This is a genomic window from Nocardiopsis salina YIM 90010 (assembly GCF_000341025.1).
GTDB lineage: Bacteria > Actinomycetota > Actinomycetes > Streptosporangiales > Streptosporangiaceae > Nocardiopsis > Nocardiopsis salina.
On record NZ_ANBF01000021.1, the window covers coordinates 1 to 57,671 of the forward strand.

At 70.7% G+C, this 57,671-nt stretch carries 41 protein-coding genes, 3 pseudogenes and 1 riboswitch (1 of these 45 running past the window's edge); of the genes and pseudogenes, 18 read left to right on the forward strand and 26 right to left on the reverse strand.

Annotated elements, in window-relative coordinates; genetic code table 11:
* Window positions 1-53: 53 nt before the first annotated feature.
* On the reverse strand, window positions 54-365 hold the full coding sequence (locus D474_RS0102135; RefSeq protein WP_017611952.1) for a hypothetical protein: 312 nt from the start codon (window positions 363-365) through the stop codon (window positions 54-56).
* A gap of 247 nt (window positions 366-612) precedes the next feature.
* Between D474_RS0102135 and D474_RS0102140 the strand changes: the two genes are divergently transcribed.
* Both D474_RS0102140 and D474_RS0102145 read left to right on the forward strand, forming a co-directional pair.
* Window positions 613-1,884, forward strand: coding sequence for a helix-turn-helix domain-containing protein (locus tag D474_RS0102140; protein WP_017611953.1), 1,272 nt, complete (start codon window positions 613-615; stop codon window positions 1,882-1,884).
* 36 nt (window positions 1,885-1,920) lie between these two features.
* Window positions 1,921-2,394: a hypothetical protein gene (locus tag D474_RS0102145; protein WP_017611954.1), complete on the forward strand. Its 474-nt coding sequence runs from the start codon at window positions 1,921-1,923 to the stop codon at window positions 2,392-2,394.
* A 22-nt stretch (window positions 2,395-2,416) separates the two neighbouring features.
* Here the strand turns inward: D474_RS0102145 and D474_RS27385 are convergent.
* Window positions 2,417-3,515, reverse strand: a pseudogene (locus D474_RS27385) (site-2 protease family protein).
* A gap of 290 nt (window positions 3,516-3,805) precedes the next feature.
* Here D474_RS27385 and D474_RS0102155 point away from each other — a divergent pair.
* The 4 genes from D474_RS0102155 to D474_RS0102170 all read left to right on the forward strand — a co-directional run bounded on the left by D474_RS0102155 (window position 3,806) and on the right by D474_RS0102170 (window position 7,404).
* The gene (locus tag D474_RS0102155; RefSeq protein WP_017611956.1) at window positions 3,806-4,609 is read left to right on the forward strand and encodes a RecB family exonuclease; all 804 of its coding nucleotides are present in this window, start codon (window positions 3,806-3,808) and stop codon (window positions 4,607-4,609) included.
* Window positions 4,610-4,678: 69 nt separating this feature from the next.
* The gene (locus D474_RS0102160; protein WP_017611957.1) at window positions 4,679-5,368 is read left to right on the forward strand and encodes a LuxR C-terminal-related transcriptional regulator; all 690 of its coding nucleotides are present in this window, start codon (window positions 4,679-4,681) and stop codon (window positions 5,366-5,368) included.
* Window positions 5,369-5,610: 242 nt separating this feature from the next.
* Entirely contained in the window at window positions 5,611-6,984 is a 1,374-nt protein-coding gene (locus tag D474_RS0102165) for a threonine/serine exporter family protein (protein WP_017611958.1), read from the forward strand.
* A 231-nt stretch (window positions 6,985-7,215) separates the two neighbouring features.
* Window positions 7,216-7,404: a DUF5999 family protein gene (locus tag D474_RS0102170; RefSeq protein WP_017611959.1), complete on the forward strand. Its 189-nt coding sequence runs from the start codon at window positions 7,216-7,218 to the stop codon at window positions 7,402-7,404.
* A gap of 69 nt (window positions 7,405-7,473) precedes the next feature.
* Here the strand turns inward: D474_RS0102170 and D474_RS0102175 are convergent, their stop codons facing one another.
* The 10 genes and pseudogenes from D474_RS0102175 to D474_RS0102225 form a co-directional block, all read right to left on the reverse strand.
* On the reverse strand, window positions 7,474-8,730 hold the full coding sequence (locus D474_RS0102175; RefSeq protein ID WP_017611960.1) for a tetratricopeptide repeat protein: 1,257 nt from the start codon (window positions 8,728-8,730) through the stop codon (window positions 7,474-7,476).
* A gap of 145 nt (window positions 8,731-8,875) precedes the next feature.
* Window positions 8,876-11,770, reverse strand: a complete 2,895-nt coding sequence (gcvP, locus tag D474_RS0102180) for an aminomethyl-transferring glycine dehydrogenase (RefSeq protein ID WP_017611961.1) — start codon at window positions 11,768-11,770, stop codon at window positions 8,876-8,878.
* A 95-nt stretch (window positions 11,771-11,865) separates the two neighbouring features.
* Window positions 11,866-11,956: riboswitch (glycine riboswitch) on the reverse strand.
* Between the two features lie 170 nt (window positions 11,957-12,126).
* The gene (locus D474_RS0102190; protein WP_083931709.1) at window positions 12,127-12,615 is read right to left on the reverse strand and encodes a MerR family transcriptional regulator; all 489 of its coding nucleotides are present in this window, start codon (window positions 12,613-12,615) and stop codon (window positions 12,127-12,129) included.
* A gap of 427 nt (window positions 12,616-13,042) precedes the next feature.
* Window positions 13,043-13,506: pseudogene (locus D474_RS27390) on the reverse strand (bifunctional nuclease family protein).
* Between the two features lie 156 nt (window positions 13,507-13,662).
* Window positions 13,663-14,190 carry an FHA domain-containing protein gene (locus D474_RS0102200; protein WP_017611965.1) on the reverse strand — a complete coding sequence of 176 codons (528 nt, stop codon included), beginning with the start codon at window positions 14,188-14,190 and terminating at the stop codon, window positions 13,663-13,665.
* Window positions 14,191-14,806: 616 nt separating this feature from the next.
* Window positions 14,807-17,371, reverse strand: a complete 2,565-nt coding sequence (locus D474_RS0102205; RefSeq protein ID WP_017611966.1) for a sugar phosphate nucleotidyltransferase — start codon at window positions 17,369-17,371, stop codon at window positions 14,807-14,809.
* A gap of 154 nt (window positions 17,372-17,525) precedes the next feature.
* Window positions 17,526-18,251: a CDP-alcohol phosphatidyltransferase family protein gene (locus D474_RS0102210; RefSeq protein ID WP_239646984.1), complete on the reverse strand. Its 726-nt coding sequence runs from the start codon at window positions 18,249-18,251 to the stop codon at window positions 17,526-17,528.
* Window positions 18,252-18,552: 301 nt separating this feature from the next.
* Entirely contained in the window at window positions 18,553-19,464 is a 912-nt protein-coding gene (locus D474_RS0102215; RefSeq protein ID WP_017611968.1) for an ArsA family ATPase, read from the reverse strand.
* Window positions 19,455-19,766 (reverse strand): cory-CC-star protein, encoded by a 312-nt coding sequence (locus tag D474_RS0102220; protein ID WP_017611969.1) that lies wholly within the window; start codon window positions 19,764-19,766, stop codon window positions 19,455-19,457. The genes D474_RS0102215 and D474_RS0102220 overlap by 10 nt, the downstream gene beginning before the upstream one ends.
* A 41-nt stretch (window positions 19,767-19,807) precedes the next feature.
* Window positions 19,808-21,658 (reverse strand): carbon starvation CstA family protein, encoded by a 1,851-nt coding sequence (locus D474_RS0102225; protein ID WP_017611970.1) that lies wholly within the window; start codon window positions 21,656-21,658, stop codon window positions 19,808-19,810.
* A 128-nt stretch (window positions 21,659-21,786) separates the two neighbouring features.
* Between D474_RS0102225 and D474_RS0102230 the strand changes: the two genes are divergently transcribed.
* The gene (locus D474_RS0102230) at window positions 21,787-22,590 is read left to right on the forward strand and encodes a hypothetical protein (RefSeq protein WP_017611971.1); all 804 of its coding nucleotides are present in this window, start codon (window positions 21,787-21,789) and stop codon (window positions 22,588-22,590) included.
* Between the two features lie 22 nt (window positions 22,591-22,612).
* On the opposite strand, the gene D474_RS0102235 is transcribed toward D474_RS0102230, so the two are convergent.
* The 5 genes from D474_RS0102235 to D474_RS0102255 all read right to left on the reverse strand — a co-directional run bounded on the left by D474_RS0102235 (window position 22,613) and on the right by D474_RS0102255 (window position 29,032).
* Window positions 22,613-23,998 carry a flavin monoamine oxidase family protein gene (locus tag D474_RS0102235; protein ID WP_017611972.1) on the reverse strand — a complete coding sequence of 462 codons (1,386 nt, stop codon included), beginning with the start codon at window positions 23,996-23,998 and terminating at the stop codon, window positions 22,613-22,615.
* Window positions 23,999-24,116: 118 nt separating this feature from the next.
* Window positions 24,117-25,286, reverse strand: a complete 1,170-nt coding sequence (locus D474_RS0102240; RefSeq protein WP_017611973.1) for a DUF2382 domain-containing protein — start codon at window positions 25,284-25,286, stop codon at window positions 24,117-24,119.
* Between the two features lie 248 nt (window positions 25,287-25,534).
* Window positions 25,535-26,332 carry an FAD-dependent thymidylate synthase gene (gene thyX, locus D474_RS0102245; RefSeq protein WP_017611974.1) on the reverse strand — a complete coding sequence of 266 codons (798 nt, stop codon included), beginning with the start codon at window positions 26,330-26,332 and terminating at the stop codon, window positions 25,535-25,537.
* 174 nt (window positions 26,333-26,506) lie between these two features.
* Window positions 26,507-26,647, reverse strand: coding sequence for a GPGG-motif small membrane protein (locus tag D474_RS32540; protein WP_017611975.1), 141 nt, complete (start codon window positions 26,645-26,647; stop codon window positions 26,507-26,509).
* Window positions 26,648-26,812: 165 nt separating this feature from the next.
* A complete protein-coding gene (locus D474_RS0102255) occupies window positions 26,813-29,032 on the reverse strand; it encodes an anthranilate synthase component I (protein ID WP_017611976.1) in 2,220 nt (739 codons plus the stop codon).
* Between the two features lie 321 nt (window positions 29,033-29,353).
* Between D474_RS0102255 and D474_RS0102260 the strand changes: the two genes are divergently transcribed.
* The 6 genes from D474_RS0102260 (at window position 29,354) to D474_RS0102285 (ending at window position 37,418) form a co-directional block, all read left to right on the forward strand.
* A complete protein-coding gene (locus D474_RS0102260) occupies window positions 29,354-31,663 on the forward strand; it encodes a HelD family protein (RefSeq protein WP_017611977.1) in 2,310 nt (769 codons plus the stop codon).
* Window positions 31,664-32,050: 387 nt separating this feature from the next.
* Window positions 32,051-33,091, forward strand: coding sequence for a 2-keto-3-deoxygluconate permease (locus D474_RS0102265; protein WP_017611978.1), 1,041 nt, complete (start codon window positions 32,051-32,053; stop codon window positions 33,089-33,091).
* Complete coding sequence (locus tag D474_RS0102270; RefSeq protein ID WP_017611979.1) at window positions 33,088-34,278, forward strand: four-carbon acid sugar kinase family protein; 1,191 nt, start codon at window positions 33,088-33,090, stop codon at window positions 34,276-34,278. Before D474_RS0102265 ends, D474_RS0102270 begins: the two co-directional genes overlap by 4 nt.
* Window positions 34,275-35,315, forward strand: a complete 1,041-nt coding sequence (pdxA, locus tag D474_RS0102275) for a 4-hydroxythreonine-4-phosphate dehydrogenase PdxA (protein WP_017611980.1) — start codon at window positions 34,275-34,277, stop codon at window positions 35,313-35,315. Before D474_RS0102270 ends, pdxA begins: the two co-directional genes overlap by 4 nt.
* Window positions 35,316-35,554: 239 nt before the next feature.
* A complete protein-coding gene (locus tag D474_RS0102280) occupies window positions 35,555-36,481 on the forward strand; it encodes a GntR family transcriptional regulator (RefSeq protein ID WP_026118099.1) in 927 nt (308 codons plus the stop codon).
* A gap of 166 nt (window positions 36,482-36,647) precedes the next feature.
* Window positions 36,648-37,418 carry a hypothetical protein gene (locus D474_RS0102285; RefSeq protein ID WP_017611982.1) on the forward strand — a complete coding sequence of 257 codons (771 nt, stop codon included), beginning with the start codon at window positions 36,648-36,650 and terminating at the stop codon, window positions 37,416-37,418.
* Between the two features lie 46 nt (window positions 37,419-37,464).
* On the opposite strand, the gene D474_RS0102290 is transcribed toward D474_RS0102285, so the two are convergent.
* The 4 genes and pseudogenes from D474_RS0102290 to D474_RS0102310 all read right to left on the reverse strand — a co-directional run bounded on the left by D474_RS0102290 (window position 37,465) and on the right by D474_RS0102310 (window position 45,630).
* On the reverse strand, window positions 37,465-41,205 hold the full coding sequence (locus D474_RS0102290) for a caspase, EACC1-associated type (protein WP_017611983.1): 3,741 nt from the start codon (window positions 41,203-41,205) through the stop codon (window positions 37,465-37,467).
* Window positions 41,205-41,681, reverse strand: a complete 477-nt coding sequence (locus D474_RS0102295) for a hypothetical protein (RefSeq protein ID WP_017611984.1) — start codon at window positions 41,679-41,681, stop codon at window positions 41,205-41,207. Before D474_RS0102295 ends, D474_RS0102290 begins: the two co-directional genes overlap by 1 nt.
* Window positions 41,682-41,933: 252 nt before the next feature.
* Window positions 41,934-43,084: pseudogene (locus D474_RS27395) on the reverse strand (PLP-dependent cysteine synthase family protein).
* A 350-nt stretch (window positions 43,085-43,434) separates the two neighbouring features.
* Window positions 43,435-45,630, reverse strand: coding sequence for a WD40 repeat domain-containing protein (locus tag D474_RS0102310; protein WP_017611987.1), 2,196 nt, complete (start codon window positions 45,628-45,630; stop codon window positions 43,435-43,437).
* Window positions 45,631-45,792: 162 nt separating this feature from the next.
* Here D474_RS0102310 and D474_RS0102315 point away from each other — a divergent pair, with 162 nt between their 5' ends.
* From D474_RS0102315 to D474_RS0102325, 3 genes are all read left to right on the forward strand, one after another.
* Window positions 45,793-46,506: a hypothetical protein gene (locus tag D474_RS0102315; RefSeq protein ID WP_017611988.1), complete on the forward strand. Its 714-nt coding sequence runs from the start codon at window positions 45,793-45,795 to the stop codon at window positions 46,504-46,506.
* Window positions 46,507-46,674: 168 nt separating this feature from the next.
* Window positions 46,675-47,820, forward strand: coding sequence for a hypothetical protein (locus tag D474_RS0102320; protein WP_152476589.1), 1,146 nt, complete (start codon window positions 46,675-46,677; stop codon window positions 47,818-47,820).
* Between the two features lie 96 nt (window positions 47,821-47,916).
* Window positions 47,917-48,417 carry a metallophosphoesterase family protein gene (locus D474_RS0102325; RefSeq protein ID WP_017611990.1) on the forward strand — a complete coding sequence of 167 codons (501 nt, stop codon included), beginning with the start codon at window positions 47,917-47,919 and terminating at the stop codon, window positions 48,415-48,417.
* A gap of 86 nt (window positions 48,418-48,503) precedes the next feature.
* Here D474_RS0102325 and D474_RS0102330 read toward each other — a convergent pair whose 3' ends face one another.
* Window positions 48,504-49,193 (reverse strand): DUF1028 domain-containing protein, encoded by a 690-nt coding sequence (locus D474_RS0102330; RefSeq protein ID WP_017611991.1) that lies wholly within the window; start codon window positions 49,191-49,193, stop codon window positions 48,504-48,506.
* Window positions 49,194-49,199: 6 nt separating this feature from the next.
* On the reverse strand, window positions 49,200-49,598 hold the full coding sequence (locus D474_RS0102335) for an AraC family ligand binding domain-containing protein (protein WP_017611992.1): 399 nt from the start codon (window positions 49,596-49,598) through the stop codon (window positions 49,200-49,202).
* A 188-nt stretch (window positions 49,599-49,786) separates the two neighbouring features.
* Between D474_RS0102335 and D474_RS0102340 the strand changes: the two genes are divergently transcribed.
* Window positions 49,787-50,467 (forward strand): SWIM zinc finger family protein, encoded by a 681-nt coding sequence (locus D474_RS0102340; protein ID WP_017611993.1) that lies wholly within the window; start codon window positions 49,787-49,789, stop codon window positions 50,465-50,467.
* Window positions 50,468-50,705: 238 nt separating this feature from the next.
* Here D474_RS0102340 and D474_RS0102345 read toward each other — a convergent pair whose 3' ends face one another.
* Window positions 50,706-51,389, reverse strand: coding sequence for a hypothetical protein (locus D474_RS0102345; RefSeq protein WP_017611994.1), 684 nt, complete (start codon window positions 51,387-51,389; stop codon window positions 50,706-50,708).
* 380 nt (window positions 51,390-51,769) lie between these two features.
* Here D474_RS0102345 and D474_RS0102350 point away from each other — a divergent pair, with 380 nt between their 5' ends.
* Window positions 51,770-53,905, forward strand: coding sequence for an AIPR family protein (locus D474_RS0102350; RefSeq protein WP_017611995.1), 2,136 nt, complete (start codon window positions 51,770-51,772; stop codon window positions 53,903-53,905).
* Between the two features lie 65 nt (window positions 53,906-53,970).
* On the opposite strand, the gene D474_RS0102355 is transcribed toward D474_RS0102350, so the two are convergent.
* Entirely contained in the window at window positions 53,971-56,109 is a 2,139-nt protein-coding gene (locus D474_RS0102355) for a UvrD-helicase domain-containing protein (RefSeq protein WP_017611996.1), read from the reverse strand.
* Between the two features lie 64 nt (window positions 56,110-56,173).
* Window positions 56,174-57,671: the 3' portion of a serine/threonine-protein kinase gene (locus D474_RS33805; protein WP_017611997.1), read on the reverse strand. It continues 86 nt past the right edge of the window; 1,498 of the gene's 1,584 nt are visible here — the last part of the coding sequence; its start codon lies beyond the right edge, outside the window; it ends in the stop codon at window positions 56,174-56,176.

Here is a 57,671-nt window from a genome sequence, read left to right on the forward strand (position 1 = left end):
CCGCGGTACGGGCACCGAGAGCGCCCGGTCAAGCGCGGGAAAGGGGTCCGCGCTCAGACAGCACCGTCGGGGACGCCCTCCGGCGCACGTGCGATCCTCCCGGCGACATGGGAGGTGCGGTGCGCCGGGGCCAACGGAACCCCTGACGGTGCCGGGGGGACACCGTCCTGTACGGGTCGGCGGATCCACCACCAGAGGCCGCCCCGGTGGGGGCGCAGCAGCGCGCTGCTGTGACCCGCGGCTGCCCCGGGGACCAGGACGAGTCCGCGGTCCCCGTCCTCGGTCGCATCGACCCCGCGAGAGCGCAGTTCGGCGGCGAGCCCGCTCAGGGCGTGCCCGGCCGGGTCCGAGGTCTGGGCGCTCACGGATGCCTCCCGAGGTGGTGTCTCCGGCCGTGCCGACCGGTGCTGTCGTTCCTGGGCCGGACACCGCGCGGCACCGGCCCCACCACCAACCCTCTCGCACAGTGATCGCGCGAACACCCTTCTATGCGGATCACGCATCGGGATTTATTTTTTGGACACACCCACCCGGGCCACCAGAAGTCCCTAACCTAAGCTCATGCCCCAACGAGACAGCGTTCTTCCACCGGAGCTGTGGTCACATCCCCCCATGGCGGCCGCCCTGGCCACCTGTGACATGGCCACGGTCATCGAGGGCGTGCGTTCGGCGCGCGGATGGTCGCAGGGCGAACTCGCCCGCGCCGCAGGTTACTCCCAGAGCTGGGTCTCACGCGTGGTCAACGGCCAACAGTCGCTGACCGTCGACCAGATCCAGGACGTGGCCAAACGCCTGGGCGTACCCCTGCACCTGCTGCGCTTCGGCGGCGCCCCGTCGGCGGAAGGCCCGGCCGTTCTCGGGCCGGGCAGGACGAAGGGGGTGGACCTCACGAGACGCCGTGACTTCGGACGGGCCGTGGCCGCTGGGGCACTGCTGACGGTGGGTGGCCGTCCCGAGCACGCGGACGAGGCGGCGGTGGACGAGTCGACCGCCCCGGCGCTGCGCACCATCACGAGCGGACAGCGGAGGATGGACGCCACCTCCTCCGCCCGTCACCTGCTGCCCGGTGCTGCGGCGCACGTGCATTTGTCCGAGCAGATGCTCATGAACGCGCGCGGGACACCGTTCGGCTCGGACCTGTGTGCAGCCGCCAGCGAGGCCTCCGGGTTCGCCGCGTGGCTGCACACCGACCAGGGTTCGATCGAGAAGGCCCGCACGCACTACCGCAACGCCGTCTTCCGCGCGCGGCAGGCCCGGACGCGCCTGCTGGACGTGTACATGCTCGGGTCACTCGCGGCCTTCGAGATCGACGAGGCGGGCTCTCCCGAACTGGGGCTGGCGCTGGTGCGCGAGGCCGAACACCTGCTGGGCCGGTCGGCCCATCCGACTGCACGGGCCTGGCTCTCGTGCACGGGCGCGCTCGCGCACGCGGGTGTCGGCGACGGTGAGGCGGCGGCACGGGCGATCCGGCGCGCCGAGCACGAGGTCGACCGCCCCGGCAACACCGACCCGCCGTGGCCGTGGGTGTTCGCCTTCGACCACACCAAGGTGGCCGGGTTCCGGGCCCGGGTGGGCGTGCGCCTGCACAGGCCCGACGAAGCGCGCAAGGCCTTCGAAGAGGCACGCGCACAACGTCCTGCCAGTGCCAAGCAGGCGGCCCTGCTACAGGTGGAGCTGGCCTCGGTGCACCTGGACTCCGGGGAGGTCGAGGAGGCCTTCCGGTTGGCCCGCGACGCGCTCTCGACGGGGCTGCGCTTCGAGTCGCGGCGCCTGGTGTCCCGAGTGCGTTCGTTCCGCCGCGCCTATCAGGGCCCGGACGCCCGCTGCGTGGACGACCTCGACCAGCGGCTCGGCGCTCTGGTCAGGGGCGCGGGCACTGGGTAGGGGACCCGGAGGAACCCCCGCCCCCGAGGAGGTCATGTGATCCGCATCGGCATCACCGGACACCGGCGCCTGCCCCCTGAGATCGACGCGACCGTGGCGACCATGATCCGCGAGGAACTGCGCCCGCACGGCTGCGAGATGGTGGGGGTGTCCTGTCTGGCCGACGGGGCCGACACCGTCTTCGCCGAGGCCGTGGTCGATGCGGGAGCCCCGTTGGAGGCGGTCGTGCCCGCCCGGGGGTACCGCGAGGCCCTGCCTCCGGAGCACCACCCCGTCTACGACCGGTTGATCGGTCGGTCCGTACTCGTGCACGAACTGGGACACGGCGCGTCCACGTCCGAGGCGCACATGGACGCAGGGCGCCTGTTGGTCGAGCGCTGCGACCGGCTGGTAGCGGTCTGGGACGGCGAACCCGCCCGCGGCCCGGGCGGGACCGCGGACGTGGTCGCCCACGCGCGTGCGCTGTCGAGGCCGGTCAGCGTGCTCTGGCCGGAGGGCGCCCGGCGCTAGTCGGCGGGCAACGGAGCCCGGCTCAGTCGCCTCCGGTCATGGCGGCGTTGACGTCGCGGGCGCGCAGCACACCCAGGACCCGGCCCTCGGCGTCGGCCACCAGGTATTCGGACATCGGGTGCGAGGTCAGGGCGGTGAGCAGCTCCTCCCCCTCGAGGTCGCCCCGGACCATGGAGTGTTCGGTGACCGCCCGCGCCAGGCTGGAGACGGGCACCCAGGCGCGGCGTCCCTGAGTGATGGCCTCGGCGGCGGAGGGGTGCACGATCGAGACGGGTGTGCCCGCCGAGTCGACGACCACGATCGCCTCGGCGCCCTCCTGCCCGGACCGGCGTTCGGCCTCTGCCAGAGGCGTGTCGGCAGGCACCAGGACAGCGGGGCGGGCCAGGGTGCGCGCACGCAGGTTCGGGACTCGGGCGCGCACGCGGGCGGCGCGCAGCGACTCGGTGGCGCCCATCCACATGAACCCGCCGAGCACGAGGCCCCAGACGAGCGCCCACGGGCTCGGGGAGCCGCCGGCCGCCCAGGCCAGCAGCAGCGGCAGGGGGGACCNCCACGCTCCCGGTGAGAGGGCGCCCGGTCAGCTTCCACACGCCCGCGCGCAGCAGGCGTCCGCCGTCGAGCGGGAGCCCGGGCAGGAGGTTGAACACCCCCACGAGCAGGTTGGCCAGCCACAGCTGGAAGAGGAGTTCGCCGGGCACGCTGAAGGGGTCGGCGAACAGCGACAGTCCGAAGAAACCTGCGGCCAGCAGCAGCGACAGGACGGGACCGGAGAAGGCGATCCAGAACTCGCGCCCGGGTGTGGGTGCCTCGCGTTCGATCTCGGAGACCCCGCCCAGAACGTAGAGCACGATGCGGCGTACGGGGAGCCCGTAACCGCGCGCCACGACCGAGTGGGCGAGCTCGTGCACCAGGACCGAGGCGTACAGCAGGACCGCGAAGACGAACGCGAGCACGTAGGAGCCCGCGCCCAGGAACAGGCGGCCCTCGACGAGCTGGCCGTAGACCAGGGTGATGAGGGCGGCAACGATGAGCCAGGAGGCGGTCACGTGAACCGGGATCCCGAAGGGACGGAAGAGGACCACCCCCGGTCCGCCCCTGGCCGCCGAGGGCCTCGCGCTCATCGCCGCTCCCCCGCGTGGTCGGTGGCCGGTCGCACTGTGTTTCCCCCCGCTGCTGTGGCTGTCCGGTTCCAGGGTACGAGGCGTTGGACGCGGCTCCGCCGGGGGCGGCCCCGGATCCGGGGAGGAACCTCGTCACCCTTGCGTTCGGTCCGTCCCGCTCGGGCGTGCGGCCGAGGCCTGTTCGGTGGACGCCTACCCTCGATTCGACGGGCACTGCGCCGCCAGGAGCCCGTCGAGGCGGTTGCAGGTGACGGACCGGTGGCCTGCCGAGCAGACCCTAGGCTGGAGGCATGACGACCGTGCCGCTGCCGAGCGCCTTGTCCCCCTCGCGCGCCTCCGACTTCCTGCAGTGTCCTCTGCTGTTCCGGTTCCGCACCATCGACCGGCTGCCCGAGTCACCCAGCCCCGCGGCACTGCGGGGCACGCTGGTGCACGCGTGCCTGGAACGCCTGTACGAGCTGCCGGCCGAGTCCCGCACCCCGCGCACGGCGGTGGGACTGGTGGACCCGCAGTGGGACCGCCTGCGCTCCAAGGACCCGACCGTCGAGGAGCTCTTCGAGGGCGAGCAGGAGCGCGAGGAGTGGCTGGAGTCTGCGCGGGCGCTGGTGCGGCGCTACTTCGAGCTGGAGAACCCCGGCTCCCTGGAGCCGCAGGACAAGGAGATGCGCCTGCAGGTGTCGCTGCCCACCGGTCTTCGGCTGCGCGGGTACGTCGATCGCCTCGACGTGGCCCCCGGCGGGCAGATCCGGGTGGTCGACTACAAGACCGGCAAGTCGCCACACCCGAGGTTCGAGGACAAGGCCAAGTTCCAGATCTTCTTCTATGCCGTGATGATCTGGCGCGACCTGGGTGTGGTCCCCACCCGGCTGCAGCTCGTCTACCTGGGCGGGAACGGGGCCGTGCGCTGGTACGACCCCACCGAGGAGGAACTGCGCGCCGCCGAATCGGAGATCTCCGACATCTGGGCGCGCATCGAGGAGGCCGGGCGAACCGGCCGGTGGGCACCCAGACCGAGCAAGCTGTGCGGCTGGTGCGAGCACCAGGCACTGTGCCCGGAGTTCGGGGGCACCCCTCCCCCGCTGCCCACCGGCTGACCGCGCCGGACGGGCGGTCCGGGCGCCGTTCCGTCCCGGGGCGGGCGGACGATACGGCACAATCTCGGTGTGAGCGTCTCTGTTCTTCTGGTCGACGACCAGCCCCTCGTCCGTGCCGGTCTGCGGATGATCCTGGAGTCGGCCCCCGATCTGTCGGTTGTGGGTGAGGCGTCCGACGCGCGCGAGGCCTCTCGGGAAGCCCGTTCCCTGGTTCCGGACGTGGTGCTCATGGACCTCATGGGCGGGCCGGCAGGCACCCGGGCGGTCCGCTCGGTGCTGGAGTGGGCCCGGCCGCTGGGCCACCGGGTGCGGGTGCTGGTTCTGGGGCCGCAGGACTTCGAGCCCCTGCTGCACGGTGCATTGCACGCGGGCGCGAGCGGTTTCCTGTTCAAGGACACTCCGCCCGAGGAGCTCGTCTCGGCGGTACGGGTGGTGGCCTCCGGCGGGGCAGTACTTCCGCCCCTGGTCCTACACCGGTTGCTCGATGAGGTCGCCCCGCTGCTGCCCTCCGGCGAGCCGGCCGGGCGCGCACCTCGGGACCCGCTGAGCGTGCGCGAGCGCGAGGTGCTACGGCTGCTTGCACGCGGGTGGTCCAACGCCGAGATCGCCGCCCACCTGTTCGTGGGCTCCACGACCGTCAAGTCGCATGTGGGCAGCATCCTCACGAAGCTGGGTCTGCGCGACCGCGTGCAGGCGGTCATCCATGCGTACGAGACCGGTCTCGTACGCCCCGGTGAGGGACACGCCAACAACCGCTGAACACGCGGCGAGTCGCTGTGGGGCCCCCGCGGGCCTTGGCAGGATGAAGCCCGTGATCGACCTCACGGGCCCCCGACCCCGCGGTCGGCGAACCGGGACTGCCGTGGCGGCGTCTCCTCAGGGACTGTGAACATCGCTCTGACCACCGCGGGGGTACAGGCGAGGAGCGAACGGAGAAGACGGGCATGCCGAACAGGCGCGGGAGGCCGCTCCCGCCGAGCGAGGACCGCTTGCTCAGCAGAATGCGGGACTGGCGTGCGGCGCACGAGAGCGAGCTGTCGCCGGAGGGGTTGGACCAGGACGAGGACGTCGAGCTGCCCGACGCACGCGTCATCAACCTCGTGCTGCGCGTGGGCGAGCTGATGCTGGCCAGTGGAGAGAGCACCGAGGCGGTCAGCGAAGCGATGCTCAGCCTGACGGTCGCTTTCGAGCTGCCCCGGTCGGAGGTCTCGGTCACCTTCACCAGCATCTCGCTGTCCACGCACCCGGGCGGGGACCAGCCGCCCATCACGGGTGAGCGTGTGGTGCGCCGCCGCACCCTGGACTACTTCCGCGTCAACGAGCTTCACACGCTGGTGGAGCAGTCGGCCCTGGGCCTGTTGGAGGTCGAGGACGCCACGGCCCGGCTCAAGCAGATCCAGAAGGCCCGCATGCCCTACCCCAACTGGGGCATCGCAGTCGGTTTCGGCCTCATCGCCTCCAGCGCCAGTGTGATGATGGGCGGCGGCCCCATCGTGGCGACGGTGGCGTTCCTGGCGACCGTGCTGGGCGACCGCACCTCGGTGTTCCTGGCACGACGCGGTGTGGCGGAGTTCTACCAGATGACGGCCGCCGCGGCAGTGGCGTCCACGATCGGAGTGGCGCTGCTGTGGGTCAGCACGGAACTGGACCTGGGGCTCCAGGCCGGGGCGATCATCACCGGTAACATCATGGCTCTGCTGCCCGGTCGCCCGTTGGTGTCGAGCTTGCAGGACGGCATCAGCGGCAGCTACGTCTCCGCGGCCGCGCGCCTGCTGGAAACCTTCTTCACCCTGGGTGCGATCGTCTCGGGCGTGGGTGTGGTCGCCTACACCGCGGTGCGCCTGGGTGTGGACCTGGACCTGGAGAACCTGCCCACGGCCGGGACCTCCCTGGAGCCGTGGGTGCTGGTGGGCGCGGCCGGCATCGCGATGGCCTTCGCGATCTCCCTGGCGGTGCCTCCCCGGATGCTGCCCGCGATCGGGGTCATGGGCGTGATGATCTGGGTGATCTACGCGGGCCTGCGCTCGTTCCTGGACACCCCGCCCGTGGTGGGCACGGTCGCAGGGGCCGTGGCCGTGGGTGTGGTGGGCCACTGGTTGGCACGACGGACCCGACGCCCGGTGCTGCCGTACCTGATCCCCTCGATCGCACCGCTGCTGCCTGGGAGCATCCTCTACCGGGGACTGATCGAGATCACGCACGGGACCACGGTGGTGGGCCTGCTGAGCGTCGTGGAGGCGGTCACGGTGGGGCTGGCGCTGGGTGCCGGCGTCAACCTGGGCGGTGAGCTCGTACGAGCGTTCCAGCGCGGCGGTCTGGCCGGTGCGGGGATGCGCAGCCGTCCGGCTGCCCGCCGTACACGCGGCGGCTACTGAGGCACCGCCCGCGGCCCGACACGCCTACGGCGCGGGCCGTACGGCCTCACGTTCGGTTCTGTCCGCATCGGGCCAGAACCCGCGAATGACCTGCACCGTCTCACCGGGTGAGAGCGAACGGCAACAGCGGTGCCACCACATTCGATCCCAAACGTGCACACGCATGTGATGTGAACCACTACTCTTGGCGTCAGCTCGACGACGAGCACCTGATGACCGAAAGGCGTTCCCATGTGCAGCCACGAACCTGCCTGCCCCTCTTCCGAGGACGTCGACCGCGAGGCCGCGCGGGTCGTCGCCAGCCACCCGGAGCAGGGTTGGAGCCTGCTCTGCAACGGAGTCGTCCTGTTCGACGACACCGGGGAGCTGCTTCCCGACGGGGCCGTGGTCGCTCCGCACCGCCCCCGCGCCGCGGCCTGACCCGGTCGCGCAGGCCGGACGCCCCCGAGCGGGGTGTCCGGCCTCCGTCGTGCCGGTACAGGCACCGGTTCAGGTCCGGTCCGGCCAGCCCTCGGGAAGCACGTCCTGGCCGCCCATCGCCTCGGTGAGCCTGCGCCGGAAATCGGCGTGCACGTCCGGCCCCCACACCAGCTCTCCGGGCGTGCGCAACGCCTGCTCCATGGCCTCCCGCAGCACGGCCGGGCGCACCTCCCCCTCGGCGACCGGGACGCCGAGGTGGTTGTGCATCTGGGTCACGACGGCGAAGAGCTCGCCGGCGAGAGCGGGGGCGCTGGCGGTGGCGACGGCCTCCTCCAGGTAGGACTCCCACCAGGGCTGCTCGGCCTCCTCCTGCTCCTCCTCGTCGGGAGCGGCGAACCCGCTCCGCAGCCGGTGGCGCACGTGGGCAACGGTCTCGCCGTCGCGGTTGTCCAGCCCCACGCGCCAGGCCCGTGCGGAGGCCTCCGGGTCCCCGCGCAGCGCCAGGAGCCCCGCGAGGAGTTCCACGGCCGCACCCGAGGTGCGGGGGCCGGGCCGGGCGGCATCCGTGTCCGGGGTGTCGGCGGCGTCGACGACGGCGCCCGCGTCGGCGATGGCGTGCTCCAGGTGGGCGGCGGAACGCAGCAGACGCAGACCCGGGTCGTCGGTCAGGGAGAGCCCGCGTTCGACGGCGGCGGCCGCGGCGCCGGGCAGCCCGCGTTCCAGCAGCCGCCCGGCCAGGTCCCGGGAGGCCTCCACGACGGTGTCGGCATGAAGGCGGCTGATGGGATCGGAGGCCGCAGGCAGGGTCAGCGCCGCCTCCCAGTGCTCCTCGGCCGCATCGACCGCGCCCCGGCCCTCGGCCTCGCGCGCGAGCCCGTAGTGGGCGACGGCGGCGTGGGCGGGGCCGCCGATCTCCAGCAGGCGGCGCCAGGTCCGTTCGGCTTCGGCGTGCTCGCCCTCGTGCTCCAGTGACAGCGCCAGGTGGTGGGCGGCCCGCGGACCGAAGCGCTCGTCGCCGGTGGCCACCGCGCGGCGTGCGGCGTCGCGGGCGGCGGCCAGGTCACCGCGCTGGTCCTGGACCACGGCCAGGCCCAACAGGGCGCGGGCCTGCACGCGCGGGCGGGGGTTGGTCGCCACTGCGCGTTCGTAGAGCGTGGCGGCGCGTTTGAGGTGCCCGTTCTCGGCCAGGTCCTGGGCCTGATCGCACAGGTCCGCGGCGTCCTCGGACCCGGGTGCGGGACCCTCGTCGGGGTGGTCCGCTGGGTCGGCGGCCTCGGGCGGTTCGGGGGCTCCGGAACGTGCGGGGGATCCGGGCGTGGTGGTCATGCGTACCGCTTTCGGTGGGGGCTCTGTCGGGGCGCGCGGGCGTGGGGCCACTGTAACGCGGGCTCACACGGCGTCCGAGCGCACACGACGGGGGCCGCCCGGCGGACGGCCCCCTCGGCACGCGTACTGCGGTTGCGGCCCCGGGTCAGATCTCGAAGGCCTCGGGCGGCGGGCAGGAGCAGACGAGGTTCCGGTCGCCGTAGGCCTGGTCGATGCGGCCCACCGGCGGCCAGTACTTGTCCTGGCGCAGGGACGGCAGCGGGTAGGCGGCCTCGGCCCGGCTGTAACCGTGTTCCCAGGTCTCGGCGGTGACCATCTCCGCGGTGTGCGGCGCATTGACCAGGGGGTTGTCCTCGCGGTCCCACTCACCCGAGGCGACCTTGTCGATCTCGTGGCGGATCTCGACCATCGCCTGCACGAAGCGCTCGAGCTCGGCGAGGTCCTCGCTCTCGGTGGGCTCGACCATGAGCGTGCCGTTGACCGGGAAGGACATGGTCGGCGCGTGGAAACCGTAGTCCATCAGGCGCTTGGAGACGTCCTCGTTGCTGACTCCGGTCGTCTTCTGCAGCGGGCGCAGGTCGATGATGCACTCGTGCGCGACCAGCCCGTCGGCTCCGGTGTACAGGACCGGGAAGTAGGGCTCCAGGCGCTTGGCCAGGTAGTTGGCGGAGAGCACGGCGATCTCGGTGGCCGAGCGCAGGCCCTCCTCCCCCATCATCCGCACGTACGCCCAGGAGATCGGCAGGATCCCGGCCGACCCGAACGGGGCCGCCGAGACCGGGCCGACCCCGGTGTGCGGGCCGGCGCCGGGCTGGCCCGGATGGTTGGGCAGGAAACCGGCCAGGTGGGACCGGACCGCGACCGGGCCGACCCCGGGGCCGCCGCCACCGTGCGGGATGCAGAAGGTCTTGTGCAGGTTGAGATGGCTGACGTCGGCGCCGAACTCACCGGGCTTGGCCCAGCCCAGGAGTGCGTTGAAGTTGGCGCCGTCGATGTAGACCTGACCGCCGGCCTCGTGGACCATGCGGCACACATCGGTGATCGTGCCTTCGAAGACTCCGTGCGTGGACGGGTAGGTGACCATGATCGCGGCGAGGTCGTCGGAGTGCTTCTCGGTCTTGGCCGCCAGGTCGTCGAGGTCGACGTTTCCGCCCTCGTCGCAGGCGACCACGGACACGCGCATGCCGGCCATGACGGCGCTGGCGGCGTTGGTGCCGTGTGCGGAGCTGGGGATCAGGCACACATCGCGGTGGGCCTCGCCCCGGGAACGGTGGTAACCGCGGATCGCCAGGAGCCCGGCCAGCTCGCCCTGGGAACCGGCGTTGGGCTGCAGGGAGACCGCATCGTAGCCGGTCACCTCGGCGAGCCAGACCTCGAGGTCGCGGACGATCTCGACGCTGCCCTCGGCCTGGTCGAGCGGGGCGAAGGGGTGCAGCGTACCGAACTCGGGCCAGGTGACCGGCTCCATCTCCGTGGTGGAGTTGAGTTTCATGGTGCACGAGCCCAGCGGGATCATGGTGCGGTCCAACGCCAGATCGCGGTCGGAGAGCCGGCGCATGTACCGCAGGATCGCAGTTTCGCTGCGGTGGGTGTTGAAGACCGGGTGAGTCAGGTAGTCCATCCCGCGAGCGAGGGAGCCGGGGACGCGGTCGGCCTCCTCGTCCACGACGGGGCCGTGCTTGGCGGCGGAGCGGTCGGCCTCGCCGAAGGCGGCGATCACCTGCTCGAGGTCGGCATCGGAGGTGGTCTCGTCGACGCTGACCCCGATGGTGCGCTCGTCTGCGGCCAGGAGGTTGTACCCGCGTTCCAGAGCCGATTCCAGGACACGGGCGGAGCTGGGCACCCGCACACGCAGGGTGTCGAAGAAGTGCTGGTGCACGATCTCGAAGCCGCGTTCGGTGAGGGCGTCGGCCAGCGCGGCGGTGCGGGTGTGCACCTGCCGGGCGATGGCCCGGAGCCCGTCGGGACCGTGGTGCACGGCGTACATGCCGGCCATGACGGCCAGGAGCACCTGAGCGGTGCAGATGTTGCTGGTGGCCTTCTCCCGCCGGATGTGCTGTTCGCGGGTCTGCAGGGCCAATCGGTAGGCCGGGCGTCCGGCGTTGTCGACCGAGACACCGACGAGGCGTCCCGGGAGCTGGCGGCGCAGCTTCTCGCCCACGGCCATGTAACCGGCGTGGGGACCGCCGAAGCCGAGCGGGACACCGAAGCGCTGGGTGGAGCCGACCGCGATGTCCGCGCCGAGGTCGCCGGGACTCCGCAGCAGGGTCAGTGCGAGGATGTCGGCGGCCACCACGGCCAGGGCGCCGCGCTCGTGTGCGGCCTCGACGATCGCGGAGGGGTCGCGGACCTCGCCGGAGGAGGTCGGGTACTGCACGAGCACGCCGAAGGACTCGCCCTCGGGCAGCCCCTCGGACAGGTCGGCGACCACGATCTCGATCCCGAGGGGCTCTGCACGCGTGCGTAGCACCTGCAGGGTTTGGGGGAAGACGTCGGCGTCGACGACGAAGACGTCGCTCTTGGTCTTGGTGGCACGGCGGGCCAGCGTCATGGCCTCGGCCGCGGCGGTGGACTCGTCGAGCAGGGAAGCCCCCGAGACCGGAAGACCGGTCAGGTCCGAGACCATGGTCTGGAAGTTGAGCAGGGCCTCCAGGCGGCCCTGGGAGATCTCGGGCTGGTAGGGCGTGTAGGCCGTGTACCAAGCCGGGTTCTCCATGATGTTGCGCAGGATGACCGGCGGGGTGTGGGTACCGTAGTAACCGCGCCCGATCAGCGAGGTCGTGACGTGGTTGCGCGCGGCCAGCCCCCGCAGTTCGGTCAGGGCCTCGGCCTCCCCCGCTGGTTCGGGAAGGTCCAACGGGGCCTGGCGGCCGGATCCTGTGAGGATGGACTCGGGGACGGCGGCGGCCATGAGCTCGGCGGTGGAGCCGTGGCCGATCGTCTTGAGCATCTCCTCGGTCTCGGCCGGGGACGGGCCGATGTGCCGGTCGGCGAAGACCCGGGCGGGTGTGCCGTGGGTGTGGGGCGACTGTTCTGGCACGGAGACCTCCTGGTGACAGGGCCGAGCGGCTCGGCGGTGTTCCTCACGGTCTCCCCCTCTGTCACCGGGCGCGCGGGCACCGGCTCCAGAGTGGCCTCCTCCGCGCGGTCCGTGGTGCCTGAGAGGTTACTGGGGAGTATTGCCCCGTCGGCGCCCCGTTGTCGAGGTCTCTCCCGCGCGGTATTGACGGCCTATGACGCTGTCTTGTCATATGAACAGGGAAATGTCGGCTTCATCCCCGTTATGCCCACGACCGTACTCGATGGTGCCCCACAACACCCAGCCCACCCGCGCCCCGAACGCCCCCGTGTGCAGCACGTCACACATACCACCGAACGCGGGGAATCGGGCGGTTCTCACCCGGTGCGGCGCTCGCGCCGGCGCTGCGCCAACTCGTCGACGGCCTGCGGCGCGGCCTGGGGAAGGTCGGCACGTTCCTCGGGTGCGACCACACCGAGCGCCTCCTCCAACTCGCGCCAGACATTGGCCAGCGCCAGGCCGAACATGCCCTGCCCGCGCTGCATGAGGTCGACGACCTCGTCGGGTGTGGTGCACTCGTACACACTGACGCCGTCGCTCATGAGGGTGATGCGCGCCAGGTCCTGGGCGGCACGGCCGCGCAGGTGCTCGACGGCCGTACGGATCTGCTGCAGGGAGATACCGGTGTCCAGCAGGCGCTTGGCCACCTTGAGCAACAGGATGTCGGGGAGGCTGTAGAGCGGGGCGTTGTGGGCGCCGTTGCGCACGCTCGGCTCCACTAGGCCGGTTCTGGCCCAGTAGTCCAGCTGGCGGTAGGTCACTCCGGCAGCGGTGCACGCTGCCGGGCCCCGATAGCCGACGTCCATAGGCAGCGCCACCACGTCCTCTTCGCCCAGTAGGCCCCGCTGCCCCGCCAACCGCAGCGCGGACCTCCGGTCCTGGGGATCCTGCTTACCGCCCGCTACCGCCACGCCGACCTCCGGCTCCTCGTCCCACGGCGGTCTCGACAGGGGATGTCCACTTGAGGGAACGGATGCGCCGTGGGTTCCACTGCACCGACGGTAGGACGAGGCAAAGACAGCGTCAACGACACCCCACGGCGCGTCGCCGCGCGAGCACACCGCAGCTCCGGACTCATCGCTGCGTCCCGGCCCCGCGGTCCTTCACTCCGGTTCCCGAGGTCATGTCCACCGACCAATCTATCATCGCCGAGCCCTGCATCGTCGCAGGTCACAGCAGCATCGGACGGGCAAGCGGACGCCGGGCCCACCGGGACCCGGCGTCAGAGCCGACTCAGGTCTTACGGCCGAAGTCCTCCGGCGAGATGTTGTCCAGGAACTCGCGGAAGGCCTCGACCTGGTCCTCCTGCTCGTCCGGTATCGGCATGCCGGCCTCCTCGATCACGTCCTCGTGGGCGTAGATCGGGGTGCCCGTGCGCAGCGCGAGGGCGATGGAGTCGGACGGGCGTGCACTGACCTCGACGCCGTTGTCGAAGACGAGTTCGGCGTAGAAGATACCGTCCGACAGACCGGTGATGCGGACCGTCTCCAGTCCGGTCTCCAGAGCATCGAGCACATCGCGGAACAGGTCGTGTGTCAGCGGCCGTGCAGGCGCCACACCCTGTTGTGCGAGTGCGATGGCGGTCGCTTCGACCCCGCCGATCCAGATCGGCAGGGGGGGGGGNCCTCCTTGAGCAGGACGATCGGTTGGTTCGAAGGCATCTCAACCCGGACGCCGACGACCTCCATGTGTTTCACAGCGTCTCCGTCCCACGAGTCGTCATGCCGGATGCGCGCTCTTCCTGCTCTCGGTCGGATCAGGACTCGAAGGCGAAATCGGCACCCTTCGTTACAAAGCTCTCCGGCGGCGGGGAACCGCAAACCTACCGGCCACCGCCGCCGACAGCGTCGGCCTCAGCGNNGGACCATCCGGAACTTGCCGATCTGGATCTCGTCGCCACCGCCCAGCTCGGCCTCGTCGACCGGCTCGCGGTTGACGTAGGTGCCGTTGAGGCTACCCACGTCGCGGACCCCGAAGCCGTTGCCCCTGCGGAAGAATTCCACGTGGCGGCGGGAGACGGTCACGTCGTCCAGGAAGATGTCGCTGTTGGGATGGCGCCCGGCGGTGGTCACATCACTGTCCAGCAGGAACCGGCTCCCGGCGTTGGGGCCGCGCCGGACCACGAGCAGGGCCGTTCCTGGAGGGAGCGCGTCGGCGCTGCCCGAGTCCTCACCCCCGGGTTCGTCCCCCGACTCCTCGTCGTCCAGGACCTGTATGCCCGAGATCGAGATGGTGGACGTGACGTCCCCGGCGGCGTCGCCTCCCCCCTGGGGCCGTGGGCTGTCCTGTTCGGCCCTGCGGATGGGGGTTCCACAGTGGGAGCAGAAACGGGCATCATCCGCAACGGCGTGACCGCACTGCGTGCAGTAAACGCTCGACATAGGTCGGCTCGGCCTCCTACCGCACGGGGCGGTGCTTGATTCGGCTGATCGGTGGCACGCCCCCGAGCCGGTGCGGGCCCGGGCCCGCACACCGCCGGGAACGGGGCGAGGCGGGACACCACCACTGCGGCGGGGCCGCCTCGCACGGTCGGTCGCTAGGTCTCATCCCCCATGTTGTACTCCTCGTCACCATCCGGGAGGTGTCCGCCGTTGCCGGAACTCCCGGTGCGGGTGGTGACTCGGCGCTCAGGGAACACTCGACTTTAAACCATATCCCTGTCCAGACAGGGTTTTGCTCCTCCCCGGCCTGCCGTGCACACCGGCGTGCACGGCGCCGGCGGACCGCCGCTCGGCGGGTGGCCGGAACCAGACCCGGGGCCGGATCCGCGCCTCCCTGTGAGCGGACACCTGTTCTGGTGCTGATGCGGCCGAGGCGGGTTTGGTTCTCCCATCAACCGAGGAATTGGTGAATATCTTCCCCGCACGGCACTGAACTGCGCTTTCGCGCCGGAATTCGACCGCTCGGACCCGAGTGCGGGCCTCGGCGGCCGCACGGGCCCGGCCGGAGCGGGGAGACGGGCACCGGGTGCCCTCCTCCCCCACTACCGGCGGGTGTTCAGCCCTCGGCGCGTTCGACGACCACCGCCCATTCGTCGAGCAGGCGGTACGCGATGTCCGAGTCGGGACCTTCGGCCCAAAGATGGGTGACGGCCTCCGCGGTGTCCGGGAGCACGAGCGCCCAGCTTCCGTCGGGCTCGACGACGCGCACGCCGTCGGTGGTGTCCAGTTCCCGGTCACCTGCGGCCTCCACGACCGCACGCATGACGCTGCCCTTGATCGCCCACGGTGTGGGGACCGAACGGCGCAGCAGGTGCGCCTCCGGGATGCCGGCGTCGATCCGGGCGACCGAGCGCCGGGTGCGCGCCACCAGGCCCAGCAAACGTACGAACGCGGCGATGCCGTCACTGGTCGGGCCGAACTCGGGCACGACGAACCCGCCACGGCCGTCGCCGGCGAAGACGATCTCCTCGCCGCCGTCCCTGACCGCCTTGGTGAGCTCGTGGGTGGCCGTGGGGGTCCAGCGCACCTGCAACCCGTGCGAGACCGCCACGGTCTCGGCCACACGGGTGGTGGTCACCGGCAGGGCCACGGTGCCTCGGCCCCGCTCGGCCGCCACCAGGTCCAGTACCACCAGCAGCGCGCGGTCGTTGTCGATCAGCGCACCGTTCTCGTCGACGATGAAGAGCCGTTCGGCCACCGGGTCGAACCGCACACCGAAGTCGGCGCCCGACCCTGCCACGAGCTCGCCCAGGCGTTCCAGGTCGCGCATCTTCTTTGCGACCGTGTCGGTGGGTGAGGCCTCGTCCAAGCGGTTGTTGACGGTGAGCACGTCCACGCCGATACGGCCCAACAGCGAGGGCAGGATCAGCGAGCTGGTTCCACCGGCGCAGTCGACCACGACCTTGAGCTCGGCCTCGGCCACCCCGGAGGTGTCCACCGAACGCAACAGGTCGTGTGCGTAGGTCTCCACGTTGCGCGAGGGGAAGGACAGCTCTCCGATCTCCCCGGGGAAGGCCCGGCGGTACTCGGCCCGGGAGAAGACCCGGTCGAGCTTGCGCTGGGCCCCGGGTGACAGGTCTGCCCCGTCGCCGTCGAGGAAGACGATGTCGACCGACTCCGGGTCGCCCGGGCTGGTGCGCACGGTGATCCCGCCGGCCACCTCGGTGCGGCCCGTGATGAACCGGGCCACCGGCAGCGGCACCACCTCCAGGTCGCGCACCTCGATCGCGGCGGCCGTCAACGCGCTGATGATCGCGCGTTTGAGCGTGCGCGCGCCACGGGAGACGTCGCGCGAGGTGGTCACGACCGCGCCCTTCTTGAGCGTGGTCGCGTAGGCATTGGCCAGGCGCACGGCCAGTTCCGGGGTGATCTCGACGTTGATCAGGCCCGAGACCCCGCGCGGCCCGAACAGGGAGCGCTGCCCCCTCGACTCCCAGACGACATTGGAGCTGACCACCGCCCCGGCCTCGATGGTCTTGAAGGGGTAGACCTTGACGTCGTTGTGCACGTAGGCCTCGGACTCGATGACGCAGTCCTCGCCCACGACCGCGCCCTCCTCGACGCGCACCGCGGACATGATGTCGGTGTTCTTGCCGACCACCGTGCCGCGCAGGTTGGCGCCGCGTCCGATGAAGACGTTGTCGTGCAGGACCGTGCGGTGGGCGAAGGCCTCCGCGCGTACGACGGCGTTGCTGCCGACGACGGAGTACTCGCGCAGCTCGGCGCCGGCCTCGATCTTGGCGTAGTCGCCGATGAACAGCGGACCCTTGAGTACGGCGCTGGGGTGGACCTCCGATCCCTCCCCGACCCAGACGCCGGGCGCGACCTCGAAGCCGTCGATGTCGACGTCGACCTTGCCGGACAGCACGTCGGCCTGGGCACTCAGGTAGCTCTCGTGGGTGCCGACGTCCTCCCAATAACCGTCGGCGACGTACCCGTAGAGGGGTTCCCCTTCGGCCAGGAGCTCGGGAAAGACGTCTCCGGACCAGTCCACGACCTCGCCCTCGGCCACTCTCTCCAGGACCTCGGGCTCCATGATGTAGATGCCGGTGTTGACGGTGTCGGAGAAGACCTGGCCCCAGGTGGGTTTCTCCAGGAAGCGCTGGATCCGGCCCTGTTCGTCGACGATGATGATGCCGAACTCGAGCGGGTTGGGCACCCGCTTGAGGGCGATGGTGACCTTGGCGCCGCTCTCGCGGTGGAAGCGGACCATGTCGGTGAGGTCGATGTCGGTGAGCGCGTCACCGGAGATGACCATGAAGGGTTCGCCGCGCAGGTGTTCCTCGGCGTTCTTCACACTGCCGGCTGTTCCGAGCGGTACTTCCTCGGCGACGTAGTTCAGCTTCATGCCGAGTTCCTCGCCGTCACCGAAGTAGTTGCGGATCAGGGTGGCCAGGAACTGCACGGTCACGACGGTCTCGGAGAAGCCGTGGCGGTGGAGCAGGCGCAGCACGTGCTCCATGATGGGCTTGTTGACGACCGGTAGCAGCGGTTTGGGCTGGTTGGCGGTCATCGGGCGCAGACGGGTGCCTTCGCCGCCGGCCATCACCACGGCTTTCATGGGGGGCGTGGGCTGGGGGGTGCCGGTGGAGGCGGCCCCGGGCTCGGTCGGGGTACTCATCACCGGAACCTCCGTACGGCCGCGCGTGCGGGGGATCTGGTGTGTTCGTGCGGCAGGCGACGCGCACCGTCGCGCGCGGCGGGACATGTGCTCATGCGGAGACGACACTCCCTTTCCATCAGGATGGACTCGGGGTGAGCCGTCCCGCCGGGCGTCAGCGGTCTCCGGCGCCTCCGGATCGGGTCGACCCGGCCCCGTGGCCCGGGGTGTCGCCGCCGGGGGCCTCGTGGGGAGTACCCGCTCGATCAGCGCGTTCGTCGCGTCGGGTCCGGCCGATCAGGCGCAGACCCTGTACGGCGTAGAGCAGTCCGGCCCACCAGTAGAGAGCCGTTCCCCACAGGGCGAAGGCCCAACCCATGATTCTGGCTCCGTCTCCGACGACCCCGGGGTATCCGGCCAGGAAAAGCAGGGGGAACGCGTAGAGGAGACACAGCGTCGCGGCCTTGCCCGCGAAGTTGACGGGCAGCGGACCGTAACCGAAGTGGCGCAGCAGAGGCAGGGCACCGATGATGAGCACGTCGCGCAGTACGAGGATGGCCATGAGCCACCACGGCACGATTCCGCGCACGACCAGACCCAGCAGCGCCGCGAAGATGTAGAGCCGGTCGGCCAGGGGGTCGAGTACCTGTCCCAGCTTGGAGGCCTGGTCCCAGGCGCGGGCGATCTTGCCGTCGAGCCAGTCGCTGAGACCGGCCAGGGCCAGCACGACCAAGGCGAGTACGTCGGCCCTGGGGACCAGGACGAGCCACAGGAACAGCGGCACACCCAACAACCGGAGCATGCTCAGGAGATTGGGAACCGTCCAGATGCGGTCACTGACCGCCGGGCTGCCCACATCGCCCCCCGCCGTGAGTCTGCCGTCGTGATCCGATCGCCCCATGGCGCCAACGATAACCGGCGGGCATCGGTCGCCCCTCCGGCACACTGCACGCTGCTGCCACCTGCGTTCCGTTCGCGTGGCGTTCGTCCGCGCACACCGGCCCTGCGTGCGTGGACGATCGCCCGTCAATCGTAGCGCGTACGTTTAGTCCGCTTTTACATGAAGTGCGAGGCTTGGCCTGTTTGTACGTTCGTCCTCCACAAGGACCAACGCAGCGCCGGGCCGACGGGTTCCCGTGTGATCCCGGTGGCACCCGGTCGACCCACCCTGCGGTGCCGAGTCCCGAGAGCTCCGGGGCGCTTCACCCGGGCAGGGCCTTGCCGATCTCCAGCAGGGCCTCGGGGCCGGTCGGCTCGCTCGCGCGGAGGCCGAGTTCGACCGTGCCCAGGTCGGCGAAGCGCTCCCGGGTGGCCCGCAGCGCCTCGTCGGTGTCGGGTCCCGCGGCGCCCGGCTCGGGGATCTGGTTGATCACCACGGGCGCCAGCGCGAACCCGGCGTCGGAGAGCTGCTCGACAGCGCGTGCGGTCTCGGCCAGCACCATGCGCCGGGCCAATGACACCAGCATGACCTGCGAGTCCCGGCGCAGGAGCACCGCGGCGTGCTCCAACCGGTGGCGGCGTTCGTTGAGGCGCCTGAGGAGCGGGTCCTCGGCCATGTCCGGTCCGCGGTCGGAGACCACGTCGGCGAAGGCCTCGGCGCGGGCGGCCCGCTCGCGTTGGCGGGTCAGGCCCAGCACCCACGGAGTGAGCAGGGTGGGCAGGTTGAGCAGGCGCAGCAGGTGGCCGGTCGGTGCGCTGTCCACGACCAGGGCGTCCCAGCGGTCACCGACCTCCTCCATCCGGTCCACGAGCAGGTCGGCCAGCGCGGACTCGGCCATCCCCGGGCTCGCCCCGGCCTGCTTCAGGTGCCGGTGGACGGCCGGCATGATCTCGTGCGGCACCGCGTCCTGGGCATCGTCGGCCACCTGGGCGATACGCCTGCGCACGGCGGCGTCGGCATCGGGTTCAGCCGCCCACAGGTTCGGGGCTACCTCGACCGGCTCGTCCCCCAGGTCGCGTTCCAGGGCGTCCCCCAGTGAGTGGGCCGGGTCGGTGGAGACCACCAGGGTGCGCAGCCCCTGCCCGGCCAGGGTCAGGCCGCGGGCGGCGGCCAGGGTCGTCTTGCCCACGCCGCCCTTGCCCCCGACGAATGTGATGGGCGCGCTCAACAGCATCCTCCTGGACCGCCGAAATCGTCCCGCCCCATGCGCTGGTGCCATTCGTGCAGGTCGGCCACCATGTACGGGATCAGGTCCAGTGTCTCGTAGGCGACGGGGTTGTCCACGCCGAGGGACTCGGTGAGCAGCAGTGCGCGCAGGGTGTCCTGCTGGGTACGGGCCTCGCGTTCGCGGGCACGGCCCCAGCGCGCCTCGAAAACCTGCTGGTGGAAGTCCTCGACGCGGCGCCAGGCCCTCACGGTGCGGCGCCAGGCCCGGCCGAAACGGCCGGACCCGGCGTCCTCGTCCCCGGCACTCACGGGGTCTGTCCCCGTGTATGGCCGTGGTCGGTGCGGTGCACCTACTTCTCCTCCTCCGGGCCGGTCGTCTCGTCCGGCTCCTGCCCGTCCCTTCGGTCACCGACGACGATGCCGCCCTCTGCCACGACCTGGTCGGTCTCGGACGAGGGGTCGATCGGATCGGCGGTGCCCCGGAGGGCGTTGCGCAGGGCGACGAAGGCCTCGACGATCATCCACAGCGCGAGCACCAGGATGACGGCATCAAGCGGAGCCAGCAGGAACGTGTCCAGTGCGCTGCCGGTGTCGATGAAGCCCACGAGCTGCTCGATGAGCGCCCACACCGTCATGAACAGCAGGAACACCAGCGGGATGACGACCATGATCGGGTTACGGCCCCGCTTGGCCACCCACACCGCGATGACGGCCAGCGCCAGGCCCGCGGTGAGCTGGTTGGTGGTACCGAAGAGCACCCAGAGCGTTCCGAGGGCGAAGTCGCCGGGGACCATGGCCAGGCCGAAGGGCAGGCCCACCGCGACCAGCGTGGTGAGCGCCAGGTTGCGGGAGAACCCGCGGAAGGCGCGGTTGGCAGAGCTGCCCGTCGCGAAGCGGTCGGCCGCCAGCAACGACATCTCCTGCAGGATGTAGCGCTTGAGGCGGACAGCGGTGTCCAACGTCGTCACGGCGAAGCTGATGATGATGAGCGCGCCGAAGACCTGCGCAGTGCCCTCCGGGATGCCGAGGTTGCCGGCGAACCCGGCCACACCGTCGACGAACATGCCCTGCGGGTCGGCGCCGGCGTCGTCCCAGGTGGCGTAGAGGGAGGACCACTCGATGCCCTGGTTCGCGCCGAACAGCATGACACCGGCGGTGCAGGCCAGGATCGAGGCCAGGGCGAGGGAACCCTCACCGAGCGCGGCCATGTAACCCACGTACCGGGAGTCGGTCTCCTTGTCGATCTGCTTCGAGGTCGTGCCCGAGGCCACCAGGCTGTGAAAGCCCGAGACGGCACCGCAGGCGATGGTGACGAACAGCAGCGGGAAGATCGAGGGCGAATCGGCGGGCACGTCGTCGCGGAAAGCCGGTGCGGCGATGGTGTTCATGCCCACGAGCACACCTGCGGCGACCACGACCAGGGCAAGGACCAACTGGTGCTGGTTGATGTAGTCGCGCGGCTGCAGGAGCATCCACACCGGCAGGCGCGAGGCGATGTAGGCGTACAGGAACAGGATGAGGATCCACAGGACGGTGCTGCTGATACCGATGGCCTCGGCGACCGGGTCCAGGGTGATGGGGATCTGCTGGCCCAGCGGGATGCAGGCGTAGAGCGTGACCAGTGCGATCAGGGAGGGGATGATCGCCGCGGTGCGCTTGCGGTAGACGATCTGGCCGACGGCGATGGCCAGCGGCAGAGACACGGCGGTGGGGAGCACGGCGGCCGGGTGCTGTTCCAGCAGACCGGCCACCACGATGGCGAAGACGGCGTTCACCATCGTGACCAGGAAGAAGATGATCAGCAGGAACAGCACTCGCGCACGTCGGCTGATGACGTCGCCGGCCAGAGTGCCGATGCTGCGGCCCTTGTGGCGGACCGAGACGGCGATGGAGCCGAAGTCGTGGGCACCGGCGGCGAAGATGGTGCCCAGCACCACCCACAGCAGAGCGGGACCCCATCCCCAAAAGACGGCGATGGCGGGCCCGACGATCGGGGCCGCGCCGGCCACGGAGATGAAGTGGTGGGCCAGGACGATGTGCTTGTTGGTCGGAACGAAGTCGACACCGTCGTTGTAGGCGTGCGCCGGCGTGACGAAGCTCGGCTCCAGCGCGTAAACCCGTTTGGCCAGGTAGACGGAGTAAAAGCGGTATCCCAGGGCGAAGAGCGCCAGGGTACCGAGGAGTACCGCTGCTGCGGGCATAGGGGGAGACGTCCTTACTGCTGAGTGTCCCAGATGGTGAGACGTTGAAAAGGTGCCCAGGTGGGGGCCGGTCCTTTAAGGTGCCACAGAAGTTAACATGCGTGATACTCCTCCGAAAGGTACGACCTGTGCAGGACTTTCACGATCTGTGGCGGCGCTCACCGGTCGCCGAACTCAGTTGGCTCTCCCCCGGCGGCCCGTCCGGTATTCCCGTGGTCCCGTTGGACGACGGCGGCCGGCCGTGCGCCGCGCTGCCTCTGTCCCTGCTGCCGGAGATCGACTCCCTACCAGGGCGGGCCGCGCTGAGCGTGACGCTCCCCGGGGTGGCCGATCCCGACCGTCCCGGGCAGGTGGCCGTGGGCCCGGTCGAGGTGCGCCCGGATCCACGAGGAACGCTTTTCGGTGGAGAACTCGTCGAGCAGGAAGCGCACAAACACCCGCCCACGCGCCTGCGGGCCGGCAGTCTGATGGCCCGGAACGAGAATTGGTGGTGGATGGGGCGTGCTCTGGTATTTCTCTCCGAGGCGCAGAGCGTCCACACAGTGAGACCGAGGTCCTCGGCCGACCACGCGCTGCTGGTGCGCGAGGAACACGGCGATCCCGCGGTCCGGGTGGTCTCCTGCCCCGACTGGTCGGTGCGCACCGACCGCCCGTCCCTGCCGTTGACGGACGCGGGCGGAGCCGATCTCGAGGGACGGGGCGAGAAGGCGCTGGTCTTCGGGCACCAGGCCAGCCCCGACTTCGAACGCTGGGAGCGCTGGACCCGCGAGGGGACCCTGACCGGGAACGACCTGGCCGTCATCTCCGCCGAGGGCGGCCCGGACCCCTGCCCCAAGCCGTTCGGGCTGTTGGAACGCCTGCGCAACCACCGCGAGGTCGAGCGCGCCTGCACGGCCGGTGTCACCGAGCTGGAGCGCCGCGAGCGTCTCTGATCCCTCACCCTTGCGCCGCCGCTCATCCGAGGATGCGGGCCGCCTCGCGCAGCCCCGACAGCATGGCCCCGTGCACGGTCGCGGTGTGTTCGACCTCGGTGGCCTCGCCCGCGAAGAAGACCCGCTCCCCGATCGGCTCTGCCAGCACGGTGCGGTCGTCGTCGGTGGAGCCCACCGCGGTGAAGGAGAAACTGCCCCGGGCGAAGGGCTCCTCCATCCAGTCGGTGAGCAGGTGGTCGACCGGATCGGGCGCCTTGCGGAACATGGTGCGGATCGAGGCCATGGCGTGCTCGACGGCCTCGCCCTCCTCCATCTGCGCCAGAAAACGGGCCGCGCGCCCCCCGTTGCGGCAGATCAGGACCGGTTCTCCGAGGACCCGTTGGGCCGCGTACCAGTGGAACCAGGCGCCCTCCTCGGTCCCCAGGTGCACCAAGACCTCGGCATCGCCCCAGAAGACGTCGTCGAAGCGGAGGAAGAGTTTCTCCAGACGCCCGTTGCCGAGCCGTTCGACCGCGCCGGTCTTGTCCTCCGAAAGGCCGGGTTCGAACGAGACTTGACCGGCCTTGAGCACGCCCAGCGGCAGGGTGACCAGGACCCGGTCTGCGGTCAGGGTCTCCGAACCGTCGGGGGTGTCCACCGCCACGCGCACGCCGTCGCCGTCGTGGGCGATCGATGTGACCACGTGTTCCAGGCGCACGTCGAGGCCGCGCGCGAGGTGGTCGGTCAGTTGGCTCATGCCGTCGGGGAAGACCACGTCGTCGCCGCTGAACTCGTGCAGGGAGGCCACGGCGGGGAAGGCGATCTCCTCGGCCTCGGCGCCGTGGTCGGCCTCGGCCATGCGGTGGGCGATCTCTTTTGCGTCGCGGGCGCGGCCGCGGAAGAGGTTGGCGTCGAGCAGGGCCTGGTCGATGCCCTCCTCCATGGACTCGCGTTCGCCGGCACCGACCGTGGTCCAGTACATGTGCTCGTACAGGAGGTTGACGTCCTCCATGTTGCGCCGGTGGCGGTCGAAGAGCAGGCGCCGGCCCTTGGGGTCGTAGGCCGTCTCGGTGGTGCGGTTGAAGGCGGTGGTGCGCACGCCGGTTTCCCGGACCAGGGCGGACAAGGGGTTGTTCTCGTCGCCGTGCATCCAGGACGCCCCGGCGTCCAGGACCGTGCCCTCCCAGTCGTGCACGGAGTGGATGCGCCCCCCGGTACGGGCCCGGCCCTCGACCACGGTGACCCGCTCGCCGGCCTCGGCGAGGCGGTCGGCAGCGGCCAGACCCGCCATGCCCGCACCGACGACGAGGGTGTGCCCGCGCCCGGAGGCCGACTCACGGCCGCGCGGCCCGGGTCCTGTGTGCTCCGGACCGCCGTCGGCGACCTCCTCCTCGGTGATCTCCCCGCTGACGTCCCCCCGGTCAGCCATGGCGCTCCCCCTTGCATGCTCGTCGGACAGTGCGACCCTACGGTCGCGGTGTGTCCCCGGTCTCGGGGACACACCCGGGCCGGTGGAGCGCCTCCGCCCCACCGGCCCGGGCCGTCACTCACCCCTGCGAGGGCGGGTGGCCCTGCTCGTCCTCCAGCTCGATGCGTTCGCTGAGGCGTGTGCCCTGCACGTGTTCCTCGTGACTGACCATGCGCTTGCGCACGTGGACGCGTTCGACGGGCACCTGCTTCTTGGAGACCACGGTCCGTTCCTCGTAGAGGGTGAAGACCTGTTCGTCCTCACCGATCGGAACGTCGAGGTCTTCGCCCTCGTCGGAGGCGTCCACGGGGTGGCGCTCGACCTCGAGCTCCTCCCGGCGCAGGGTCACGGTCTCGTCGTAGTCCTCGGTGTCGACGTACCGGTGCAGGCGCGCACGGCCGATCTCGACACGTTCGACACCGATGTCGACCTGCTCTTCCGAACGGGTCATGGTCACGTCCTCGGCGAAGGCCTGATCATCGCCGGTCTCGGGGCTGGTGTCGGCCTCGACGCCGGCACCGGCACCGGAGGCCGGGGCTGTGTCGGAGGCGACCGGCATCGGCACGGTGTCGGGCCGCTGCGTGCTCCGGGCCTCCGGGACAGAGGACGTCGGAGCGCCGGCCTCGGGCATTGCCGTTCCGGAGGCGGCACGGCCTTCGGTGCCGGTGTCGGAGACGACCCCCGGGGTCCCGGACTCGGTGACAACGTCTTCGGTCCCGGTGGTCCCGGCCGTCCCGGTGTCGGTGGCGGCCCGGGTGCGCGGCCCGGTGGCGGCCACCGGCGGTGCCGTTTCGGCGTGCTCGTCACCCGGTCGCATCGAGGCGTCGGCCTCGGAGTATCCGGTCCCGGGGTGCGTGCTGTCGTCGGTCTCGCGTTCCATCACCGGCACGTCGGAGTAGCCCCGCTCGTGTCGGCCCGCCCGCTGGCTCGGGACCATGATGCGCTCGGCGTAGTAGTCCCTGACCTCCGCCTCCGTCTCGGGTGAGATGTGGGTCCCCGAGTCCACGTGCGGCGCGTCCTTCACGGTGGACTTGTCGTAGGGGACCTGGAGGTCCTCCTGGTGGGGTTGGGCCCCCTGCAGAGGCACCAGGGTCTCCTTGCGCCCGAACAGTCCGGTGTGAACCGAGACCCAGCTGGGTTCGTTGGTTCGGTCGTCAAGGTAGACCTGGTTGATCTTGCCGACGCTGTGCCCCTCGCCGTCCAGGAGCTGGTGTCCGATGAGGTTCTCCGGCCTGAGGTCGTGTGCCACGGTCTTCCCCGTTCGTGGATGGTTCACGTCACTGGGGCGCCTGCGGGTCGCCCCCGCCGGGCGGTCGGCCCCGGGGGCCTTCCGCTCCGCACTGCTGCGGTCTCATACCCGTACATATCAGGCACGATGATGACGCCCCCACAGGGTGAACCGAACACAGACCGAGCTTTGACCGGACCTTGGGCACTACACGAAGCGCCCGCCACCGGTCGGGCCGGCGGCGGGCGCGGGGTTTCAGGGGTGGAAGATCAGACCTTGCGCCACTCGGGCACCCAGGCGCCGTCCTCCACGGTGTAGTCGCCGAACAGCGCCGGGGCCTCCTCCTTGAGGGTGCTGCCGATGCGGTCGAAGAGCAGGCGGATCTCCTCCTCCGCGCCGGGGGCGGTACGGGCCTCGATGGCATGGCGCAGGGTGCGCACATTGGCGGTCCACACCAGGCCTGTGGCCACACCCTCGGGGGCGAAACGGCGCATGAAGGAGGTCTTGTGCTTCTTCTCTGCGAACTTGACGCCCTCGTCGTCCAGACCGAAGTGCTCGGCCATCCAGAACTGGAAATCCTCCATCTGGCGGAGCATCTGGCCGGCGCGTTCCATGAGCTCGGGGTCGTCCTCGGCCCAGTCCGGGAACCAGAAAGGCAGGTCGGTCAGGCGCACGAACCGCAGCGACTCCTGGGAGACGGCCACACCGGGACGGTGGCGGATGAGCTCGTGGGTGAGCACCCGGGAAACGTTGTGGAGCACGAAGCTGAAGCTGATGTGCTCCAGGACCGAACCGTGCATGCTGCGCAGGAGGTTTCCCAGGTAAGCGTCCTGGTCGGTGCGCACGCGGGTGACGTTGGGGTTCAGGCCCGGTTCCCAGGAGCGGTAGCACAGGCGGCCAGCGAACTCGGCGAGGTTCTGCGGGTCGTTCAGATGGGTGTCGAGCTCACCGCGGTCGAACCGCTCCAGCCACGCCTCTCCACCGACCTCCTTCAGGTAGTCGGTGATGGCGTCGTAGTCCACCTGCGGACGCGCGACCAGTCGTACCTGCGGCTCGACCCTCTGCACTGCTTGCCTCCCGTCGATTCTCCCCCGCTCCGGGCACGCGTGAGAGCCGTGGCCTGATGTTTTCCCAGGACACGGGTGCACGGGTGGGGCGGGGCTGAACAGCCATGTACGAGGGTACACGGCCGCGCTCCGGCCCCGGCCCGCTCGACCGGGGTCGGAGCCCTGGTGGGGGCGTCAGAGGCCGAGGAAGGCACCAGGTGTCAGGGCGAGCCCGACGACGATGAGCACAATGCCCCACAGGAGCTGCCCCCGGATCACCCCCAGCACGCCGGAGACGAGAACGATGATTCCGAGGATCGTGAGTAGAAGTCCCATACCGGCCCCCTGTCCGTTTGCAGAACACGCAAACCCACCCCGAGGATGAATAACCGCCTCACCGCAGGTGGATCCGGTATGAATGATCTCTCTGCTGCAACTGCTACTGGTGGGGCCGGGTCCGTCCGGGGCCCGCGGGCCCCGGACGGACCGCCCGGAGTGGCCTCAGCGCCGTGCCGCACGCAGGGCGCGGGCCACGATCTGCTCGCCCACCCCTGCGGTGAGGATCGACTCGGGGTGGAACTGCACCGCGGCCCACCCTGTGGCGGGGTCCTCCACACCCATGACCACCGGCCCCTCGTCGGCCTCGCCCTCGAGCACGGCGGTGACCTCGTACCCCTTGACCAGGTCCGGAAGCGTGTAGGTGGAGTGGTATCGCGCCGCAGGGAACCGGTCGTCATCGCCGAGGCCGCTGAGCAGGGAGCCGCCGACGACGCGGACCCGTCCGGGCTTGCCGTGCACCGGTCGGTCCAGGGTGCGCAGCTCTCCCCCGGCGTGCTCGACCATGCCCTGCAGGCCCAGGCACACGCCCAGGACGGGCAGGTCGCGGGCGGCCAGGGCGTCGAGCAGGCCGTTCATGCCGAAGTCCTCGGGCAGGCCGGGACCCGGGGACAGCACCACCAGGTCGGGGGCCAGGCGGTCCAGGAGCTCGGGCGCGAACCCGTAGCGCACCGTCGTGACCTCGGCGCCGTGGCGTCGCACGTAGTCGGCGAGGGTGTTGACGAAGGAGTCCTCGTGGTCGACGAGCAAGACCCGAAGCCCCTCCCCCGCGGCCTCGGCACTGGTTTCGGCGGGTGGCTGGGGGGCGGCGGACGCCTGCTCGGCACGGCCGGCCTCCTCACAGGCGGCGAGGGTCTCCATGAGTGCCCGGGCCTTGAGGAAGGTCTCGCGCTCCTCCGCCTCGGGGTCGGAATCATAGAGCAGGGTGGCACCGGTGCGTACCGCGGCGACGCCGTCGCGGATATGGGCGGTGCGCAGGGTCAGGCCGGTGTTCATCGACCCGTCGAAGTTGATGACGCCGACCGCGCCGCCGTACCAGCGGCGCGGGCTGGACTCGTTCTGCTCGATGAAGCGCATCGCCCAGGTCTTGGGGGCGCCGGTGACGGTGACCGCCCACATGTGGGTGAGGAAGGCGTCCAGCGCGTCGAAGTCGCGGCGCAGGGTGCCCTCGATGTGGTCGACGGTGTGGATCAGGCGCGAGTACATCTCGATCTGCCGGCGCCCGATGACCCGAACACTGCCCGGCTCGCACACGCGGGACTTGTCGTTGCGGTCGACGTCGGTGCACATGGTCAGCTCCGACTTCTCCTTGACCGACGACAGGAGTTCCTGGATGTTCTCGGCATCGCCCAGGGCGTCCTCCCCCCGGCGGATGGTGCCGGAGATCGGGCAGGTCTCCACCCGCCGGCCCTCGTCGGAACGGCCACTGACCCGGACGAACATCTCCGGGGAGGCGCCGACCAGGTACTCGCCCCCGCCGAGGTTGAAGAAGAACTCGTAGGGGGCGGGGTTGCGCTCGCGCAGCATCTCGTAGAAGCGGGCCGGGGAGGAGCAGCGTGCGTAGTTGCGGTGGCCTGGCACGACCTCGAAGAGATCGCCGCGGCGGAAGCGCTCCTTGGCTCGGGCGACGACCTTCGCGTAGGAGCCGGGTTCGGGACCGGCGGGCACCTCGGCGGCCTGCACGGTCGGGGTGGGTGCGGTCTCGCGCGGCAGCCCCTCGGTGGTGTCCTCGGCGCGGTCGCCCCCGGCCGGAACGGTGAACTCGTAGGTGTACCGCACGCAGGTCTCGCGCTTGCGGTCGCGCACGACGACGGCGTCGGGCAGGTGCAGAACGAGGTCGCGGTCCTCGGGGTCGCGGTCGATGTGGCGCTCTACGGGTTCGAACTGGAACGCGAGATCGTAGCCGAAGGCGCCGTAGAGTCCGAGATTGGGGTCGTCGGGGCTGGACATGGCGCCCACGAGAGCGCGCACGGCGGTGAAGACGCTGGGCCGACGGCTGCGCTCCTCCTCGGTGAAGAAGACGTCGGGGTCGGGTTCGGGCACGGTCAGTACCGCGCGGTCGGCGGTCTCGGTGTCGAGGAGGGCGACGCCGGACAGCGCGCGGGCGAGCACGGGCATCAGGACCTTGCCGCGGTCGTTGAGCGCTTCGACGGTGACGACGCGTCCGCGGGTGGAGACCTCGGCGCAGGGGTCGACGTAGCCCAGGTGCCAGCGGTCGTAGCGGCCCGGATACTCCATGCCGGAGGAGAGGACGCCCCCTCGGCGCCCCTCGACGTCGCGGACGAGGGTGGTGAGTACCTCGGGGTCGCAGGGGGTGGCGCGGCGGTGGACGGTGACCCCGCCCTGGGTGCGGTGGGTGCTGGTGTACTCGTCGGTGGGCTGCACGGCCGGTCCTTTGCGGAAGCTGGTCGGTGGGGACCGCATGCCCGGGGCCGTGGGGACGAAGAACGACCGCCGGTGCGGGCGGTCGCTGTCACGTGGGTACGCGAACTCCTCGAGCGCCGCCTAGAGGCGGCGCCACCACTGGGCGCGGGTNGCATGGGCACGAGTGTAGCGCCTGGCGGGGTCTGCTGGGGAGGGAAGGCGGAGTGAGTCGGGACGCAGCATCGAGAGACCACGGAAAAGGAGCCCCGTGTTAATATACGGAGCCCTCTGACTCAGAAATCGATGAATCCACACATCTTCCAAGCTCAGGATATCACCTTTATGAACCACGGTCAACAGCACCCCGAGGGCTCCGCCGACACCTCCGCCGAACGCGCGGCCCTGGCCACCGAACAGGCCCGGGTCGACGTGATGTACCGGCGCCTGGACGAGCTGCGCGAGAACACGGACGGCCGGCTCGCCGAGGCCCACTCCCAGGAGCGTTCCGGGTACGCCGCCCTGGAGGAGCGTGAGACCCGCGCCTTCGAGCACGCCCGGCGACGCGCCCAGCTCGGCTCGGTCGAGGAAGGGCTGTGCTTCGGCCGCATCGACCTCGCCCACCCCGGAGAGGAGGAGCCCGAAGCGCGCTATGTGGGACGCATCGGCCTACGCGACGCCGAGCACGAGACGATCCTGGTGGACTGGCGCGCCCCCGCTGCACGGCCCTTCTACGCTGCGACCCCGTTCGACACCCAGGGGGTGACCCGCCGCCGCAGCCTGCGCGTGCGCCGACGCCGTGTGGTGGGCCTGGACGACGACGTGCTCGACGCGGAGCACCTGTCGGAGTCCGAACGCAGCGGGCTGGTGGGCGAGGCCGCGCTGCTCGACTCGCTGCAACGCGGGCGCACCGGGCGCATGGGCGACATCGTGGCCACCATCCAGGCCGAACAGGACCGGGTCATCCGAGCCCCGTTGTCCGGGATCATGGTGGTCCAGGGTGGGCCCGGTACCGGCAAGACCGTGGCGGCCCTGCACCGCGCGGCCTTCCTCCTCTACACCCACCGGCGGGTGCTGGAGCGGCGCGGTGTGCTGGTGGTCGGCCCCAACCCGGCGTTCCTGCGCTACATCGGCGACGTTCTGCCCGCGCTGGGCGAGAGCGAAGCGGTCATGCGCACCCTCGGCGAGCTCGTGCCCGGGGTGCACGCCACCGGGCACGACGGCCACGAGCGCGCCCGCGTGAAGGGATCGGCACGGATGGCCGACCTCGTGCGCGCCGCGGTCGAGGACCGCCAACGCGGCCCGGAGCGGGCCTTCGGAACCGAGGACCTGCACGTGGAGACCGACTCGGGAACGGTGACGGTGCCCGGGGCGGTGTGCGCACAGGTGTTGGAGACCGCGCGGGGGCTCGGACTGGCGCACAACGTCGCCCGCAAGTACGTGGTCACCACACTGCTGCGGGAGATCGCTCGGGCCGAGGCGCATCTGCTGGAGCGCCCGGTGGACGAGGAGGACCTGCCGTTCCTGGCCGAACGACTCTGGTTCGAGGACCCGGTGCACGCCGCGGTGGAGGCCCTGTGGCCGTACTTGAGCGCCCAGCAGTTGTTGGCGGAGCTCTACGCCGACCGCGAGGCCATCGACCGGGCGGGCGACCGCGCCGACCTGGACAGCGGCGAGCGCGACCTGCTGTTCCGCGAGGCCGGAGCGCCGTGGACGGTCGAGGACGTGCCGCTGCTGGACGAGGCCGCGGAACTGCTGGGGGAGGACAACAGCGCCGAGCAGGCCGCCGAGCGCCGCCGCAGGGCCGAGCAGGAGGAGGAGATCCACTACGCGCAGGGCGCTCTGGAGATCACCGGGATGCACGAGGACAACAGGATCGAGGTCGCCGACTTCGCCGCCCACCACCATGGCGGCGGCCCCGAGCGCACCACCGCCGACCGGGCCGCGGGCGACCGCGAGTGGGCCTACGGACACGCGGTCGTCGACGAGGCCCAGGAACTGTCGGCGATGGGCTGGCGGGCGATCGTGCGCCGGGTACCGACCCGTTCGCTGACGGTGGTGGGCGACCTGGCCCAGACCGGCGGTGCGGGCGGTGCCGGGTCCTGGACCGAGGCGCTGGAACACCACGCCCCGGGAAAGGTGCACGTGGAGCATCTGCGGGTCAACTACCGCACCCCGGCGCCGATCATGGCGGTGGCGGCGGACGTGCTGGCGGTGGCCGAACCGGGCCAGGAGCCGCCCGAGTCGGTTCGCACCGCGGGCGACGCACCGCGGGCGGTCGCCGTGGACGGCCCCTGGGAGGGGCTTCCGGGACTGGTCGAGGAGGAGCGCGGCGCGATCGGCGAGGGGCGTGTGGCACTGGTGACCGCGGACCGGCTGGTGGACGAGGTCGCCGCGGCCGTGCCCGGGGCGGCCCGGCCGGGACCGGGACGCGACGCGCTGTCGCAGGAGGTGGTGGCGCTGACCGCGACCGAGGCCAAGGGGTTGGAGTTCGACTCGGTCGTCGTGGTCGCCCCGGAGGCGGTCCTGCAGCAGCCGCGCGGGGCGAACGACCTGTACGTGGCGGTCACCCGGGCCACGCGGCGCCTGACGGTCGCGCACTCCGGGGACCTTCCCCCGGTGTTGGCGCGGTTGCGCGAGACCGCGGGGGTCTGACGGGGGCGTAGCGGTCGTGGGGGCCGTTCCCACGGGTTCTTGCCACCGGAGCGGCTTCGGCGCCGAACCGGTTCCAGCAGCAAGCCCCGGCGCGCGGACGCCGGGACGATGCCGCCCACCGTCCCTTCGCGGGCTGCCGGGTGCCGACCGGGGTTCCCCGGGAGGCATCACAGACGTGAACACCCGGCCTGCAGGGCGTTGTGCGGCCGGTCGTGTGCCCGCAGCCTCCGCGGAACGGGGCCGTTGGCGCCGCCGGAACCGTCCTGTCCTGTGAATTCCTGTGCACGAGCGTTGGCACAGCACGTTGCTGTACGTACAATCTGTACGGACAATAAGCGTCATGCCCTCGGGTGCAGCCACGCTCGGGGCTCCTGCGAACGGACATGTATGCGCGACAACCACGGGTCACCGGTCCCCCTCTTCCACTGGATGAACAAGATCCCCGGCGGGGCGATGCTCATCCCCCTGGTCCTGGGTTCGGTCATCGGCACCTTCGCCCCCGCCGCCCTGGACATCGGCAGCTTCACCACCGCGCTGTTCAAGGACAGCGCCATGCCTCTGATCGCGCTGCTGATCTTCGCCACCGGGACCCAGGTCAGTCTGCGCACGAGCGGACCGGTCCTGGCCACCACCGGCGTGGTCCTGCTGGGCAAGAGCATCGTGCCCGGTCTGCTCATCATCGCCCTGGCCATGGTCACCGGCCCGGAGGGCGTCTTCGGGATCTCGGTCCTGGCGATGATCGCCGCCGCCACCAACGCCAACGGCGGGCTGTGGCTGGCCATCACCGGGCAGTACGGGCGTGCCAAGGACCGCGGCGCCTACATCGCCGGCGCCGTCAACGACGGCCCCTTCTTCGCCCTGCTGTTCATCGGCGCGTCCGGCCTGGGCCAGATCCCGTTCGTGACCCTGCTCGCCGCGATCGTCCCGTTCCTGTTGGGTGTGCTGGTCGGCAACATCGACCACCAGTGGCGCGAGGTGCTCAAGCCGGTGCCCTCGATCGTCATCCCGTTCTTCGCCTTCGCGCTCGGCACCGACATCGACCTCGCCGACGTCGCGCAGGGCGGACTCACCGGGATCCTGCTCGGTGCGGTCATCACGCTCGTGACCGGCGGGTTCGTCTACCTCGGGTACCGGTTCCTGCTGCGCCGAGGCAAGGAGTCCGGCCTCGGTTTCGCCGCCGGTACCGCCTCCGGCAACGCGGTGGCCACTCCTGCGATCGTCGCCGCCGCCGACCCGTCCTTCGCCGCCTACGTCGGAACCGCGACGCCCCAGGTCGCAGCCAGCGTTCTGGTCACCGCGCTCCTCGCCCCGGTGGTCACGACCTGGGTCCTGCGCCGGGCCGGGTCCCAACCGGCCCAGGCCGAGAAGGCCGAGGAAGAGGCCCGGGCAGCCGCAGCGAACAGCACCGACGAGGAGGGACGCTCATGACCGGCCCCCACATCTCCGTGGTCGCCGACGACCTGACCGGAGCGGGCGACACCGCGGTCCAGTTCGTGCGTGCCGGGTGGAGCACCGAGCTCCAGCTCTCGGCCGCCGGCACCGCGGCCGAGGTCGTGGCCGTCACCACCGATTCGCGAAGCCTGCCCGCCGACGGGGCCGCACAGGCCGCCGGTCAGGCAGTGCAGGACCTGCGTGCCAACGGCGTCGACCTGCTCTACAAGAAGGTCGACTCGACCCTGCGCGGGCCCATCCGTTCCGAGATCGACGGGGTCCTGAAGGTGTGGGGGCCCGGGGCCGTGGCCGTGGTCTGCCCCGCCTTCCCCGCCAACGGGCGCACCGTGCGCGACGGGGTCCTGCTCGTGGACGGGGTCGAGGTCCACCGCACCGCCGTGGGCCAGGACCCGGTCACCCCGGTCACCGAGAGCCGCGTGGCCGAGCTCCTGGACGCCGAGCACGTGCGCCTGACCGGCATCGACGCCCGTGAGGACGCTGAACTCCTGCGCGCGGCAGGGCCCGTCGCTGTCGTCGACGCCGAGACCGAGGCCGACCTCGAACGTGTGGCCTCGGCCGTGGCCGCCCTGGGCCCGGACGCGGTTCCGGTGGGTTCGGCCGGGCTCGCCGCCCAGCTCGCCCGCACCTGGGCGCCCCGCCACACGAACGGCCCTGCCCTGGTCATGGTCACCTCGTTGCACCGCACCGCCCGCGACCAGGTCGCACGTCTGGCCGCCGAACCGGGCACCCGGGTGGAGCGCCCCGGAGCGGCCGACCTCGCCGATGAGGAGGCCTGGCAGTCCTGGAGCCGCAGTGTGCTGGAGCGCTTCGACGCCGGCGCTCCGCGCTTGGCTCTGGTGGCACCCGACGACCGCGACGGGGCGCTGTCCCCGGCCGACGTGGCCCGCCGTTTCGGGGCCCTGGCCGCACGCATCGCCGAGGAGCACACGCTCTCCGGTTACGTCGTCACCGGCGGCGACGGGGCCCGCGCCCTGACGACCCAGCTGCGGGCCCGCGCGATCGCGCTCACGGGCGAGGTCGCACCCGGTATCCCGATCGGCACCGTCTCCGGCGGTCCCCGACACGGGCTCACCATCGTCACCAAGGCGGGGGGCTTCGGCTCCTCGACCGCACTCCTGGACGCCGCCGACGCCGTCCGCCACACGAAAGGCCAGAGCACATGAGCCGACCCGAACAACGCCCCACGCTCGCCGTCACCCTGGGAGACGTGGCCGGCATCGGACCCGAGATCACCGCCAAGGCACTGCTGCACCACCCCGAGGTGCGTGATTGCGCCCGCCCGGTGGTCATCGGTGACGCCGACTCGCTGCGCCGTGCCGTGAGCGCGGTCGGCGGCGACCCGGCCGCCGTCAACCCGGTGGAGAATCCGGAACAGGCCGCCGACCGGGCGGGGATCATCGACATCGTCCAGAGCGGCCCGTCCCTGGGACACGTGCCCGCGGGCGAGCTCAGCGCCGACGCCGGCGACGGGGCGGCGCGGTTCGTCATCGAGGCGGTCGACCTGGCCGAGCGCGGCCTGGTGGACGGGATCGTCACGCCGCCGCTGAACAAGGCCGCCATGCACCTGGGCGGCCACCCCTGGCCCGGGCACACCGAGCTGCTCGCGCACGAGTTCGGGGTGAGCGACTACAGCCTCGTGCTCTCCGCCGGGGACCTGTCGTTCTTCCACCTGACCACGCACGTGTCGCTGCGCCGGGCCATCGAGGACGTCACCCAGGAGCGGGCCCTGGAGGTCCTGCGCCTGATGAGCGCCTTCGCCAAGGCCCAGGGCGACGCCGACGAGCCCATCGGGGTCGCCGGCCTCAACCCCCACGCCGGGGAGAACCGCCTGTTCGGGGACGAGGACGCCGACATCCTGGAGCCCGCCGTCGAGCGCGCCCGCGCCGAGGGCATCAACGCCCACGGCCCGCTGCCCGCCGACGCGTTGATCCCCGCCGCCGTCAAGGGCAAGTGGAAGCTGGTCGCGGTCTGCTACCACGACCAGGGCCACGCACCCTTCAAGGCCGTCTACGGCGACGACGGCGTCAACATCACCGCCGGCCTGCCCGTCGTGCGCGTCTCCGTCGACCACGGGACCGCTTTCGACATCGCTGGGCAGGGCATCGCCCGCGAGGCCAGTCTCGTGCTGGCGATGCGCCGCGCCGCCGAGCTGGCCCCCGGGTGGGGCCACGTGTGGCGGGCCACCAACCCCGGCGCCTGACCGGGGAGGGAACGGCGGCGGGCGCCCGGTCTGGGCGGACACGGGGCGCCCGCCACCGTGCGGCCGTAGCGGGGGCGCGGCCGCACGCGCACGATCCCCCGTCCCGGGGTTCCGGGGCGGGGGACCTGTTGTCGGTGGGGGCCTGGGGGAGGGTTTCCGGTCGGCGGGAGGCCGGGCCGCTCCGTGGTGGGGTGACGCGCTGCGGTACCGGCCCGGAGCCCGGCGGCACAGGTCCTAAAATGGCACCCATGCCTGTCGACCGCTCCGACCCCCGCCCCCTGCACGCCCAGGTGGCCGACGCCCTTCGCGCGGAGATCCGGGACCGGTCGATACCGCCGGGCGAGACCCTTCCCAGCGAGGCCGCGCTGCGCGAGCGTTTCGGGGTCTCCCGGAGCGTGGTCCGCCAGGCCCTGGGCACGCTGATCGACGACGGCAGTGTGCACCGCGCACGCGGTCGCGCCCCCGTGGCGGCCTCGCCCACCGAACATCACAGGCTCGTCCAGCGGGTCACCGGTCTGCACGACCAGTTCTCCTCCGAGGGCCTGAGCCTGTCCACGGAGGTACTGTCCCTGGAGCACGTGCGCACCGCCTCCCCCGCCGCCGCCCGCCATCTGGGCACCGACGACCTGCTGCGCCTGGAGCGCCTGCGTTCGGTCGGTGGGGAGCCCCTCTCCCACGTGCGCACCTGGCTCCCGCGGGTGCGGTTCAGCCACCTGACCACGCAGATGCTGAACGACGCGTCCCTGCACCGGGTCATGCGTGAACGGTTCTCTGCCTCCCCCACCAGCGGTCGGCGCCAGGTGCGTGCGGTGCCCGCGGACCCGCGGATCGCCCGCGGCCTCGGGGTCGCCGACCGGTCGCCGCTGCTGCTGCTCGAGGGCGGCACCTTCGACCAGGGCGGCACCCCGCTGGAGTGGTTCGAGAGCTGGCACCGGTCCGACCGGGTGGTCTTCGACATCGAGGCGGAGGACGGGGTGGACCGGGTCAGCCTCGCGCCGGCGCAGGAACGCGGGCACGCGGCCCCGGGTCCGGAGGCTTCCCGCGGGGCCGCGGACCGGCGGCAGGACCCTGGGGTGGAGCGTTCGGGCGGACCGGGTCTGGAGCGCGTGTGGGACCTGGTGGAAGAACTCCGCGCCGAAGTGGCCCACCTGCGCGAGCGGGGATGAACGGGCCGGGGCAACGGGGGCAGGTGCACGGGCACGGCTGATCCTCCCGTCTCCCCGGGTGGGCTTTGTTCCCGCTGTGACCGCGGTCTCGCGATCTCCCGTGAACCGACCGGTACCGGGTGCCGTCGGAGTGGGCGTACGCAGAACGAAGCAGTGAGGATCCCCCATGCCCCTGAAGGCCCGTCACGCCCTGCTCCCCCTGGCGCTCGCCCTGCCGCTGGCCGGGTGCGGCTCTCCGCAGGTCGAACTGGAACAGAGCGACCGGTTGGAGGCCCTGTTGCCCTCCTCGTCCGACTACCCGGACGCCTTCGACGTGGAGACCGTCGACATCACGGACGTCGAGGACGACGGTTCCACCGGCGGTGACTGGGACTCGATCTCGCCCGCCGAGTGCGAGGACGCGATGGACGGAGGCCCGGGCGACGTGCCCGACGAGGCCGCCGAGGGCGCCGCGCAGACCCTCACCCCTTCCTCCGACGACACCGAGCGCGTGTACGTGTACATGCTGACCTCCGGCGACTACGAGGAGGCCCCCCAGGAGGAGGCCGACTTCCGAACGATGCTCGACGCCTGCTCGACCATGACGGCCACCACCGACGGCACGGAGTTCGAGGGAGGGATGTCCTCCGCCGAGCCGTCCACACTGCCCGCCGGCGGCGAAGGCTTCACGATGGAGGTGGCCGGCGGCGGCGTCGAGATGGCCACGACGGTCGCGTGGGCACAGGTCGAGGACGTGCACCTCGTCCTCATGGGCATCACCATGGGCGACGGTGCGGAGGTCGACCCGTACGAGATGGCCCACGAGTGCGACTTCGACGACCGCGACTGCCGGGACCGCGTGACCCAGCGCGCCGAGTCCGACCTGCAGGACGAGATCGACGCGGAGTTCGACGAGGTGCTCGAGGCCGGGGTCACCGCTCTCGAAGCCGGCCTCTGATCCGCCCGCCGCGGGCACCAGGGGGTTCCCCGGTGCCCGCCCATGACTACCCCGCCGGGGCCGGTTCCCCGGCAAGCAGCTCGGCACACACCGCCTCGGGCTCAGCGAGGCAGCGCCACGCGGGCACTCTCACCGTGTGCACCCCCGCCATCTGCCCGAAGAGCACGGCTTCGTCCACGGACCGGTGCAGGGCCCGCCCCGGATCAGGTGCACCCGGTTCACCACTGCCCGCGGTGTCCACGTAGAGGGCGGTCCCACCGTGAGGGCCGCTGATCCACAGGTCACAGGTGTAACCGTTCCGGGTCGTCCGCGCCTCCGGTCGCACACCCGCGTCGGTGAGCGCCTCGAACAGGCGACCGCGCGCCTCGCCGGCCTCGGCACGGTCGTCCGAAGCGGTTGCGCGCGACAGATCCTGCAACAGACCTCCCCGCTCGCTCCAGTGTTCCCGGTCCCCCACCACGTACAGGCGGGCGCGGGCGCGCGTGACCGCGACGTTCCACAGGTTCTGTTGCCGGGCCGCCCAATCACCGGTTCCACGGTTGACACCCGCCGCGGCGGCCGGTGAGACCACGATGACGTCGCACTCGCCCCCTTGGAACGTGTGCGCGGTACCCACACGGATACGTTCGCCCACCTGGTCGCCGAGCCGGTGTTCGATCTCCCTGACATGTGCGGCGAACGGAGAGACGACCCCGATGTCGGCGTCCGGAGGCAACGTGCGCCACAGATCGCGGAGCAGCTCGATGACACGTTCGGCCTCCTCCGGGTTGCTGCACGAGCGCCCGCCCGGCCGTTGGGGGCGCCCCCGGACGTCGATCCACTGAACGGCACGGTCGGAGTCCACGGCCAGGCCGGCGGTCTGCGTGCGTACCGCCAGCCTGCCCGCATAGAAGCGACGGTTGACCGGGGCGACGATCTCGGGGTGGCAGCGGTAGTGCTCGTCCAGCCAGAGGACCTCCCCACCGGAGGACGCGAGTGCGGAAGCAGCCGCGTGGTAGGCGGAGGAGCCGCTGTGGATCAGGGCACGTTCCTCCAACCACTCTTGCCTCAACTGGTGCGTCGCCTGGATCCGACGATCCTCGTGGGGGCCGAGGGGGTGGACGGGCTGCAGCTGGTGGGGGTCGCCGATGACGAGGGCGCGCCGAGCGCGGTAGAGCAGGGGGATCAGGTCGGAGACGGTGCACTGGCTGGCCTCGTCGACCACCACCAGGTCGAACAGGCCGTCCGTGGGCGGGAAGACACCACGGACTGAACGGGATGTGGTACCCCAAGCACGTACCACCTTCACGAGCTTGGTCATGCCCTTCCACCCGGTCCCACCGGTATCCAGGTCGCGAAGGCGCTGTTCGAGGACCGAACGGCCCTCCCCGAGCGCCTGGGCCACGCGGGCCAGGAGGTAGGAGCGGCTGTCCTCTCGGCGCTCTTCGCGCACGTTCCCTATACGCTCCACGACCTCCTCGGCGGAGCCCTTGTCCTCGAGCGCGTCGAGGAGTGCCCGCCACTCGAGTTCCGTGGTGAGGAAGGCCAGCAGTGGGGCCAGCTCGGCCCGGGTGCCTGCCACGCCCAGGGCGCGGCGGATGCGCCACCGGTTCCACCATCCCAGCCAGCGGGACTCCAGGGCGCCTTCGACCCTGCGCGCCCAGGCGCGGATCGCCTGCCCGTCAGCGAAAGTTCCGGGGCCCACCCCGTCGGGCAGAGCCTCGATCTCCCGTGACCGCGACGCGGCCAGGACCGCCAGTCGGCGCTCGGTCTCACCGATGCTGTGCAGTTCGCTCCGTGCGTTCTCCAGGCGCCGCCGGTGCAGGGCCAGACGCTCCTTCGGCGTCTCCGGCTCGGTGTGTTCCCAGGACGCCGACAGGAGGCGGTTGAGAATCTCCCCCTCCTTGCCTCGCTTCTCCTTGTTGCCGGTGCGGACGACCAGGTCGGCCTCGCCGTGCAACCCGTTGACCCGGCCGACCACCTCGTCGACGGCGGCGTTGTTGGTGGAGGCGACGAGCACCGACTGTCCGTCGGCGACCGCCGTGGTGACCACGGAGGTGATGAGTTCACTCTTGCCCGTTCCCGGGGCCCCGGTGGCCACCGTCAGCGGCCGGGTCATGGCCGACGTCAGGATCTCCTCCTGCGCGGTGTTGCTCCGACCGGTGACCACGGGCAGGACGGCCGGCACCCGGGCCTCCGGCGCGGGCGGGTCGGAGAAGCTGGACAGCGCGGTGCCACGGATCCTGTCGATCTTGATGCCCGACCCACGGTGGTCGAGGTCCCCGAGGAGTTGCTTGACGGCGGCCCCGGCTGTGTCGGCCCGGTAGAGCATCGCTGCATTCTGGGCACCCTTGCGCGCCGCTCGCCTGACGTCCAACCGGTCGTTGAGTTCCCCGGCCACCAGGTCGTCGACGCGGGCGAACCCCACACGGTCACAGACCGATCGGGCCTTGTCCGCCAACCCGGAGACGCCGCTGCCGCCCCAGTCGGCCCGGAACCATTCGAGAAGCTGCTCGATGTCGCTCTCGTCCAGTTCCTCGGCGGAGACGAGCAACTCGCGGTTCAGTTCGGGATCCCCGACAGGTGCGAGGTAACGGCGCCCCTTCTTCTCGAGCACTTCCACGTCCATGGCGAACAAGGGCGCGACCTTGGTACGCCCCTCTCCGCCCTTTCCCGACGAGGTCGGGGAGAAGAGCACGGCCGGGTAGCCGTAGCGAAGGGTCTGCCCCTCCTTCTCGGCGGCCCGGGCAAGGGCGTCGGCGGCCCCGTGCAGGGCCCACCCTTCGGAAGCACCGCTGAGCAGCTGCTCCGACCCCATGTCGCAGACCGCGACCTCGCGGCCGTCGGCGTCCGGGAGCTGTTGGAGCACGCTCTGGCGCTGCAGGCAGTCCCGGTAGTAGTCCAGCAGCGACTCCCAACGCCAGGTCCCGTCCTCGTGGACGGCCTTCGGCCCTCGCGTCCGGTCGGCCCCGCCGGAACGGCCGTCCTGCCCGAGATCGGCCCCGTCCTCCCCGGCATCGGGGCCCGTGTCCCGGGCCTGTGCGTCCTGGCTCCCCGGGAGCGCGGCCGCTGTGGCCGAACCGGTGTGCCGTGCGAGGATCAGCGCTCCGCGCAGCCCCAGACCGAACCCCGTGACCCGTTGGGTACCGAGCCGGTCCACTTCGCGGTGGACGTACTGGTAGAGATCGATCGCATCGATCCAGCCGTCGCCGTTGGCATCGGGCGCGGCACCGGACAGGCCCCGGACCACGGCAGCGCTGAACGGCGAGGGCCGGATCCCGCCGGAGTTGTCGCCCTCGCGGGCCTTCTCCAGCGCCCCGGAGGCCGCCAGGACGTAGGTCCCTTCCCCGTTGTCGAGCTGGCGTTCGAAGTCCAGGGACTCCTCCTGCTCCGAGCGGGTGGCGAACCCGTCGGCGAAGGCGCCACCGTGGCAGCAGTCCAGCAACAGGACCTTGCTCTCCATGCGCGAGTCCTCGAACATGCGCTTGAGCGCCTCGGACGAGAGCGCCGTGCCTTCCAGGAGCTTGCGGCGCGTGTCCCGGAAGGCCAGGTTCAGCCGCCCCCGCTTGTCCTTGAGGCCGTGCCCGGAGAAGGAGACGAACAGCAGGTCGCTCGGCTTGCCGTCGTCGAGCGCCTGCTCCAGCACCTCCATGGCTTCGGCGCGGCCCGGGTCGGTGAGCGCCACGACCCGATCGAAGTGGCCGTTGTCGCGGAGCGCTCTCTCGATCTCGGCGGTGTCGGCCCTGGGGGACCGCAGGTCCTCGAGGTCGTCGTAGCGGTTCACCCCGATGAGGATCGCCGTCCGCATCAGCGCTCGTCACCGTCCTCGAGCGGCGCCCGCACCTCGGGGCCCTCCCCTGCCCCGGCCACGTTCAGGACACCGGTGCGCTCTTCGACGCCGGGTTCGTCGAGTGCGCGCACGTAGGCCTGCACGTCCTCGGGAGCGACCGGCCCCGTCACCGTGATCCTGGCCCCGTCCTTCTCGATGGTGACCGATTTCTGGCCGCTCTGTTCCAGCCAGTTCCCGATGACGGTGACCAGAGGGGTGAGTACCTGGCGCACCGCGACACCTGAGACGAACACGAGCCCCGCGACCGCCGTGAGGCCCCCGTCCCGAACGGCCGGCCCGGTTGCGGTCTCGGCCGCGTCCTCGCCCATACACACGTCGTCGACATCCAGGCGTCCGAGCCCGCGGACCAGACCTCTGGTGTGGCGGTCCGCCTCCTTCTCCGTGACGTCGTCCTGGAACTCGATCCTGGCCACGAGATCGCCCAACGGGCCCACCTGTGCACTTTCCGTTGTGGAAGGACGGCCGGAGCCGCCGCTACGCGTTGACATTCCGCACCGCTGGTTCTACCAAAAGGCGCTGTGCCACAGGGTTTCCGAGTGTCTCCGTGGCCGGATCCGGCCACGCGCGGCCGAGGGGCGGACGGCGCCGGAGGGGGATCCGGCGCCGTCCTCGGGGGTGGGAGGGGCGCACCGGGACCGCCACGGGGAGAGTCGGGACGACCCCGGTGCGGGCCGGGGGCCATCGGCTCAGGTGGCCGGGCCCACGGGGGCGGGTTCGTCCCAGGTACCGGTCCGGAGGAAGTTCTCCAGCGTCTTGGTGTAGGGGGTCAGATCCTGCCCGATGTGGGTCCGGACCCAGCCGTCGTCGTAATAGTTGTGCATGTACCGCTCGCCCTGGTCGCACATGAGCATGACGACGCTGCCGCGCTCTCCGTCTGCCAGCATCTCGGCCACGATGCGCAGCGCACCCCACAGATTGGTGCCCGTCGACGGGCCGGCTCGGTGGCGCAGGCGTGACAGCAGCAGGCGCATCGCAGCGACCGAAGCGGCGTCGGGAACCGAGATCATCCGGTCCACCACTCCGGGCAGGAAGGAGGGTTCCACCGTCGGACGTCCGATCCCCTCGATCCTGGAGGGCCGGCCCTGCACCCACGTGGCGGGGCCGCCGNGGGGAAGAACGCCGAGTTCTGCGGATCCACGACACACACCCGGGTGTCACGGCGGCTGAACCTGATGTGGCGCCCGATGGTCGCGCTCGTCCCTCCGGTGCCGGCGCCGACCACGAACCACCGGGGATCGGGGTGGCGTTCCTCGGCGAGCTGGCGGAAGACCGTGGCCGCCACGTTGTGGTCGTCACGGTAGTCGTAGGCGCGCTCGGCGTAGGTGAACTGGTCCATGAAGTGGCCCGCGGGGTCTGCCTGGGCCAGCCGGGCGGCCTCCTTCTCGATGTCACCGTCCTTACCCGGGTTGCGGACCTCGCCCCCGTAGGCCTGGATGAGATCCACCTTCTCCTGACTGGTGCTCGCCGGCACCACGGCCGTGAAGCGCAGCCCGAGCAGGTGCGCGAAGTAGGCCTCCGAGACCGCCGTAGACCCGCTGGAGGCCTCGTACACGTGGCTGCTCGCGTCTATCCACCCGGTGCACAGGGCGTGCAGGAACAGTGCCCGGGCCATACGGTGCTTGAGGCTGCCCGAGGGGTGGACCGACTCGTCCTTGACGTAGAGGTCGATACCCCAGTCCGCGGGCAGGGGGAACAGGAAGACGTGGGTGTCCGCTGACCGCGTGGCATCGGCGTGCAACAAGCGGACGGCCTCTTTGACCCACGCCCGCTCGCCTCCGTCGTAGTGGTCGACGATCCGTGTCGTGGCGACCTTCGGTTCACTCGGTGTACTGGCCATGCGCTGTGACTACCCGGCGCGCCGTTCCGAAGACGTTCCGAGCTGGTTTCACCAGGGCACACGCCCGGCTCCGCCCGGTTTCCGCGGAAAGGTCCCGGCGGTGGAGGGCGGTTCCGGACCGTCCTCTTCGCGGGATCCGACAGGGCCGCGGACCAGGGCCTGTTCGGCGGGCACCGCCCACCCGTCACCCGCCACCACCCTCAACGGACACCTCCGGCGCAACACACCCCCACGTCACCCGCCACCACCCTCAACGGACACCTCCGGCGCAACACACCCCCACGTCACCCGCCACCACCCTCAACGGACACCTCCGGCGCAACACACCCCCACGTCACCCGCCACCACCCTCAAGGGCATCCACCGAACAGTCCCCAACGTTGATCACTGTGGACCACGTCCACCACACGCACGCCGCCCTCGCCGACCACGGCGAGGGTGTTCCCGTCGGGGGAGAACTCCACGTCGCTGGTTGCCCCCGAGGTCCGGGTCCGGCTCAGGGGCTTCAGGGTCTCCAGGTCGTGCAGGGCGATGGTGCCGTCCTCCCCGCACCAGGCCAGATGCCTGTCGCTCACCGCGAGGGCGCGCGGGTGGTCGACCCGATGCATGGCCGAGGCCCAGGTCTGGCGCATGCGTTCACAGGCCGACTGCCGCCCCGTGTCCAGGTCCCACAGGGTCAGCACGAGCTCTTCAACCCAGTCGCCGTCCCGCTCGCGGGTCAGGGTGCGCACGTGGAGGCTGACCAGCCGATCGGCCTCCGGGGTGAACCGCAGCAGCATCCACCGGCCTTCGGGCCACCCCGCGCCGAGTCTGCGGCTGCCGCCGTCGACCAGGTCGAAGAGGGTGATGTGCGACCCCCTGCCGGCGAGGGCGTACAGCTCCTGCCCGGGACTGATCGCGTCGGGCGCGTAGGGGCCGTACATGCTGGTGTAGAGGTCGAAGTCCCGCCCCTCGTGGCGCGCGGCCTCGATCAGTTCCTCCTGCGCCCCGGGGTCCAGGCGCGGAAAGGGGCACTCGGGCCCGGACCGCACCGGCTCGTTCGGGTCCCGCGCGTCGACCACGGACCACTCGCCGACGGACGGGGAGTAGACCGCCACGGCGTCACCCTCGGGGCTCCACACGGGCGTGCTCACGCGGGTGTCGAACCCGCTGCGGTGGCTCGTGCCAGGTTCCGGTCTCCACAGGCGCACCCCGCTGTCGCCGCCGGTGGCCACCAGACCGCCGTCGGGTGACCACGCCAACGCCGTGGTCTCCTCCGGGGCGCACTCGATCCGGGCGAAAACCGACGGTTCGGCGGGCCCACCGGTCTCCCACAGGACGAGGTCGGACCACCCCTGGTGGCGCGAGCGCAGCTCGGCGAGCGCCCGCCCGTCGGGCGACCACTCCACCGCCTTGGTCCAGGCGTCCTCGAAGGCACGTTCCTCCTGCCACAGGATCCGCTCGGAACTGGGCTCGCACAGGGCCGCCCCGCGCCGGGAGTACACGCAGACCCGGTCGTTCCCGGGGTGGCGGCGCACACCGGTGATGGGGTCCCACGGCACCCCGCGGGCCCACACCGAGTACGCGGGCGCCCTCCCCGGATCCGGCCAGGTCACCAGGAGGCTCTCCGGCATGCTGGACGCCCCGCCCTGCACCCATTCACGTCCCTGGGTCAGTGCGGTGAGGGCGCCGTCCGGGCTCCAGTCCAGGTCGAGGACCTGCCGTACCCGGCCGCCGGGCAGGAGCCACGGTGACCGCTCCCCGTCGTCGACCGTCCACAACCGCACGCCGATGTCCTCCCCCACTGCGAGCGTGCGGGAATCGGGCGACCACGAGATGACCGGCCGCCCGCTGAAGCCCGACCGGGGCGCGGTGTGGGTGGCGGCGATCTCCTCCCAGGTCACCGTGTTGTACACGAGCACCGTGTGAACGTGCTCGAGGCGGCCCTCCGTGCCGAACCTGTCCTGGTCGTCGTGCTCGCCCAGGTCGGGGAAGCGGTCGCTCCTGCCCAGGACCGCGAGGCGCTGCCCGTCCGGGCTCCACAGGGCCACGTCCAGGGCGGCCCCCTCGATACCGATCCGGCGCTCCGGCGTCCAGTCGCGCGGGTTCCAGATCAGCACGGAGGTGTCGTGGGAGCCGACCGTCGCCAGGCGCTCGCCGTCCGGGGACCACTCGAGCGAGCGCACCGGGGCGCGGTGGCCGGTCAGGACCCGCACGAGCCGGAGGTCGTCGGGGGCGGTGGCCGGACCCCGTACGGTCAGCTGCACCGCAGGCAGGGCGCGTTCGGCACCGGTCAGCCACTCGGACACCAACGGGCGCCGCGCCAGGAGGTCGTGCAGCACGCAGGCCACCTCGGCCCGGTCGTGGGAACGCACGAGCAGGTGGGCGTGGCTCAGCAGTAGCCAGCGCAGATGTCCCACCGGGGAACGCGGATCGGTCCCTCCCCGCGCGCGGGCGTCGATCGAGTCGGCGACCGCCTGCGGGCCGCGTAGGAGGATCGCATCCACGAGCGTGGGAAAGTCCCTGGTCAGGGCTGCCTGGCTGTCGGAAGGGTCGAGCTTGTCCACAACCGGAACGCTAACGTTTTCCGGGGCCCTCGTTCACCCTCCGTCGTGGCCACTTCCGGTCACTGTTGTTCACCCGACGGCATCGGCGGAGTCGTCACACCAGGGCAGGATCTTCCCTTTGGACAACCCCCACGGGCGCGTGTTCTGGGGTTGACTCGAGGTATGAGCCGACTCACCACCGACATTCTCTTCCAGGTGGCCGACCACCGGGTCTTCGGCCGCGCCCTGGCCCATCTCGAGCTCGTGGACGAGATCCGCGAGGAAGGCGACCAGGTGTACGGCACGCTGATCCACGAGGGCGTGACCTACCGTGCCCGTGTCTCCGACGAGGAGGAGTTCACGTGGAACTGCGACTGCGCCGAGGGCCGAGGGCAGACCCCGTGTTTCCACGCGGTCGTGACCGGGATCGCCTTCGCCGTTGACTGGCACCTCCGCCCGTGGCCGCCCCGTCCGCCGAAATCGCCCCTGGACGTGAGTCCGTTCCCCTTCGACCACGACGGTCTGATGAGGCGGTTGCGGACCGGAGAGCAGGAGCCCGACGAGCCGCCTCTGGCGGTCGCGTTGGCGAGGGAGGTGTCCAACGGCAGGTGCCACGACCTGGGGTTGTTGTTCCACGAGGCCCTGGACGTCTTCCTGCTGCCCGCGGCGGAACAACGGCCGGCCTACCTGCGGGCGCTGGCCGGGGCCAGGGAGGCCATCGGGCAGTTCTACGTCAACGGCCAGCGCGACAACGGTGAGGAGCTGTACGACTCGGTGCTCGCGTACGTGGAACGCACCGAAGACATGATCGAGGACCCCGACGGTGCGGTCGCGACTGCCGTGCGCATGGTCGTCGGTATCCCCGACGAGGTTCCCGGAGAGGACGACGGCATCTGAGGGGCCCGGACTCGTGAACTGGTCCCCGACCGTTGTCCGGAGCACCGCACACCACACAGGGCACTCGGCGCGCCCCGAGCGTGACCACAATCGGACAAACATCTACATGCAGCCGGAGAACGGGGAAGAACGGCACAGAAAGCCTCCCCCGACCGGAGAGGTACTGCGGTGCTCCCCTCCTCTACCGCGTCCCCCGATCCGCCCGACCCCCTGGCCCGGGTGCGAGGGCGCGTGCTGCTCCACGTGCGTGACACAGCACCGGGCCTGCACCTGCGCCTGCCCACAACGGTCGGGGGCATCGTCCTGACCTCGGACGCGCGCAGGGCTCCCCCGCGCAACCAGCGCCTCTACGCGTCCGGGCACGCCTACCCGATGCTGCACGACCCCGCGCGCCACCGCTCCTTCGTCGCCACCGAGGAGGAACCCTTCCGCTTCACGCCGTGGAGCATCTACAACAGGGCCCGCGACCCCGGCCGGGCATTGCTGGAGATGGACCGTTGGCAGAGCCCGATGGCGCTGTTGCTCACCCCCACCGGGTTCCTGCGCGGCGACATCTCGGGGATACGGGCACTGCGGAATGCGGTGCGCCTGCTCGAACGGGTCGCGACCCGACGCACTGTGCTCGCCGTCCCGGTGGGCGCCGACTGGCTGAGCGACTTCGGGGCCCAGACCCTGGTGACGGAGCTGGGACCGGTACACACCCCCAAGGCGCTGGTCCTGGACCCCGAACGCGTCCGGGTGGACACGGCGGAGCGGTTGCGGGCGCTGCGCCTGGTCGTGTCCGAGGTGCCCGACACCGCGGTGCTCGGGGCCGGCCTGGTGGGCCTGGACGCTCTGGTGCACGGGGCATCCTTCGCCTCGATCGACGAGGTCACGGCGGCAGGGGCCACGCCGCCCTACCCGGGCGAGCCCTTCCCGCCGGCAACCCCCACCTGGCCCGGGATCCTGAATCGCACGCTGCTCGCGTACATGGCCGGACCGACGACGACGGTGCACCTGCCCTCCCTGGGCCGGTGCGAGTGCGAACCCTGCCTGCAATGGGGTGAGGCCCGTTCACTGGGCGAGATCGGGCGGCCCTTCGACGAGCTCGGGCAGGCCGCCCCCGGGGAGGTCCACGCACACAACCTCGCTGTGTGGTCACAGCTGTGGGGGGAGGTCGTGCGGGGGCCCTGGCCACTGACGAAGCGCTGGAAAGCCGTGTGCGAGGCGGCTGTGCACGCACACGACTGGCACAACGACATGGCCGGCCCCCGATTGCCACCCCTGGATCCGCCCCGGGAGCTGTACTTCATGGCCGAGGAGCCGAAGCGGTGACCGGGCGAGCGCCACAAGGCCCCGAGACGGAGACACCCGACGCGATCCGCCCGGTCGTCGCGGACCGGCCACGGGTCGGCGGATACCCTGCCGACCATGCGCCTGCTCATCATCTCCGACACCCACCAGCCCAAGCGCGCCCGTGACCTGCCCGCGCAGGTGTGGGAGGAGGCCGACCGGGCCGACGCCGTCATCCATGCCGGCGACTGGTGCGACCTCGATTCACTGACCGCTCTCGAGGCGCGGGCGAAGCGGCTCATCGGCGTGTACGGCAACAATGACGGCCCCGAACTGCGCGAACGCCTGCCCGAGGTGGCGCGCGCGGAACTGGGCGGGGTGCGGTTCACGGTCGTGCACGAGACCGGGCAGGCCCAGGGGCGGGAGAAGCGGTGCGCCAGGCTCTACCCGGAGGTGGACGTACTCGTCTTCGGCCACTCCCACATCCCCTGGGACACCCGCGCCGAGAACGGCCTCCGGCTGCTCAACCCGGGCTCGCCCACCGATCGCCGCCGACAGCCGCACCACACGTACATGACGGCCGAGGTCGACGGTGGCGGGATCGACGTGCAGCTGCACACGGTCGAGCCGGGAGGCTGAGGGCGCGGTGCCCGGGCGCGCCGGCAAGGCCGCAGACCCAACCGGACCTCCTGCGCGGGCAGGAGCACTCCCGGAGTCGAACGCCCTCAGCCGCCGGGGTGCAACAGCCGGTCGAAGGCGCCTGCCGGGCGTGCACGTGTGGGCAGGGACTCCACGAACGGCAGGAGCTCCTCATGAGCGACCCCGTGCACCCGGCGCAGTTCGGCCACGGGGTCGGGGTGCTCATCCACCCTGAGGTCCAGGTACGGGTAGGGGTGGCCGGTGTGCAGGTAGAGTGCGGCGCTCTGACGTCCTCGCCGGTCTCCCCCGGCCTCCTGCCCGGACTCCAGAGCTGCCAGCAACCGTTGGTCCATCGGTTCTGCTGCCGTGGCCTCGAACCGCTCGGCCATCGCGTCGAGTGTGTCAGCGCCGGTGAGGATGTTGCCGGCCACCGCGTAGCCCGCCCCGAGCCGGTGGCCGCTCCACGGGTGGGTCTGTGCACCGGTGTGGGCGGCCGACCGGCCCTCGGTGTCGACGAGGGCGACCTGGCGCGCATCCGCGTCGGGGTCGGTGGCCAGGACCTGGTCCAGGGCCTCATCGGCGGGGCGGGAGTGCAGCAGCTCCAGGGCGTCGGTGCCCAGCAAGGGGTTGATCAGCGCCTGGGTGGCCACAGCCCCTGCGCGCGCGTGGGCGAACACGGTGAACGCGCCGATCGCCGGCATCCGGCTACTGATGGCGACACCGCACGTGCCCGTGGCGGGGTCGTGGGCCACGAGTGTGAAGGTCCCCGCGTACAACCGGCCTCACTTTCGGTACGGTTCCCCGGCCGGGTCTTCCCGACCGTACTCGCCCGGCCCCCGGTGCGCCGGGTGGAGCAGGTGGATGAGGATACGGGCCGGGCCCCCGAGCGGGGTGACGGCGTGCGGGATCCCGGCGGCGACGTGGACCATACCACCGGCCCCCAGTTCGTGGCCCTGGCCCTCGATGTCGAAGCGCACGTGCCCTTCCATCACCTGCACCACGATCGGTGAGGGTGCGCGGTGCTCGGTCATCTCCGAATCCAGGACCAGGTGCATGATGCGTACGTCCCGGCCGGAGTAGAGGCGTTCGGGGGCCACCCGTCCCTCCTGGCCCGGGTTGCTCTGCTGCAACTGTTCGATGCCCGCGCTGATGAGGCTGAACGGCGGGTTCTCATCTGCCATGGCGGTTCTCCCCTACTCTGTTCGGTTCCCGTCGAGCTTTTCACGGCCGGGGGCCGCGCGAAGCTGCCACACGTCCTGGGGGTGCCACATACACACCCGGGCATGAGCTGGGCGGTTGGTTGTGCCAGGAGGCACGTCGGGCGGGGCACCCTTCGGCACGGGCACGGTCTCTCTGGTTGACTTCGGCCATGGCTGAACTCTCGCGCGAGCAACTGCTCCACACCGCCGGGCGCCCCTCCTTCGACCGCGCGTTGGATTACCTCGACCGTGTGTCCGGCCGCCGCCTCAGCCAGGGCCGGGTACACGCGACCGTCAGTGGCAGGGCCCGCTACAGGGTCCAACTCACCGACACGGGCCACTTCTTCTGGAGCTGTGAGTGCCCGTGGGCCATGGAGGGCAACTGCTGCAAGCACGTGGTCGCGGTGGGTCTGGTGCACCTCTTCGACCGCGAGCACGGCGACCAGGCCCCTCAGGTGCCCGATGTCGCCACCCACCTGCGTGCCTTGGACCACGAGAGCCTCGTGGGGCTCCTGCTGGTCGAGAGCGAGCACTCCCCTGCCCTGGCCTTGGAGCTGGAGGCCCGGGCCGCAGTGGTTTCCGGCGACACGGGTGTGCTCTCGAGCCTGTTCGAGAGCGCGCTGGAGACCTCCGAGCCGGTCCCCCAGGAACAGGCGTCCGATTACGCCCGGGCAGTGCACACCGCCGTCGACACGGTGCGAGCGTTGGAGCAGAGCGGCCGGGAGGAGGACGCCCAGGATCTCTTCGAAGCCGTCTACGCCTGTGCCGAGGACGCGGAGGAGCTCGTGGAGGATGTGGAGGGCGAGGTCGCCGCCGCCCTGGACCGGCTGCACGAGATCGACACGGCCTGAGGCAGTGGAGCGCTGTATTGGACGACGGAGGCCGACCCTCGGATCGGTCGGGGCTTGCCGACCTGCTGCGGGCATCACGTGGGCAGTTTCTGGGGCGCTGATCCCTCAGGCGCGATCGAGAACCTGATCGAGGTCCGGGCGGCACGGTCGCGGCGGTCGTGAGCGAGATCGTCCACATGGCCGATTCCGTGCACGAGTAGGGGCGGCACAGGAGCGGTCACACCAGCCTCGCCGACACTCATTCGAGCAGGCGTGCGAATTCCAACCGGCCCTGGGTCTCCTGGGAGAACAGCGTGTGCGCGAGCGGGCTCAGGCAGGCCTTCGCCACGCGCTCGTGCCCACCGGGGTCAGGGCAGATGAGCAGGGCGAGCAGGCGCAGGGCCCGGGCCGCCGCCTTCGTGTCCAGCACGAACACCGCCTGGGCGGCCTTCCAGAGCCCATCGATCGCGATACTTGCCAGAGCGGTGCGTACCGAGCCCCAGTCCGGCGCGCTCTCGCTCTCGAGCACCATCTCCTTGGCGTCCTGCGGCACCCGGTCGGTGACACGGCCGATCTCATGCAGGCCACGCGCCAGTTCCGAGATCAACTCACACCAGAAATGACCGGCGGTGTGGCTCCCGTATCGGGCGAAATCCGGATTGTTCGCGGCACATGCCCGGGCTGCGGCGGCCATGTCGCGACCGAAGACCTCGCTGTGGACCCGACCTCCGAGGTCGTTCAGTGATCCGCGCTCCGCCGGGTGCAGGACCAGCCAGTCCACTGTGTCGGCCACTGCGAGCCCCGTGCCGGCCCGGCGCAGGTACAAGGTCGGTTTCTGCCATTTGTTCGCAACGAAACGGCTGCGGCTGAGCCGCCATTGCTGTTCCGATGCGCCACGGAAGCGGTCGCGATCCTCCTCGTGCCCGGGTTCGGCCCGGCGCACGTGCCCTTTCCACCCATGGAGACTGCCTCCACAACCGGAGCATTCGCACTTGAGCAGGGTTGCATTTTCACAGGAAACACTGTGTTTCACATGCTCTCCGGTCATGAGGGGGCGGAGCGCCGAGGGGCACCACACCACCACCGTGCCGGTACCGGAGCACGTGCGGTACTGCGACGGCGGGGAGTCTCGCATCACCGCAACGCCAGGACCTTCTGGCGCTCGCCCCCATCGACACGCAACCCCGGGTCCGCTCCCCTCGTCCCCGAAGCACGGGCACCGCGGTCAACCGTGAGTCCGGATGGAACGTCCGAACAGAGCATAGGAAAAGCACAACCCCTCTAGGCTCGAACCGCGGATATCCACCTACTGAAAAGGTCCAGATGCCCCACCCCCGGCGATCTTCCCCCCGGAACGACCACGCCATCCGGCAGATCAAGCACGTACTCGACCAAGAACTCGTCCATCTGGTCGACATGAGCGACTTCGAGCGCAATGAACCCGATCAGCACCAGAAGGCCCTGTACTCCCGTGCCCTGGCGGCGCTGGCGGTGCGCGGTCAGGCCGGCGTCAGCAGTAACGAGGCCGCAGACAGCCTGATCGACGGACGCGATGACCACGGGATCGACGCCATCGCTGTCTCCGAGACGACGAGCCGGATCTGGCTCGTCCAGGCCAAGTGGAACGACCAGGGCCGGGCCGGTTTCAAGCAGAACGAAGCGCTCAAGTTCCAGCGCGGATGGAAGCTCCTGGAGAACCGTGAGTTCGACCGGTTCAACGACCGTATCCAGAACATGGCCGACCGGGTCCACCGGGTCCTCCTCGACCCGCACGCGCGGGTGCACTTCGTCGTCGCAGTCTCGGGCGATGGCAACCTCTCGAGGGACGTGACCGACACCTTCGACGAGATCTTCGAAGAGACCAACGGGTACGGGCTCAAGCTGGACCTCCAAGTGGTGGGAACCCATGCACTGCTCGACCAGATCAGGGCCGATCGGGCCCCGGAGGATGTGCCCATCGTGGCCACGTTGGACCAGTGGATCCATGTGGACACCCCGGCAGAGATGTACCAGGGCATCGCTCAGGCGAGCCAGGTCGCCGAGTGGGTGAACGAGGTCGGCGGCGGATTGTTCGCCCGCAACATCCGCGCCTCTCTGGGCACCACGGACGTCAACTCCGGAATCATGGAGTCCCTCACCGAAGACCCCGAGCACTTCTTGTTCCTCCACAACGGGATCACGGTCATCTGCGAGGGCATCACAGCGGAGTACCCGAAGCGCCGCCGCCAGAGCGAAGAGGTCCGCCTGACCCTGGAGCGTGCCAGTGTCGTCAACGGTGCCCAGACGGTGACCACGCTCCACCGGGCGTTTCAGGAACACCCCGACGAGGTCGCCGAAGCCGACATCAGCCTGCACGTGATCTGCGTGAGCGACCGTTCGTCCCTGTTGCCGACCCGCATCACCGATACCCGGAACCGCCAGAACCGGGTCGAGGACCGCGACTTCGTGGCCCTGGACGAGACGCAGGCGCTCATCCGGGAGGATTTCGGGACCCAGGACCTGGCCTACACCTACAAACGCGGCGAGCCCGATCCCGTCCCGGAGCACGGCTGCTCGGTCGTCGAGGCGGCCGTCGCCCTGGCGTGTGCCCACCCCAACGTCAAGCTGGCCGTGCGGGCGAAGCAGAATGTGGATTCCCTGTGGGAACAGGGGGCCGACGGTGCCTATCCCCTGCTCTTCGGGGTGCAGCCGAGTGTGCACCAGATCTGGGGCTCGGTGCGGCTCCGCCGGGCCGTCGGTGATCACCTGCACGGGCTCGGGAAGAAACTCAGGGGCCGTGGTTCGGACATGGCCGACCGTGCGGATCTACTCGTCACCCACCTGGTCTTCCGGTTCATCGGTGGCAAGGAGACCAGCACCGACGATTTCGACTGGGACAGCACACTGGAGCGCGCCGGGGAACTAGTGGACACGGTTTTCCCCTGGCTCCTGCACCACGTGGACTCCGAGTACGTGCCGGACAAGACCTCGCTGACCCGGACCCTGGCCGACCCCACGCGCTGCCGGGAGCTCGGGGACCTCGTCCTGCGCGACGTCCTGGCGCAGAAGAGCACACCGGACATCGACACCGCCTACCGCCTGCAGCAGGGACAGCGCAAGCGGAAGCCGCGCCGCCCCAACAGCGTGGCGATCCTGATGGACGCGGGCATGCTCAACAGCGGTGTACCACTGGAGTACCGTCCCACCAGCGCCAACGAGGAACAGGCTCTCAAGGCCTGGTTGGACGAGGACGAACGGCGTTCCCGAGCGACCTGGACACACAACCGCAGCCGCCCGTTGCTCTGGGAATCCGACGGGGCGTATTACTCCCCCAGCGGCCTGGTCATGCGCATGTACGAGCTCGCGGGGTGGGAGAACGCCCCCGTTGCCGTGCAGGGGCCGGCCAAGTGGAACATCGACGGCCGGTCCATCGCTGAGCACGCGGAGCGGATCTTCGCCGACCTCGGCAAGGACGGCTGACAAGCCGACCCGTACCGCACCGGGTGTGCGGGGCGGCCACCGAGCCGCCCCGCGCGCCGTTGGGCTCAGGCGATACCGGCTTCGGTCAGGAACTGGCTGGGGCGTCCGTGCCACGACACGTGCAGGTAGTCGCGCGCGCGGGTGCAAACCACGAAGAGCAGGCACCGCTCGGCCATGAGGTCCGTGTCGTGCTGGATCTCGTCGACATCGCGGTCGGTGACGGCCTTGTGGAAGGGCACCTTGCCGTCCGAGACCCCCACGGCCGCGATCGCACGGAATTCCAGGCCTTTGAGTGAGTGCATGGTTCCCACCCGGACACCGGGGGTGTTCTCGTCGGCCTTGCGCAGGGCGCAGGACTCGAGCCCCGCTTTCGCGAGGGCGGCCCGCACTTTGTCGCCTATCCGGTTGAACCGGACCGCCACCGCGGTGGAGCTCGGTTCCACGCCGTCGTCGATCCAGGAACGAATCTGCTCGACGAGGCCGTCCAGCTCCTCGTCCAGGGTCTGTGCAGTATGGGTACTGGGAGAGGGGCCCTGGAGCGCCGAGCGGTACCCCGCCAGGGATTCAGTACCACCGTCGGTCAGGGACTCCACCTTCGCGCCGTCCAGAAGGGGCCGCGACCAGGTCAGGATCTGCTGCGTGCTGCGGTAGTTGCGGCGCAACCGCTGCGAGCGGCCGACGACGTTGATGCCCAGGGCCTTGAGGGAGACCTTGGCGTGGTAGATGCGCTGGTGCGGGTCGCCTGCGATGAACAGGTCGTCGGGTGCCTGCGCCACGGCCGCGCGCAGGAACCGCCACTGCGCCGGGTGCAGATCCTGGGCCTCGTCGACCACCACGTGTCGGAACAGCGGCCCGTGGTCGGCCAGGTGGCGTGCGGCCTCGTCACAGCCTCGGAGGAAGGTGCGCTTGCCGTCGGCCTCCAGCTTCTTCTCGAAACCGGTGATGGCCTTCCACACCCGGGCGCGCTGCGCACTGCCGAGTCCGCTCCCCCGGCCTTTGCGTTCTGCCGCCTGGTAGTCCATGAGCGTGTCCAGGCGCTGGGCCAGCACGACGTGGCGGTACTCCTGTTGGAGGAACTCCGCGGACCACTCCAGGCCGTGTTCGCGGATGATGCCCCTCCAGTGGTCCATCTCCTGTTTGTCGTTGACGGGGCTCAGGGGCCGGTCACCGTCAGCCTGGGCCAGCACCTGGCTGACCTGGGAATCGAGGGTGCCGATGTCGAGCTGATCGAGCTGCGCCGGGTCGTCCACGAGCTGCGCGATACCGTCGCGCAAGGCGGAGGCGAGCGCGTTGGTGTAGGTGGTGAGGAGAATGCGTTCACTCGGCCGCAGGTAGGACAGCAGGTGCTTGACCCGGTGCATGGCCACCACGGTCTTGCCCGTGCCGGGGCCACCGGAGACCTGGTAGCTGCCGGGGTAGCTGGCCTTGTAGGCGATCTTGCGCTGCGCAGGGTGCAGGAAGATCCTCCAGGCCGAGAAAGGCTTGGCGAGGATCTCCTCGAGTTCGTCCAGCCCCGAGACCAAGCGGACCCGCGTGGGTGTACTGCGGATGGCGGTGTCCATGTCATCACTGACGCCGCCAGAAGGCCGGTGGGCGACAATGTCGCGCCAGACCTCCTCGACCGGGAACCCCGCGGCAAGATACTGCAGGACCTCGGCCTGGTCCTCGGGCAGGAACGGCACGATGTTGGCGAGCTCGTCGGTGTCGACGGCCGTGCGGGCGGCGCGCAACACCTTCTCGGTGATACCGAGCGTGCCCAACTCACCGTCGGAGAACGCAGCGAACAGGCGCTGTTCGGGGGCCGTGGGTGCAGCCCGGTCCTCGAGCTCGGGGGTCACGCGCTCCAGACCTTCGTCGTCCCAGATCTCCACCGAACCGGTGAGCCGGTTGACAGCGGCGCCCTGCCGGGTCGCCCAGTCGTAGGCCTCGTCGTGGGTGTCGACCCTGAGCAGGACATAACTGTCGCCGCTGGGCGGGGCCAGCACCACACCCCGGTAGAAGTTGTCGATCTTGCAGGTGTAGATGCTCCGGTTGCGTCGTGCCGTCGGGGGTTTGAAGTTCAGACCCTTGTCCGCCTTGAGCTCCGCGTGGCCCAGCGCTCTGAACTTGTCCATGACGGCGCGGATCTGCTTGCGCGTGGAGAGTGGGAGCTCGTCGTACTCGCCGCTGTTGAAGAAGTGGTGGCCCAGGCCGAGTTGGGGCATAGGGGGTCTCCTTGTGGTCCGAGGTGGTGGCAGCGGGTCGGTCCCCGGCGGGTCCGGGCCACGGTCAGCGGCGGCCGCGTCCGAGTCTGTCGAGGAGGTCGGCGACCTCGAGCGTTTCAGGGGCCTCGGGGCCGTAGACCGCACGGAGGTCGGCGTAGAGCGCTGGGAGGTCGAGCGCGGCGCGTTCGATGTCGCCCGAGCGCAGACGCCACATGGCCATCTGGCGCCGTAGTTCGAGCACCCCTTCGGAGCGGTCACCCTCCACCCCCCGGATCCGTCCCAGGAGCTGTTCGGCCTCACGGAGGGCTCGGGTGGTCTCCCCCAGTTGGGCCCGGCAGTACACAGCGTGCTCCCGACAGCTCAATACCTGTTCGTCCGACGGGCCGAAGTGGCGCTCGAGGGTGTCGGCCAGGTCGGTGAATTCGGGCAGGGCACGGCGTGCATCACCGCTGAGCGCCAGGGCGCCGGCTCGGAGGATCCGGACCTCGAGGAGAAGTCCGGACTCAGGCCCGAGTGCGGTCGCGGCCGATTCGATCACGTCGTCCAGGACAGCGATGGCCTGGGCGAATCGGCCTTCGCCCATGAGAGCCTGGGCGTGCTCGTCGGCCGCCCTCAGCTCACCGGCTTCCAACCCGGACACGGTCGGCCCGGACACGCTGGTCTCCGCGAGTGTGGGCGGCAACGGCCTCCCGAGCGGCGGAACCTCCGCCCTGGGTCGGGGCGGTGTGGGACGCCTGTACGGGCGCGTCGGGTCGGGCAGGACCCCGTGTTGCAGAGGACGGTCGGGGGTTCCCGGCTCGGGGCGGGGCAGGTGCGGAACGAGGCGGTCGTAGACGTCCTGGGCCGCGCGCGGCCGGTGCTCGGGGTCCTTGGCGAGCAACTCGAGCACCAACTGTTCCAGATCCTGTGGGAGCTCGGACACACGTGCCGACGGAGGCACCGGGGCCTCCTCCACGTGCGCGACCTGCAGCTGGAACGCGCTGTAGTCCGGCGGAAAGACCTTCTTGCCGGTGAGCATCTCGTAGAGCAGGCAGCCGAGGGAATAGAGGTCACTCCCGGGGGTCGGAGCCGCCCCGCGAATCTGTTCCGGTGGCATGTAGGCGTATGTGCCGAGGATGTTCCCCGTATGAGTCAGGCGTGTGATGTCGGTGCGCAGCACGGCTGCGATACCGAAGTCGAGGACCTTGACCGTGCCGTCGTCGGCGACCATGACGTTGCCGGGTTTGAGGTCGCGGTGCACGACGGGAACGGCGTGTGCTTCCGACAGGACTGCGCAGATCTGGGCCGCGACCGCCGCAGCAGTGGCCACGGGCAGAGGTGCGGCCTCAGCGAGCGTGTCGGCGAGAGAGACCCCACGCACCAGTTGCATGACCAGGTAGAGGGATCCCTGGTGCTTGTCGACGGCGGCATCGTAGACCGCCGGCACGCCAGAGTTCTCGATACGGGCGGTGACGCGGGCCTCGCGCTTGAAGCGGTTGGCGAACTCGTCGTACTTCTGCGCATCAGCGACGACGTCGGGCCGGATGACCTTCACTGCTACAGGCCGGTCGAGCACCGTGTCG

Coding starts and splice junctions, on each gene's coding strand:
- D474_RS0102190 (WP_083931709.1), bottom strand. CDS start 12,615: ATGGACGTCGGCTATCGGGGCCCGGCAGCGTGCACCGCTGCCGGAGTG.
- D474_RS32540 (WP_017611975.1), bottom strand. CDS start 26,647: ATGGGACTTCTACTCACGATCCTCGGAATCATCGTTCTCGTCTCCGGC.
- D474_RS0102210 (WP_239646984.1), bottom strand. CDS start 18,251: ATGGGGCGATCGGATCACGACGGCAGACTCACGGCGGGGGGCGATGTG.
- D474_RS0102270 (WP_017611979.1), top strand. CDS start 33,088: ATGACCGGCCCCCACATCTCCGTGGTCGCCGACGACCTGACCGGAGCG.
- D474_RS0102225 (WP_017611970.1), bottom strand. CDS start 21,658: ATGCCCGCAGCAGCGGTACTCCTCGGTACCCTGGCGCTCTTCGCCCTG.
- D474_RS0102290 (WP_017611983.1), bottom strand. CDS start 41,205: ATGCGGACGGCGATCCTCATCGGGGTGAACCGCTACGACGACCTCGAG.
- pdxA (WP_017611980.1), top strand. CDS start 34,275: ATGAGCCGACCCGAACAACGCCCCACGCTCGCCGTCACCCTGGGAGAC.
- D474_RS0102235 (WP_017611972.1), bottom strand. CDS start 23,998: ATGGCTGACCGGGGGGACGTCAGCGGGGAGATCACCGAGGAGGAGGTC.
- D474_RS0102165 (WP_017611958.1), top strand. CDS start 5,611: ATGCGGGACTGGCGTGCGGCGCACGAGAGCGAGCTGTCGCCGGAGGGG.
- D474_RS0102170 (WP_017611959.1), top strand. CDS start 7,216: ATGTGCAGCCACGAACCTGCCTGCCCCTCTTCCGAGGACGTCGACCGC.
- D474_RS0102175 (WP_017611960.1), bottom strand. CDS start 8,730: ATGACCACCACGCCCGGATCCCCCGCACGTTCCGGAGCCCCCGAACCG.
- D474_RS0102260 (WP_017611977.1), top strand. CDS start 29,354: ATGAACCACGGTCAACAGCACCCCGAGGGCTCCGCCGACACCTCCGCC.
- D474_RS0102285 (WP_017611982.1), top strand. CDS start 36,648: ATGCCCCTGAAGGCCCGTCACGCCCTGCTCCCCCTGGCGCTCGCCCTG.
- D474_RS0102315 (WP_017611988.1), top strand. CDS start 45,793: ATGAGCCGACTCACCACCGACATTCTCTTCCAGGTGGCCGACCACCGG.
- D474_RS0102280 (WP_026118099.1), top strand. CDS start 35,555: ATGGCACCCATGCCTGTCGACCGCTCCGACCCCCGCCCCCTGCACGCC.
- D474_RS0102140 (WP_017611953.1), top strand. CDS start 613: ATGGCGGCCGCCCTGGCCACCTGTGACATGGCCACGGTCATCGAGGGC.
- D474_RS0102355 (WP_017611996.1), bottom strand. CDS start 56,109: ATGCCCCAACTCGGCCTGGGCCACCACTTCTTCAACAGCGGCGAGTAC.
- D474_RS0102155 (WP_017611956.1), top strand. CDS start 3,806: ATGACGACCGTGCCGCTGCCGAGCGCCTTGTCCCCCTCGCGCGCCTCC.
- D474_RS0102350 (WP_017611995.1), top strand. CDS start 51,770: ATGCCCCACCCCCGGCGATCTTCCCCCCGGAACGACCACGCCATCCGG.
- D474_RS0102340 (WP_017611993.1), top strand. CDS start 49,787: ATGGCTGAACTCTCGCGCGAGCAACTGCTCCACACCGCCGGGCGCCCC.
- D474_RS0102265 (WP_017611978.1), top strand. CDS start 32,051: ATGCGCGACAACCACGGGTCACCGGTCCCCCTCTTCCACTGGATGAAC.
- D474_RS0102215 (WP_017611968.1), bottom strand. CDS start 19,464: ATGCTGTTGAGCGCGCCCATCACATTCGTCGGGGGCAAGGGCGGCGTG.
- D474_RS0102205 (WP_017611966.1), bottom strand. CDS start 17,371: ATGAGTACCCCGACCGAGCCCGGGGCCGCCTCCACCGGCACCCCCCAG.
- D474_RS0102325 (WP_017611990.1), top strand. CDS start 47,917: ATGCGCCTGCTCATCATCTCCGACACCCACCAGCCCAAGCGCGCCCGT.
- D474_RS0102335 (WP_017611992.1), bottom strand. CDS start 49,598: ATGGCAGATGAGAACCCGCCGTTCAGCCTCATCAGCGCGGGCATCGAA.